At 70.2% G+C, this 56,209-nt stretch carries 53 protein-coding genes and 4 tRNA genes (2 of these 57 only partly in view); 37 read left to right on the top strand and 20 right to left on the bottom strand.

Features of this window, described 5'->3' with window-relative positions; all coding sequences use genetic code 11:
* The 9 genes from AMK31_RS13010 to AMK31_RS12970 all read left to right on the top strand — a co-directional run.
* Window positions 1-427, top strand: the final stretch of a protein-coding gene (locus AMK31_RS13010) for a complex I subunit 1/NuoH family protein (RefSeq protein WP_073940597.1). 542 nt of this gene lie to the left of the window's left edge; the window shows 427 of its 969 coding nt (coding positions 543-969); the start codon falls outside the window, past its left edge; the stop codon is at window positions 425-427.
* Window positions 428-429: 2 nt separating this feature from the next.
* Window positions 430-1,074: a NuoI/complex I 23 kDa subunit family protein gene (locus AMK31_RS13005; protein WP_073940596.1), complete on the top strand. Its 645-nt coding sequence runs from the start codon at window positions 430-432 to the stop codon at window positions 1,072-1,074.
* The gene (locus tag AMK31_RS13000) at window positions 1,071-1,760 is read left to right on the top strand and encodes an NADH-quinone oxidoreductase subunit J family protein (RefSeq protein WP_073940595.1); all 690 of its coding nucleotides are present in this window, start codon (window positions 1,071-1,073) and stop codon (window positions 1,758-1,760) included. The genes AMK31_RS13005 and AMK31_RS13000 overlap by 4 nt, the downstream gene beginning before the upstream one ends.
* The gene (nuoK, locus tag AMK31_RS12995; RefSeq protein ID WP_073940594.1) at window positions 1,760-2,146 is read left to right on the top strand and encodes an NADH-quinone oxidoreductase subunit NuoK; all 387 of its coding nucleotides are present in this window, start codon (window positions 1,760-1,762) and stop codon (window positions 2,144-2,146) included. The genes AMK31_RS13000 and nuoK overlap by 1 nt, the downstream gene beginning before the upstream one ends.
* Complete coding sequence (locus AMK31_RS12990; protein WP_073940593.1) at window positions 2,143-4,137, top strand: NADH-quinone oxidoreductase subunit 5 family protein; 1,995 nt, start codon at window positions 2,143-2,145, stop codon at window positions 4,135-4,137. Before nuoK ends, AMK31_RS12990 begins: the two co-directional genes overlap by 4 nt.
* 6 nt (window positions 4,138-4,143) lie before the next feature.
* The gene (locus AMK31_RS12985; protein WP_073940592.1) at window positions 4,144-5,718 is read left to right on the top strand and encodes a complex I subunit 4 family protein; all 1,575 of its coding nucleotides are present in this window, start codon (window positions 4,144-4,146) and stop codon (window positions 5,716-5,718) included.
* Complete coding sequence (locus AMK31_RS12980) at window positions 5,715-7,238, top strand: NADH-quinone oxidoreductase subunit N (RefSeq protein WP_073940591.1); 1,524 nt, start codon at window positions 5,715-5,717, stop codon at window positions 7,236-7,238. The genes AMK31_RS12985 and AMK31_RS12980 overlap by 4 nt, the downstream gene beginning before the upstream one ends.
* Window positions 7,239-7,439: 201 nt before the next feature.
* Complete coding sequence (gene htpX / locus AMK31_RS12975; protein ID WP_073940590.1) at window positions 7,440-8,303, top strand: zinc metalloprotease HtpX; 864 nt, start codon at window positions 7,440-7,442, stop codon at window positions 8,301-8,303.
* Between the two features lie 8 nt (window positions 8,304-8,311).
* Complete coding sequence (locus AMK31_RS12970) at window positions 8,312-8,710, top strand: YccF domain-containing protein (RefSeq protein WP_073940787.1); 399 nt, start codon at window positions 8,312-8,314, stop codon at window positions 8,708-8,710.
* Window positions 8,711-8,764: 54 nt separating this feature from the next.
* Here AMK31_RS12970 and AMK31_RS12965 read toward each other — a convergent pair whose 3' ends face one another.
* Entirely contained in the window at window positions 8,765-10,012 is a 1,248-nt protein-coding gene (locus AMK31_RS12965) for an APC family permease (protein WP_073940589.1), read from the bottom strand.
* Between the two features lie 95 nt (window positions 10,013-10,107).
* The gene (locus AMK31_RS12960) at window positions 10,108-10,596 is read right to left on the bottom strand and encodes a YajQ family cyclic di-GMP-binding protein (RefSeq protein WP_073940588.1); all 489 of its coding nucleotides are present in this window, start codon (window positions 10,594-10,596) and stop codon (window positions 10,108-10,110) included.
* A 222-nt stretch (window positions 10,597-10,818) separates the two neighbouring features.
* On the opposite strand from AMK31_RS12960, the gene AMK31_RS12955 reads away from it, so the two are divergent.
* Window positions 10,819-10,900: transfer RNA gene (locus AMK31_RS12955), tRNA-Tyr, on the top strand.
* 74 nt (window positions 10,901-10,974) lie between these two features.
* Window positions 10,975-11,187 (top strand): hypothetical protein, encoded by a 213-nt coding sequence (locus AMK31_RS41485; protein ID WP_073940587.1) that lies wholly within the window; start codon window positions 10,975-10,977, stop codon window positions 11,185-11,187.
* A 19-nt stretch (window positions 11,188-11,206) separates the two neighbouring features.
* On the opposite strand, the gene AMK31_RS12945 is transcribed toward AMK31_RS41485, so the two are convergent.
* Entirely contained in the window at window positions 11,207-11,863 is a 657-nt protein-coding gene (locus tag AMK31_RS12945; protein ID WP_073940586.1) for an SDR family oxidoreductase, read from the bottom strand.
* A gap of 76 nt (window positions 11,864-11,939) precedes the next feature.
* Window positions 11,940-13,199 (bottom strand): amidohydrolase family protein, encoded by a 1,260-nt coding sequence (locus AMK31_RS12940; protein WP_073940585.1) that lies wholly within the window; start codon window positions 13,197-13,199, stop codon window positions 11,940-11,942.
* 244 nt (window positions 13,200-13,443) lie between these two features.
* Here AMK31_RS12940 and AMK31_RS12935 point away from each other — a divergent pair.
* The 8 genes from AMK31_RS12935 (at window position 13,444) to AMK31_RS12900 (ending at window position 18,301) form a co-directional block, all read left to right on the top strand.
* Window positions 13,444-13,516: transfer RNA gene (locus AMK31_RS12935), tRNA-Thr, on the top strand.
* A gap of 46 nt (window positions 13,517-13,562) precedes the next feature.
* Window positions 13,563-13,635: transfer RNA gene (locus AMK31_RS12930), tRNA-Met, on the top strand.
* A gap of 89 nt (window positions 13,636-13,724) precedes the next feature.
* Window positions 13,725-13,889, top strand: coding sequence for a 50S ribosomal protein L33 (gene rpmG, locus AMK31_RS12925; RefSeq protein ID WP_003948671.1), 165 nt, complete (start codon window positions 13,725-13,727; stop codon window positions 13,887-13,889).
* Between the two features lie 105 nt (window positions 13,890-13,994).
* Entirely contained in the window at window positions 13,995-14,447 is a 453-nt protein-coding gene (locus AMK31_RS12920; RefSeq protein ID WP_073940584.1) for a MaoC family dehydratase N-terminal domain-containing protein, read from the top strand.
* Window positions 14,448-14,452: 5 nt separating this feature from the next.
* The gene (locus AMK31_RS12915) at window positions 14,453-14,881 is read left to right on the top strand and encodes a MaoC family dehydratase (RefSeq protein WP_073940786.1); all 429 of its coding nucleotides are present in this window, start codon (window positions 14,453-14,455) and stop codon (window positions 14,879-14,881) included.
* Between the two features lie 156 nt (window positions 14,882-15,037).
* The gene (locus tag AMK31_RS12910) at window positions 15,038-15,604 is read left to right on the top strand and encodes a TetR/AcrR family transcriptional regulator (RefSeq protein ID WP_073940583.1); all 567 of its coding nucleotides are present in this window, start codon (window positions 15,038-15,040) and stop codon (window positions 15,602-15,604) included.
* Between the two features lie 99 nt (window positions 15,605-15,703).
* Window positions 15,704-17,143, top strand: a complete 1,440-nt coding sequence (locus AMK31_RS12905; RefSeq protein ID WP_073940582.1) for a DHA2 family efflux MFS transporter permease subunit — start codon at window positions 15,704-15,706, stop codon at window positions 17,141-17,143.
* A gap of 102 nt (window positions 17,144-17,245) precedes the next feature.
* The gene (locus AMK31_RS12900) at window positions 17,246-18,301 is read left to right on the top strand and encodes a UDP-N-acetylmuramate dehydrogenase (protein ID WP_073940581.1); all 1,056 of its coding nucleotides are present in this window, start codon (window positions 17,246-17,248) and stop codon (window positions 18,299-18,301) included.
* 27 nt (window positions 18,302-18,328) lie between these two features.
* Here the strand turns inward: AMK31_RS12900 and AMK31_RS12895 are convergent, their stop codons facing one another.
* Window positions 18,329-19,366 (bottom strand): adenosine deaminase, encoded by a 1,038-nt coding sequence (locus AMK31_RS12895; RefSeq protein ID WP_073940580.1) that lies wholly within the window; start codon window positions 19,364-19,366, stop codon window positions 18,329-18,331.
* Between the two features lie 125 nt (window positions 19,367-19,491).
* A complete protein-coding gene (locus tag AMK31_RS12890; RefSeq protein ID WP_073940785.1) occupies window positions 19,492-20,718 on the bottom strand; it encodes a pyridoxal phosphate-dependent aminotransferase in 1,227 nt (408 codons plus the stop codon).
* A gap of 282 nt (window positions 20,719-21,000) precedes the next feature.
* Between AMK31_RS12890 and AMK31_RS12885 the strand changes: the two genes are divergently transcribed.
* The 12 genes from AMK31_RS12885 (at window position 21,001) to AMK31_RS12825 (ending at window position 35,887) form a co-directional block, all read left to right on the top strand.
* A tRNA-Trp gene (locus AMK31_RS12885) sits at window positions 21,001-21,073 on the top strand.
* 105 nt (window positions 21,074-21,178) lie between these two features.
* A complete protein-coding gene (gene secE, locus AMK31_RS12880; RefSeq protein ID WP_073940579.1) occupies window positions 21,179-21,466 on the top strand; it encodes a preprotein translocase subunit SecE in 288 nt (95 codons plus the stop codon).
* Between the two features lie 77 nt (window positions 21,467-21,543).
* The gene (nusG, locus tag AMK31_RS12875) at window positions 21,544-22,365 is read left to right on the top strand and encodes a transcription termination/antitermination protein NusG (RefSeq protein WP_073940578.1); all 822 of its coding nucleotides are present in this window, start codon (window positions 21,544-21,546) and stop codon (window positions 22,363-22,365) included.
* 183 nt (window positions 22,366-22,548) lie between these two features.
* Window positions 22,549-22,983, top strand: coding sequence for a 50S ribosomal protein L11 (gene rplK, locus AMK31_RS12870; protein WP_073940577.1), 435 nt, complete (start codon window positions 22,549-22,551; stop codon window positions 22,981-22,983).
* Between the two features lie 82 nt (window positions 22,984-23,065).
* Window positions 23,066-23,791 carry a 50S ribosomal protein L1 gene (rplA, locus tag AMK31_RS12865; protein ID WP_073940576.1) on the top strand — a complete coding sequence of 242 codons (726 nt, stop codon included), beginning with the start codon at window positions 23,066-23,068 and terminating at the stop codon, window positions 23,789-23,791.
* A 128-nt stretch (window positions 23,792-23,919) separates the two neighbouring features.
* On the top strand, window positions 23,920-24,771 hold the full coding sequence (locus AMK31_RS12860; RefSeq protein WP_073940575.1) for a hypothetical protein: 852 nt from the start codon (window positions 23,920-23,922) through the stop codon (window positions 24,769-24,771).
* Between the two features lie 58 nt (window positions 24,772-24,829).
* Window positions 24,830-25,825 carry a hypothetical protein gene (locus AMK31_RS12855; protein ID WP_241842629.1) on the top strand — a complete coding sequence of 332 codons (996 nt, stop codon included), beginning with the start codon at window positions 24,830-24,832 and terminating at the stop codon, window positions 25,823-25,825.
* A gap of 312 nt (window positions 25,826-26,137) precedes the next feature.
* The gene (gene rplJ, locus AMK31_RS12850) at window positions 26,138-26,668 is read left to right on the top strand and encodes a 50S ribosomal protein L10 (RefSeq protein ID WP_043503298.1); all 531 of its coding nucleotides are present in this window, start codon (window positions 26,138-26,140) and stop codon (window positions 26,666-26,668) included.
* 118 nt (window positions 26,669-26,786) lie between these two features.
* Window positions 26,787-27,176: a 50S ribosomal protein L7/L12 gene (gene rplL, locus AMK31_RS12845; RefSeq protein ID WP_043503300.1), complete on the top strand. Its 390-nt coding sequence runs from the start codon at window positions 26,787-26,789 to the stop codon at window positions 27,174-27,176.
* Between the two features lie 557 nt (window positions 27,177-27,733).
* Window positions 27,734-31,219 carry a DNA-directed RNA polymerase subunit beta gene (rpoB, locus tag AMK31_RS12835; protein ID WP_073940573.1) on the top strand — a complete coding sequence of 1,162 codons (3,486 nt, stop codon included), beginning with the start codon at window positions 27,734-27,736 and terminating at the stop codon, window positions 31,217-31,219.
* Between the two features lie 94 nt (window positions 31,220-31,313).
* Window positions 31,314-35,213 (top strand): DNA-directed RNA polymerase subunit beta', encoded by a 3,900-nt coding sequence (locus AMK31_RS12830; RefSeq protein WP_073940572.1) that lies wholly within the window; start codon window positions 31,314-31,316, stop codon window positions 35,211-35,213.
* A 203-nt stretch (window positions 35,214-35,416) separates the two neighbouring features.
* On the top strand, window positions 35,417-35,887 hold the full coding sequence (locus AMK31_RS12825) for a DUF1707 and DUF4190 domain-containing protein (protein WP_073940784.1): 471 nt from the start codon (window positions 35,417-35,419) through the stop codon (window positions 35,885-35,887).
* 19 nt (window positions 35,888-35,906) lie between these two features.
* Here AMK31_RS12825 and AMK31_RS42095 read toward each other — a convergent pair whose 3' ends face one another.
* The 6 genes from AMK31_RS42095 to AMK31_RS12795 all read right to left on the bottom strand — a co-directional run bounded on the left by AMK31_RS42095 (window position 35,907) and on the right by AMK31_RS12795 (window position 43,790).
* Window positions 35,907-37,232, bottom strand: coding sequence for a M48 family metalloprotease (locus AMK31_RS42095; RefSeq protein WP_274535963.1), 1,326 nt, complete (start codon window positions 37,230-37,232; stop codon window positions 35,907-35,909).
* 59 nt (window positions 37,233-37,291) lie between these two features.
* Window positions 37,292-37,846 carry a Pycsar system effector family protein gene (locus AMK31_RS12815; RefSeq protein WP_241842628.1) on the bottom strand — a complete coding sequence of 185 codons (555 nt, stop codon included), beginning with the start codon at window positions 37,844-37,846 and terminating at the stop codon, window positions 37,292-37,294.
* Complete coding sequence (locus AMK31_RS12810; protein ID WP_073940570.1) at window positions 37,843-39,468, bottom strand: hypothetical protein; 1,626 nt, start codon at window positions 39,466-39,468, stop codon at window positions 37,843-37,845. Before AMK31_RS12810 ends, AMK31_RS12815 begins: the two co-directional genes overlap by 4 nt.
* 34 nt (window positions 39,469-39,502) lie before the next feature.
* Window positions 39,503-41,731 (bottom strand): hypothetical protein, encoded by a 2,229-nt coding sequence (locus tag AMK31_RS12805; RefSeq protein WP_073940569.1) that lies wholly within the window; start codon window positions 41,729-41,731, stop codon window positions 39,503-39,505.
* Window positions 41,728-42,915, bottom strand: a complete 1,188-nt coding sequence (locus AMK31_RS42405; RefSeq protein ID WP_073940568.1) for a hypothetical protein — start codon at window positions 42,913-42,915, stop codon at window positions 41,728-41,730. Before AMK31_RS42405 ends, AMK31_RS12805 begins: the two co-directional genes overlap by 4 nt.
* A gap of 125 nt (window positions 42,916-43,040) precedes the next feature.
* Complete coding sequence (locus AMK31_RS12795; protein ID WP_073940567.1) at window positions 43,041-43,790, bottom strand: Crp/Fnr family transcriptional regulator; 750 nt, start codon at window positions 43,788-43,790, stop codon at window positions 43,041-43,043.
* Between the two features lie 380 nt (window positions 43,791-44,170).
* Here AMK31_RS12795 and rpsL point away from each other — a divergent pair, with 380 nt between their 5' ends.
* From rpsL to tuf, 4 genes are all read left to right on the top strand, one after another.
* Window positions 44,171-44,542, top strand: coding sequence for a 30S ribosomal protein S12 (gene rpsL, locus AMK31_RS12790; RefSeq protein ID WP_003948652.1), 372 nt, complete (start codon window positions 44,171-44,173; stop codon window positions 44,540-44,542).
* Between the two features lie 2 nt (window positions 44,543-44,544).
* Window positions 44,545-45,015, top strand: a complete 471-nt coding sequence (gene rpsG, locus AMK31_RS12785; protein ID WP_003998848.1) for a 30S ribosomal protein S7 — start codon at window positions 44,545-44,547, stop codon at window positions 45,013-45,015.
* A 39-nt stretch (window positions 45,016-45,054) separates the two neighbouring features.
* Entirely contained in the window at window positions 45,055-47,181 is a 2,127-nt protein-coding gene (gene fusA, locus AMK31_RS12780) for an elongation factor G (protein ID WP_073940566.1), read from the top strand.
* A 156-nt stretch (window positions 47,182-47,337) separates the two neighbouring features.
* Window positions 47,338-48,531, top strand: a complete 1,194-nt coding sequence (tuf, locus tag AMK31_RS12775) for an elongation factor Tu (protein WP_073940565.1) — start codon at window positions 47,338-47,340, stop codon at window positions 48,529-48,531.
* A gap of 108 nt (window positions 48,532-48,639) precedes the next feature.
* On the opposite strand, the gene AMK31_RS12770 is transcribed toward tuf, so the two are convergent.
* Entirely contained in the window at window positions 48,640-49,023 is a 384-nt protein-coding gene (locus AMK31_RS12770; RefSeq protein WP_073940564.1) for a phage holin family protein, read from the bottom strand.
* A 202-nt stretch (window positions 49,024-49,225) separates the two neighbouring features.
* Between AMK31_RS12770 and AMK31_RS12765 the strand changes: the two genes are divergently transcribed.
* Window positions 49,226-50,380 (top strand): acyltransferase family protein, encoded by a 1,155-nt coding sequence (locus AMK31_RS12765; protein ID WP_079186817.1) that lies wholly within the window; start codon window positions 49,226-49,228, stop codon window positions 50,378-50,380.
* On the opposite strand, the gene pqqE is transcribed toward AMK31_RS12765, so the two are convergent.
* From pqqE to AMK31_RS12730, 7 genes are all read right to left on the bottom strand, one after another.
* Window positions 50,365-51,516, bottom strand: coding sequence for a pyrroloquinoline quinone biosynthesis protein PqqE (gene pqqE / locus AMK31_RS12760; RefSeq protein WP_073940562.1), 1,152 nt, complete (start codon window positions 51,514-51,516; stop codon window positions 50,365-50,367). The two genes, AMK31_RS12765 and pqqE, sit on opposite strands and share 16 nt — an antisense overlap.
* Window positions 51,513-51,785 (bottom strand): pyrroloquinoline quinone biosynthesis peptide chaperone PqqD, encoded by a 273-nt coding sequence (gene pqqD / locus AMK31_RS12755; RefSeq protein WP_073940561.1) that lies wholly within the window; start codon window positions 51,783-51,785, stop codon window positions 51,513-51,515. The genes pqqE and pqqD overlap by 4 nt, the downstream gene beginning before the upstream one ends.
* Entirely contained in the window at window positions 51,782-52,525 is a 744-nt protein-coding gene (gene pqqC / locus AMK31_RS12750; protein WP_073940560.1) for a pyrroloquinoline-quinone synthase PqqC, read from the bottom strand. The genes pqqD and pqqC overlap by 4 nt, the downstream gene beginning before the upstream one ends.
* Window positions 52,522-53,424 (bottom strand): pyrroloquinoline quinone biosynthesis protein PqqB, encoded by a 903-nt coding sequence (pqqB, locus tag AMK31_RS12745; protein ID WP_073940559.1) that lies wholly within the window; start codon window positions 53,422-53,424, stop codon window positions 52,522-52,524. Before pqqB ends, pqqC begins: the two co-directional genes overlap by 4 nt.
* 16 nt (window positions 53,425-53,440) lie before the next feature.
* Window positions 53,441-53,578, bottom strand: a complete 138-nt coding sequence (pqqA, locus tag AMK31_RS12740; protein WP_073940558.1) for a pyrroloquinoline quinone precursor peptide PqqA — start codon at window positions 53,576-53,578, stop codon at window positions 53,441-53,443.
* A 28-nt stretch (window positions 53,579-53,606) separates the two neighbouring features.
* Window positions 53,607-54,725 carry a PQQ-dependent sugar dehydrogenase gene (locus AMK31_RS12735; RefSeq protein ID WP_079186816.1) on the bottom strand — a complete coding sequence of 373 codons (1,119 nt, stop codon included), beginning with the start codon at window positions 54,723-54,725 and terminating at the stop codon, window positions 53,607-53,609.
* Between the two features lie 123 nt (window positions 54,726-54,848).
* Window positions 54,849-55,352: a hypothetical protein gene (locus tag AMK31_RS12730; protein WP_073940557.1), complete on the bottom strand. Its 504-nt coding sequence runs from the start codon at window positions 55,350-55,352 to the stop codon at window positions 54,849-54,851.
* A gap of 569 nt (window positions 55,353-55,921) precedes the next feature.
* On the opposite strand from AMK31_RS12730, the gene AMK31_RS12725 reads away from it, so the two are divergent.
* Window positions 55,922-56,209 carry the 5' portion of a sugar transferase gene (locus AMK31_RS12725; protein ID WP_073940556.1) on the top strand. It continues 1,038 nt past the right edge of the window, so 288 of the gene's 1,326 nt are visible here — the first part of the coding sequence; its start codon is at window positions 55,922-55,924; the stop codon falls past the right edge of the window.

Genomic DNA, 56,209 nt, shown 5'->3' with positions numbered 1-56,209 from the left:
GTGGTGGCTGCCCTGGCAGATCGTCGGCGCGATCGTGTTCTTCGTGGCGGGTCTCGCGGAGCTCCAGCGTCCGCCGTTCGACATGCCCGTCGCCGACTCGGAGATCATCTTCGGCGCGTACACCGAGTACACCGGCCTGCGTTTCGCCCTCTTCCTGCTCGCCGAGTACGCCGGGATCGTCGTCCTGTGCGGCCTGACCACCGTCCTCTTCCTGGGCGGCTGGCACGGCCCGTGGGGCGCCGACGGCCTCGGCTGGGTCTGGACCCTCCTGAAGACGGCGGTGCTGGCCTTCATCGTGATCTGGGTCCGCGTCACCTATCCCCGTCTGCGCGAGGACCAGCTCCAGAAGCTCTCCTGGACCCTCCTCGTCCCTCTCTCCCTCGCCCAGATCGCCCTCACCGGCGTCGTGAAGGTGGTGATCCAGTAACCATGGCTCCCATCCCTGGTTCCGGCCTCGCCAAGGGCCTGGCCGTCACCCTCCGCACGATGACGAGGAAGAGCGTCACCGCGCAGTACCCGGACGTCCAGCCCGATCTCCCGCCCCGCACCCGCGGGGTGATCGGCCTGTTCGAGGAGAACTGCACGGTCTGCATGCTGTGCGCCCGCGAGTGCCCCGACTGGTGCATCTACATCGACTCCCACAAGGAGACGGTCCCGGCGGCGACCCCCGGCGGCCGTGAACGCAGCCGCAACGTGCTCGACCGCTTCGCCATCGACTTCTCCCTGTGCATGTACTGCGGTATCTGCATCGAGGTCTGTCCTTTCGACGCCCTGTTCTGGTCCCCGGAGTTCGAGTACGCCGAGACCGACATCCGCGACCTCACCCACGAGCGGGACAAGCTCCGCGAGTGGATGTGGACCGTCCCGGCCCCGCCCGCCCTCGACCCCGCCGCGGAGGAGCCGAAGGAACTGGCCGCCGCCCGCAAGACCGCCGAGAAGCTGGCGGCGCAGCAGCAGCCCCCGGCCACCGAGGCCCACGCCGACGAGCAGACCCGCGCGGCCGAGCAGCCCACCCGCCCGCAGGGCGCGTCCCGGCAGCAGACGGACCAGCCGAGGCAGGAGGGCGCCGAATGACGCTCGCAGCAGCCACCGCCCGCCTCGCCGCGGACACCTCCTCTACGGTGACCACGGCCGCCGAGAGCCACGGCTTCCTCTCCCCGAACGGCGTCGAGATCGCCTTCCTCCTCGTCGGCCTGGTCACCTTCGGCGCGGCCCTCGTCACCGTCACCACCCGGCAACTGGTGCACGCCGCCCTGTGGCTGGTGGTGACCCTCGGCGGCCTCGCCGTCGAGTACCTGCTGCTCACCGCCGAGTTCATCGCCTGGGTGCAGGTCCTCATCTACGTCGGCTCCGTCGTCGTCCTCCTCCTGTTCGGTCTGATGCTCACCAAGGCGCCCATCGGCCGCTCCCCGGACGCCGACTCCGGCAACCGCTGGGCCGCGCTCACCGTGGCCGTCGCAGCGGCCGCCGCCCTGGTCTGGGTCGTCGTCGACGCCTTCCGCACCACCTGGATCGACCTGGACGGCCCGGCCGCCGGATCCACCCGGGTCACCGGCGAGAGCCTGTTCCAGAACTGGGTGCTCCCCTTCGAGGCCCTGTCCGTCCTCCTCCTCGCCGCCCTGGTCGGCGCGATCGTCCTGTCCCGCAAGGCGAAGGCGCAGACCACCGGCCCCTCCGCGACGACCGGCGCCTCCACGACCGCGGGCCCGGCCGCCGCCGGCGCCCGTTCCGACGCGCAGGCCGAGGACGGTGTCCGCTGATGCACCTCGCCTACCCCGCCGTACTCTCCGCCCTCCTCTTCTGCACCGGCCTGTACGGCGTCCTCGCCCGCCGCAACGCGATCCTGGTCCTGATGTCGGTCGAGCTGATGCTCAACGCCGTCAACCTCAACCTGGTCGCCTTCGACGTGTGGCTCAGCAGGGCCGCCGAGGAGACCCTGCACTCCGGCCAGGCCCTGACGCTGTTCACCATCGCCATCGCCGCCGCCGAGATCGGCATCGGCCTGGCGATCGTCCTCGCCGTGTACCGCAACCGCGGCACCTCCGACATCGACAAGCTCCGCGACACCGCCGAGAGCCACGAGACCGACGGCCCCGACGACGCCCTCACGGCCGGGAAGACCGAGAAGGCTGAGGCCACCGCGTGACCACGACCACCCTCGCCGTCCTCGTCCCCCTCCTGCCGTTCCTGGGTGCCGGCGCCGGCCTGGCGCTGGGCCGCACCGCCCCCGGCTTCGTCCGCCCGCTCGCGGTGCTGCCGACGCTCGCCGCGCTCGCCCTCGCCGTGGTCGTCGCCGTCCACCAGGGCGGCGACGAGGCCGTCGACGCGGCGACCGAACTGACCCCCACCGGCTCGGTCCCGATCGAGCTGGCCCTGTACATCGACGGCTTCGCCGCGCTCGTCGCCGTCCTGGTCGCCTTCGTCGCCACCTGTGTGCAGATCTACTCGACGGGCTATCTGCGCGACGACCCGCGCTACCCGTCGTACGCGGCGCTCGTCTCCCTGTTCACCTCCGCGATGCTCCTCGTCGTCTACTCGGGCGACCTGATGGTGCTGCTCGTCGGCTGGGAAGTCATGGGCATCTGCTCCTACTTCCTGGTCGGCCACTACTGGGAGACCCCGGAGGCCCGCGCCGCCTCCCTCAAGGCCTTCCTGGTCACCAAGCTCGGCGACGTCCCGTTCCTCATCGGTCTGTTCGCGCTGGCCACCGACGCCGGGTCGTTCCGCATCACCCGGGTCCTCGGCGCCGTCGCGAACGGCGGCATCGACCACCCGACGCTGATCGCCCTGCTGGTCCTGGCCGGTGTGGCCGGCAAGTCGGCGCAGTTCCCGCTGCACACCTGGCTTCCCGACGCGATGGCCGGCCCGACGCCTGTCTCCGCGCTGATCCACGCGGCGACGATGGTCGCCGCCGGTGTCTACTTCGTCGCCCGGCTCCTCCCGGTCTTCGAGGCCTCCCAGGCCGCGATGGTCGTCCTCGCCGTCATGGCCGCCGTCACCATGGCGGGCTCCGCGCTCGCCGCGCTCGCCCAGGACGACATCAAACGCGTCCTCGCCTACTCGACGATCGGCCAGCTCGGCTACATGACCGGCGCCCTCGCCGTCGCCGACCGCGGCGCCGCCGTCTTCCACCTCCTGTCGCACGGCGCCTTCAAGGCGCTGCTGTTCCTCGCCGCCGGCGTGATCATCCACGCCACCGGCACCAACTCGCTGGCCGCCATGTCCCGCATGTCGCACCTGCGCGACCGCGTCCCCGACGCCTACTGGACGATGACCGTGGCGCTCCTCGCGCTCGCCGCGATCCCGCCGTTCAGCGGCTTCTTCTCCAAGGAGTCCGTCCTCGGCGCCGCCGAGCACGTCGCCACCGGCCACACCGAGGACGCACCCGCCGCCGCGGGCTGGATCATCCTGGTCGTCGGCCTGCTCACCGCCCTGCTGACCGCCGCGTACGCGATGCGCCTGTGGCTGCTCGCCTTCCGCGGCCACGGCGCCGAGGCCCCCGACCACGGCCGCCAGCCCCTGGCCATGACCGTGGTGCTGTGGGTGCTCGCCGCGCCGTCGCTCGCCCTCGGCGGGTTCGCGTACCAGTCCTTCCCCGGCTGGTTCGACGGCGGCGACCTCGGCCCGACCCTGACCACGTCCGTGCTCGGCACGGGCCTGGCCCTGGTCGGCGGCCTCGTCACCTACGCCGCCTGGCGGCACACCACCGCGCTCGCCGCCAAGGTGCCGATGGGCGCGGTCGCCGCCCACCCGGAGGGCGACGCCGGGCTGGTCGAGGCCGAGGCGATCGCCAGCCACGCGCCCGCCTACGGCGACGTGGCCCAGGCCCCCGACCCGGCCGACCCGGGACGGCTGCTGCTCGGCCCGCTGCACCGCCACGCGGCGGTCGGCTTCCACGTCGACGCCGTGTACTCGGCACTGTTCGTCCGCCCGGTGCGGGCCGGCGCGAGCCTCGTACGGTTCCTCGACCGTGAGGTCGTCGACACCTATGTGCGCGGCGCGGGCGCCCTTCCCCGCTGGCTCGGCGCCGCCGTACGGCGCGCCCAGACCGGCAATGTGCAGACCTATGTGAGCGCGCTGCTCGCCGGCACCGTCGTCCTGGTGGTCGCCGTCGTCCTCGTCGCCACGGGAGCGTGAGCAGGCGTGATCGATATCAGCGAGTCCGTGATGCAGTTCCTTCTGGCGTTCATCGTGGTCGGCCCGCTCCTCGGCGCCGCCGCCGCTCTCCTGCCCGCCCCGCCCGGACTGAAGGGGAAGTCACCCGAGCAGGCCGTGCTGCGGCACGGCGTGACGGTGACCGGTGCCGTCCTCATCGCGGCGATCGTCCTCGCGCTCGGCTTCGACCACGACCAGCCGTCGAGGATGCAGGCCACGACGGACATCAGCTGGATCCCCGCACTCGACGTGCGGATCCACCTCGGCATCGACGGCATCTCCCTCCCCCTCGTGGTGCTGACCGCGCTGCTGACCTTCCTCTGCGCGCTCTACTCGTACTTCAAGCCGCCCGCGGGCCCGTCCCCGAAGGCCTTCGTCGCCCTGCTGCTCGTCCTGGAGACCGGCACCCTCGCCACCTTCGCCGTCCTCGACCTGCTGCTGTTCTTCCTCGCCTTCGAGACGGTTCTGATCCCGATGTACTTCCTCATCGCCCGCTGGGGCGGCGAGGGCCGGGCCGCGGCCGCCTGGAAGTTCATCCTCTACACGCTGCTCGGCTCCGTGGTCATGCTGCTCGGCCTGCTCCTGATCGGCCTTCGGGCGGGCACATTCGACATGGTGGCACTCGCCACTGACAACGGCCGGTCGCTGAGCGCGTCCGTGCAGGTCATCGCCGTTCTCGCGATCGGGATCGGGCTGGCGGTGAAGACGCCGATGTGGCCGCTGCACAGCTGGCTGCCCGACGCCCACACCGCCGCCCCGACCGTCGGCTCGGTGCTGCTGGCCGGCGTGCTGCTGAAGATGGGCACGTACGGGTTCGTCCGGATCCTGCTGCCGGTCACCCCCGGCGGCTTCGCCGACTTCGCGCCGTACCTCGCCGCGTTCGCCGTCGTCGGGATCATCTACGGATCGCTCGCCTGCCTCGCCCTCGCCAAGCAGGGCGCGAAGGGCGACCTGAAGCGGCTGATCGCCTACTCCTCCGTCGGCCACATGGGCTTCGTGCTGCTCGGCATCGCCACCATGACCCCGACCGGCGTGAACGGCGCCCTGTTCGCCAACATCGCCCACGGCCTCATCACCGGCCTGCTGTTCTTCCTGGTCGGCGCGTTGAAGGACCGCACCGGCAGCACCGACCTCGACACCCTCGCCAAGGAGACCGGCGCCGCCCTGTACGGCAGGGCCCCGCGCCTGGGCGGCCTGCTCGCCTTCGCCGCGGTCGCCTCGCTCGGGCTGCCCGGCCTCGCCGGGTTCTGGGGCGAGATGCTGGCGCTGTTCGGCGCGTTCGAGCCCGCCGAGGGCCTCAGCCGCCCGGCCTTCCTCACCTTCATGGCGATCGGCGCGTTCGGCACCCTGCTCACCGCCGCCTACCTGCTGGTCGTGGTCCGCCGGGTCTGCATGGGCGCCCTGCCGCGGGACACCCCGAAGCTCGCCGACGTACAGACGTACGAATTCGCGGCCTGGGCGCCGCTCGTCGCCCTCACCGTCGTCGCCGGACTCTGGCCGAAGATCCTCCTCGGCCTGACCGACCCGGCCGTGCAGCAGCTCCTCGCAGGAGGCACCCGATGAGCCCCCAGGCCCAGCCGCTCGCCGAGTCGCTGATCCAGTCCGTCGACTGGCTCGCCGTCGCGCCGCCCACCATCGCGGCCGTGGTCGCACTCGCCGTCCTGGTCGCCGACCTGTTCGTGGCCGAGCACCGCAAGGCGCTCCTCGGCTGGATCTCCGTGGCCGGCCTCGCCGTCGCCACCCTCATGCTGCTGCCCCTCCTGGACGGCGACCGCTCCACCTTCTGCCTGACCGGCGACCCCGGCGTGTGCAGCTACACCGCGGACCGCTTCACCCTCGTCCTGCAGCTCCTCGTGCTCGGCGGCGCCCTGGTCGCCGCCCTGCTGTCGGTCACCGGCCTGAAGGACGCGCGCGGGGGACTCCCCGAAGGGGAGTTCTGGTTCCTGCTGCTCTCCTCCGCGGCCGGTGCGGCCCTCCTGCCGGCCTCCCGCGACCTCGCCACCCTGATCGTCGCCCTGGAGGTCGCCTCCCTGCCCGCCTTCGCCCTCGTCGGCCTGCGGTACGGCGACCGCAGGTCCTCCGAGGCGGCCCTGAAGTTCTTCCTGTCCTCGGTCACCGCCACCGCGGTCAGCCTGATGGGCATCAGCTTCGTCTACGCCGCCACCGGCAGCCTTTACCTCACCCAGATCGCCGAGCGCGTGGACGGTGTCGACGGCCAGCTGCACACCCTCACCCAGACCGGTGTCGTCCTGACCCTGATCGGCTTCGCCTTCAAGACGGCCGCCGTGCCCTTCCACTTCTGGGTGCCCGACACCTATGTGGGCGCCCCGCTGCCCGTCGCCGCCTACCTGTCGGTGGTCGGCAAGGCGGTCGGCTTCACCGGCCTGATCCTCGTCACCGTCATCGCCCTCCCGTCGTACGCCGACGTCTGGGGCCCGGCGCTCGCCGTGCTCGCCGCGCTGACCATGACCGTCGGCAACGTCGGCGCCCTCCGGCAGCAGTCCACGCGCGCGTACAGCGCGGTCCGCCTGCTCGCCTGGTCCTCCGTCGGCCAGGCCGGCTACCTCCTGGTGCCGATCGCCGCGGCCGCCTACTCCGACGACGCCGAGCGGTCGATCGGCTCCACGGTCGCCTACGCGCTCATGTACGGCGTGGTGAACCTCGGCGCCTTCGCGGTGGCCGCGCTGGTCGGCCGTACGAAGAACCTGAACCGGGTCGCCGACTACCGGGGCCTTTACGCCACGAACCCCGTGACCGCCGTCCTGATGGCCTTCTTCCTGCTGTGCCTGGCCGGGCTGCCGCCGGGCATCATCGGGCTGTTCGCCAAGGTCACCGTCTTCTCGGCGGCCGTCGAAGCGGGCCTCGGCTGGCTGGCCGCGATCATGGCCGTGAACGTCGTGATCGCGCTGTTCTACTACCTCCAGTGGACGGCCCTGCTCTTCCGCGCCCCCGAGGGCGAGCCCGCGCGGCACCGCCTCCCGGCGCCCGTCACCGCCGCGATCGCCGTCACCGCCGTCCTCGGCGTCGTGCTCTCCGGCGCTCCCCAGCTGGTGCTGCGCTTCACGGACACCGGCCTCTTCTGACGCCGCCCGCCCCAAGGGCCGTCCGGGGCACCGTCACCCGGACGGCCCAGCCGCGCCGCCGTGCGCACAAGGGAACTAGTGGTCCCCGCCTGGCGTTGACCAGTACGGGAGGGTCCACTGGACGTGACACCACGACACCAGTGAGCCGAGAGATCACAGCAAGCAAAGGGTTCCCCTGCTGCACCACTTGGAGGGCGTACCGTGCACCGCCGGCACAACGGGCTCAGGACCGCAGTACTCCTCGGGGGACTGTCCGCACTCATCATCGTCATCGGCAGCTTCTTCGGTCGTACGGGCCTCGTCGTCGCCGTGCTCATCGCCCTGGGCACCAACGCCTACGCCTACTGGAACAGCGACAAACTGGCCCTCCGCGCGATGCGCGCCCGCCCGGTGAGCGAGTTCGAGGCACCCGCCCTCTACCGCATGGTCCGCGAGCTCTCCACGCAGGCCCGCCAGCCCATGCCCCGCCTGTACATCTCCCCGACGGAGGCCCCCAACGCCTTCGCGACCGGCCGCAACCCGCGCAACGCCGCCGTGTGTTGCACCGAGGGCATCCTTCGCCTGCTCGACGAACGCGAACTGCGCGGCGTCATCGGCCACGAGTTGAGCCACGTCTACAACCGCGACATCCTGATCTCGTCGGTCGCCGGTGCCCTCGCATCGGTGATCATGTTCCTGGTCAACTTCGCCTGGCTGATCCCGATCGGCCGCTCGGACGACGACGACGGCCCCGGCATCCTCGGCATGCTGCTGATCCTGATTCTGGGACCGCTCGCGGCCTCACTCATCCAACTGGCCATCAGCCGCTCGCGCGAGTACGAGGCCGACGCCTCCGGCGCCCAGCTCACCGGCGACCCCTTGGCCCTGGCCAGCGCCCTGAGAAAGCTGGAGACGGGCACCAAGCAGCTCCCGCTGCCGCCCGAGCCGCGAATCGAGACCGCCAGCCACATGATGATCGCGAACCCGTTCCGCCCCGGCCAGGGGCTGTCCAAGATGTTCTCCACCCACCCGCCGATGGCGGAGCGCATCCGCCGGCTCGAACAGATGGCAGGTCCGCACCGGTGAAGACGATCCTGAACCTCATCCTGAACGTCATCTGGCTCGTCCTGAGCGGCTTCTGGCTGTTCCTCGGCTATCTGTTCGCGGGCGTGCTGCTCTGCATCACCGTCATCGGTATCCCGTTCGGCATCGCCGCCTTCCGCATCGGCGTCTACGCGCTGTGGCCCTTCGGGTACACCACGGTCGAGCGCCGCGACGCCGGTGCCCCGTCCTGCGTCGGCAACGTCCTCTGGCTGATCCTCGCCGGCTGGTGGCTCGCCCTCGCCCACATCGCCACCGGCATCGCCCTGTGCGTCACGATCATCGGCATCCCGTTCGGCATCGCCAACTTCAAGCTGATCCCCGTGTCCCTGCTGCCGCTGGGCCGCGAGATCGTGTCCACGGACCGCCCGTTCGCGCCGACACCCTGGTAGCGCGCAGGCCGGTGGAGCGACGCGCCGGGCCGTGTGACGCCCCGGCAGCCGCGGTCAGCCCCGCGCGGTGCCCCGGCGCCGTACCACGTACGCCACCACACCCACGGCCAGCACCCCCGAGCCCACGGCCACCGACACGCCGGGCAGGGAGAACGCCAGCAGCGCGCAGCCGAGGAGGCCCACGCCCGGCACCAGGCGGGCGCGCGCCGACGGATCGAGGGTCCAGGCCGAGGCGTTGGCCACGGCGTAGTAGGCGAGCACCCCGAAGGAGGAGAAGCCGATCGCGCCCCGGACGTCCACCGTGGCGGCCAGCACCGCGACCACCGCGCCCACGGCCAGCTCCGCGCGGTGCGGCACCCGGAAGCGCGGATGGACGGCGGCCAGCGCGCTCGGCAGATGCCCGTCCCGCGCCATCGCGAGCGTGGTCCGGGAGACACCCAGGATCAGGGCCAGCAGCGACCCCAGAGCCGCCACGGCGGCCCCCGCCCGCACCACCGGCACCAGCCCCGGCATCCCGGCCGCGCGCACCGCGTCGGCCAGCGGAGCGGTCGCCTCACCGAGCCCGCCGGACCCCAGCACGGACAGCACGGCGACCGCCACGCACGCGTACACCACGAGGGCGATCCCGAGCGCGAGGGGAATCGCGCGGGGGATGGTGCGGGCCGGATCCCGGACCTCCTCGCCGAGCGTGGCGATCCGCGCGTACCCGGCGAACGCGAAGAAGAGCAGACCGGCCGCCTGAAGCACGCCGCCGATGCCCTCGGAGGCGCCGACGTCCAGCCGCCCGGCGTCGGACTCGGCCGACCCCAGGCACACGACCACCACGGCGGCGAGCACACCCAGCACCACGGCCACGATCGCCCGCGTCAGCCAGGCGGACTTCTGGACGCCGCCGTAGTTCACGGCGGTCAGCGCCACCACGGCCGCCACCGCCACCGCGTGCGCCTGCGCGGGCCAGACGTACGCCCCCACGGTGAGCGCCATCGCCGCGCAGGAGGCCGTCTTGCCGACCACGAAGGACCAGCCCGCCAGATACCCCCAGAACGGCCCCAGCCGCTCCCTGCCGTACACGTACGTACCGCCGGAGGCCGGATAGCGGGCCGCCAGCCGCGCGGAGGACATGGCGTTGCAGTAGGCGACCACGGCCGCCACCGCCAGCCCGGGCAGCAGCCCGGAGCCGGCCGCGCGGGCCGCCGGTGCGAGCGCGGCGAAGATCCCGGCTCCCACCATCGAGCCGAGCCCGATGACGACGGCGTCACCCACGCCGAGGCTGCGCCGCAGTTCGGAGGCGGAGGAGGTCATGGCCGCACCCTACTGAGGGGGTGGGCCGGCGGCCCACACAGGAGAAGGGCGGGCACCTGATGCCCGCCCTCCCGTCACCTGCCGGTCTCCGCGAATTACCGGTAGTTCACGAACTGCAGTGCGAAGTCGAAGTCCTTGCCCTTCAGCAGGGCGATGACGGCCTGCAGGTCGTCCCGGCTCTTCGAGGTGACCCGCAGCTCGTCACCCTGGACCTGGGCCTTCACGCCCTTCGGGCCCTCATCGCGGATGATCTTCGCCACCTTCTTGGCGTTCTCCTGGGAGATGCCCTCCTCGATCGACGCGAAGATCTTGTACTCCTTGCCGGAGAGCTGCGGCTCGCCCGCGTCCAGGGCCTTCAGCGAGATGCCGCGCTTGATCAGCTTGGACTGGAAGACGTCGAGGACAGCCTTCACCCGGTCCTCGGAGTTCGCCTCCATCAGGATCTTGTCACCGGACCACGAGATCGAGGCGCCCACGCCCTTGAAGTCGTAGCGCTGGGAGATCTCCTTGGCGGCCTGGTTGAGGGCGTTGTCGACCTCCTGCCGCTCGACCTTCGAGACGATGTCGAAACTGGAGTCGGCCATGTCCTGTGGCTCCTTGTATCGGGGTGCGAAACGGGTGCGTAGCGGCGTACGCGGTCGACGGCCGGTCCCACGCGGGGCACGGACCGCATCCGGACAAGCCTAGCCACCCCCCGTCCCTCAGGTCCCGATCAATCAGGTGGCGAAGCACCCCTCCGCATCGGGTATTGTTTACGTCGTTGCCAGGGAGCACCGCCGAAAAGCGGTTCGAAGGGCAGCAACCCCGGCGGTGTGCCCGAGCGGCCAAAGGGAGCAGACTGTAAATCTGCCGGCTCAGCCTTCCCAGGTTCGAATCCTGGCGCCGCCACACTGGGGAAAACCCCCTCCGATCTGCGGAAACGCAGGCGGAGGGGGTTTTTCGTGTATGGGCACACTTAATGCATGTCGCCCCGTCGCAGAACCTGCCCAGAATGCCGTCGTGAGATCGCCGTCGTCGCCGGGCGGTTCGCCCGGCACGATCCGCCGGGCGCGCGGGGGAGCGGGCAGCTCGTCTCGTGTCCGGGGTCACGGCGGTACGCGCAACTCGGAGCGGTGCAGCCGTCGTTGGACGGCCATGTGGTGCCCGAGTTCCCGGGGCAACTGCCGCTGTTCTGAGGCGCTTTTCCGCGTCGCCTCAGTTGCCGGCGATCGACTTCACCGCCACCGAGACCGGCGTCGAGCCGCTGACCAGTTCCAGGGTCAACCCGGCCGTCGCGGGCGTTTCCAGCAACTCGGCGAGTACGGCGGCCACATCGTCGCGCGGGACGGTGCCGCGGCCCGTGTGCGCCTCCAGACGGACCAGCCCGGTGCCGGCGTCGTCCGTGAGCGAACCAGGGCGCAGGATCGTCCAGTCGAGGCGGTCCAGGCCCTGCACATACGCGTCGGCCGCGCCCTTGGCGCGCAGGTAGACGTCGAACACGTCGTCGCCCTCGTGCCCGGGGTCCGCGCCCATCGAGGAGACCACCAGGAAACGCCGTACGCCCGCGCGGACCGCCGCGTCCGCGAACAGCACCGCCGCGCCCCTGTCCACGGTGTCCTTGCGGGCCGCTCCGCTGCCGGGCCCGGCGCCCGCCGCGAACACCGCCGCGTCCGCGCCCTGCAGATGGGCCGCGACCCCCTCGACGGTGGCCGACTCCAGGTCCAGCAACACCGGTTCGGCGCCGGCCTCCCGCAGGTCGTCGCCCTGTCCCTCGCGGCGGATGATGCCCGCCGCCTCGTGGCCGCGCTGGGCGAGCAGGCGCTCCAGGCGCAGCGCGATCTGTCCATGACCACCAGCGATGACAATGCGCATGCCTTCGACCGTACGCCCGAACGGCCGCCCGTGCCGCCCGCACGGCCCGCGTGTCCCCCCGCCCTCACGCCCGGGCTCAGGAAGGCTTGCCCCGCCCCTGCCGCGGCAGCCCCAGCTCGTCCACCGCCGCCGAGTCGCAGTACTCCCGTACCGCGCTCGTCCGCGCCACCACCCGCCCCTGGTGCACCACGATCCTGCTGTACGCCAGCGAGAGCGCGCCCGCCAGCCGGTCTCCGCGCACCGCCAGCAGCTCCGCGGGGAAACCGGCCTCCACGCGGACCTCGGGCAGCCCCAGAGCCGCGCGGGCGGAGGCGCTGACGGTGTCGTAGGCGTCCTCGGGGCGCAGGCCCTGGCGGGAGGCGAGGAGGTAGGCCGCCTCCAACGGGTCCCCGCGGCCCACCGGGTTGGACACGTCCCGCAGCGCGCCGCTCCCGGCCGCGACCCGTACCCCGGCGGCGCGCAGCAGTCGTACGGGCGCCGTGCCGGGGTGGTCCACGCTCCCGCAGCCGCCCTGGGGCAGGCACACCACCGTCACGCCCGCCGCGGCGAGCTGGTCCGCCGTCCGGGACGCCAGGTCGGTGGGGAGGCGCGCGACACCGGCGCACGGTCCGATCGTCACGCCGGGGCGCAGGCCGCCCGCCATCGCGGCGAGCCGCGCCAGACGCGCCGGGTCGGCGGCGTCGGTGTGCAGGTCGACCGGGCAGCCGTGCTCGGAGGCGACCGCCAGGACGGCCTCCACATAGCCCGTGGGATCGGGGTCCGCGTCCGGGCAGCCGCCCACCACGGAGGCGCCCATCTTCACCGCGTCCCGCAGCACGGCGAGCCCGTCCGCCCCGGCCGCCCCGGTCAGCACCCGCGGCATCGCCACCGCCGTCAGCTCGACGAGCCCCCGCAGCGAACGCCGTGCCCGCAGCACCGCGCGGAGCGCCTCCAGCCCCTGGACGTCGCCCACGCGCACGTGGGCCCGCAGCGCGGTCGCCCCGTGCCCGAGCTGCAGCAGGGCGGCCTGGGTGGCCCGGCGCTGGACGTCCTGGAGGTCGTAGGAGACCGGGCCGTCGGCGTCGGCGGTCAGGGCGGTGTCCGCGTGGGCGTGCGGTTCGGCGGGAGCCGGCAGCAGCAGATAGCCGCTCAGGTCCACCCGTGCCCCGCTCGCGCGCGTGCCGCCCAGACTGCCGGCCGTGCCGACCGCCTCGATGCGACCGCCGCTGAGCAGTACGTCCACGGTGCGGCCGTCGGTGAGCCGTGCCCCGGACAGCAGCAGGGAGTCCCCGTCGGTCTGTCCGGGGGAGCCCGGCGGGGACGACGAGCGGGGCGGCTGCGGCGGGCTGTCGGGCATCGCGCTCCAGTGGCTCGAGGGCTGTGCCCGGGGCGGCACAAGATCACAGAGTGTGTCGAGCGTAGGACGGCGGCCCTGCCCGGGCGGGGAGGAGCGGAATAGTCGTACCGGTGCGGTCCCGGGGCGGGGGAGCCGCGATGAGGCTCCTGTGAGGCTCCGGGGAGGTGCGCCGGACGGGCCGGGCAAGGGGTCGGGAAACGGATTTGGGCGAACGGCGGGCGACCGTGTAATGTCTTCATCGCTCGCCCCAATAGCTCAGTCGGCAGAGCGTCTCCATGGTAAGGAGAAGGTCAACGGTTCGATTCCGTTTTGGGGCTCTGGTGTGAGAGGTTCCCGTCGCAAGGCGGGGCCCGATCGCATCGCAGCGGTGTAGCTCAGTCGGTAGAGCAAGCGGCTCATAATCGCTGTGTCACCGGTTCAAGTCCGGTCACCGCTACAGACAGTAGCCGATTGCGGGGTCGGTCCTTCGATCGGCTACTCTTCTTGCGTTAACTAATTTCCATCCGTTCGTCAAGGAGCACTCACGTGGCTGCCACCGACGTCCGCCCGAAGATCACGCTGGCCTGCGTGGAGTGCAAGGAGCGGAACTACATCACCAAGAAGAACCGGCGTAACAACCCGGACCGTCTTGAGATGAAGAAGCACTGCCCGCGTTGCAACGCGCACACCGCGCACCGCGAGACGCGATAAAAAGGCTCGTTCACGAGGCCGTCCCCGTAGTTTCAGGGGGCGGCCTCGTGGCGTTCTCGCCCAGCATCCGTCGCAGCAACAGCAGACACCAGGAGGTGCCGAGCCATGGCGCTCGACCAGTCCTTCGTGGGGCGGTCCTACCCGCCCACCGAGCCCTACGAAGTGGGCCGGGAGAAGATCCGGGAGTTCGCGGAGGCGGTGGGAGATTCCAATCCCGCCTACGTCGACCCGGACGCCGCCAAGGCCCTCGGACACTCCGACGTGATCGCACCGCCGACTTTTGTGTTCGCCATCACGTACAAGGCCGCGGGGGAGGTCATCGCCGACCCGCAGCTCGGACTGGACTACAGCCGCGTGGTGCACGGTGACCAGAAGTTCGCCTACAGCCGCCCGGTGCGCGCCGGTGACCGGCTGACGGTCACCTCGACCATCGAGTCGATCAGGTCGATGGCCGGCAACGACATCCTGGACATCCGCGGCGAGGTCCACGACGAAACCGGCGAGCACGTCGTGACCGCCTGGACCAAGCTCGTGGCCCGCGGGGCCGAGGAGGCGTGAGCAAGATGACCGCCCACATCGCGTACGCCGACGTCGAGGTCGGCACCGAGCTGCCCGCGCAGACCTTCCCCGTGACCCGCGCCACCCTCGTCCAGTACGCGGGTGCGTCCGGCGACTTCAACCCGATCCACTGGAACGAGAAGTTCGCCAAGGAGGTCGGACTGCCGGACGTCATCGCGCACGGCATGTTCACCATGGCCGAGGCGATCCGTGTCGTCACCGACTGGGCCGGCGACCCGGGCGCGGTCGTCGAGTACGGCGTCCGCTTCACCAAGCCCGTCGTAGTCCCGAACGACGACCAGGGCGCGACCGTCGAGGTCAGCGGCAAGGTGGCCGCCAAGCTCGACGACAACAAGGTGCGCGTCGACCTCACGGCGACCAGTGGCGGGCAGAAGGTGCTCGGCATGTCCCGCGCGGTGGTACGACTGGCCTGAGGGACTGAGGGACTGAGGGACTGAGGGCCTGAGGCCTGACATACCGCGTAAGGGGCGCTCGCCAATGGTGGGCGCCCCTTACTCATGCCCGCCCTTGCCCTCTCCCTCTCCCCTCCCTCCTTGACCAAGTTAGTGATTGAGTACTAACTTACTTCCATGGCCAGGATGAGTGCAGAGGAGCGGCGCGAGAGCGTCGTCCGCGCGGCGATCACGGAGTTCGCGCGGAACGGCTACCACGGCACCTCCACCGAGGCGATCGCCAAGCGGGTCGGAGTGTCGCAGCCGTACCTCTTCCGGCTCTTCCCGGGCAAGAAGGCGATCTTCCTCGCGGCGGCCGAGCGCTGTCTGGAGGACATGCGCCGGCTGTTCCAGGAGGCCGCGGGCGACCTGCGGGGCGAGGACGCCCTGCACGCCATGGCCGAGGCCTACACCCGGCTGATCGCCGTGGAGCCCGAGCGGCTGCAGATGCAGTTGCAGACGTACGTGACGGTGGCGGCCGCCGAGGCCGCCGGGGACCACGAGTTCGGCGAGATGGTCCGCCGGGGCTGGATGGAGCTCTGGGACACGGTGCATCTGCCCCTCGGGGCGGACGTCGAGGAGACCACCACCTTCCTGGCGTACGGAATGCTCGTGAACACGCTCGCGGCGATGGGCTTCCCGTCCGAACACCGGGTGTGGGACGGGCTCTACGTCTCCGCCAAGGTGAAGAGGGTCACCGAGTAGGGGTCCTCGCCTGCAGGGGGGCGAATGTGCGCGGTCTTCGCTTCTTCGCGCCCACGAAAGTTAGTCATCAATAACTAACCAACACGCTCTGGGGGAACGATGTCACAGCAGCAGACCGCACCACGCGGGGGAGTCCTCTGGGCCCTCCTGATCACGGGCGTCGCCGGATTCATGGCGTCCCTCGACAACCTCGTCGTGACCACCGCCCTGCCTTCCATCCGCGAGGACATGGGCGGCGCGCTGCACGACCTGGAGTGGACCGTGAGCGCCTACACGCTCACCTTCGCCGTGCTGCTGATGACCGGCGCGGCGCTCGGCGACCGCTTCGGCCGCCGCCGGCTCTTCGTCGCCGGGCTCGCCCTGTTCACCGCGGCCTCCGCCGCCGCGGCCCTCGCGCCCGGCCTGGACTCACTGATCGCCGCCCGCGCGGTGCAGGGCGTCGGAGCGGCCGTCATGATGCCGCTGACGCTCACCCTGCTCACGGCCGCCGTGCCGGCCGAGAAGCGCGGTATGGCGTACGGGGTCTGGGGTGCCGTCAACGGGCTCGCCGTCGCCTCCGGGCCGCTCATCGGCGGCACCCTCACCGAGCACATCTCCTGGCAGTGGATCTTCTGGCTGAACGTCCCGCTCGGCATCGCCCTGCTCCCGCTGGCCCGCCTGCGCCTGTCCGAGTCCTACGGCGCCGGCGCCCGGCTCGACCTCCCCGGCACCCTGCTGGCCAGCGGCGGCCTCTTCGGGATCGTGTACGGCCTGGTGCGCGGCCCGGTCGACGGCTGGAGCGGCGTGCCCGTGCTGGGCGGTCTGATCGCGGGCGCCGTCCTGCTCACGGTCTTCGTCGTGCACGGCACCCGCAGCCGCAACCCCATGCTGCCGATGCGGCTGTTCCGCTCCCGCGCCTTCTCCGGCATCAACGCGGCCGGCCTGCTGATGTTCCTCGGCATGTTCGGCTCGATCTTCCTGCTCAGCCAGTACATGCAGGGCGTGCTCGGCTACTCGCCCACCGAGGCCGGGCTGCGGATGCTGCCGTGGACCGCCGTGCCGATGCTGGTCGCGCCGGTCGCGGGCCTGCTCGCCGACCGGATCGGCGGCCGACCGGTCGTCGCCACCGGGCTCTTCCTCCAGGCGTCCGGCCTCGGCTACCTCGCCCTCGTGGCGACCGCCGACGCCTCCTACGTCTCCCAGTTGCCCGGACTGATCCTCAGCGGCATCGGCATGGCCCTGTACTTCGCGCCGGCCTCCACCCTGGTCATGGCCAGCGTGAGCGCCGAGGAGCAGGGCATCGCCTCCGGCGCCAACAACGCGCTGCGCGAGGTGGGCGGCGCGCTCGGCATCGCGATCATGTCCTCGGTCTTCTCGGCCCGGGGCGGCTACGAGTCCGCGCAGACCTTCGTCGACGGACTGCGCCCCGCGCTGGTGGTCGGCGCCGCACTGGTGGGCCTGGCGACCCTGGCCGCCCTCGCCATCCCGCGCGCCCGTACCGCCCCGGCGGCGCCCGAGGCACCCGAGCCGGCCCCGGTCCTGGAGACCGCCGCCCGCTGACGCCCCGGCACGCGCGCGTACGGCCCCCGTTCACGGCCCCGTCCACGGCGGGGCCGTACGCGTGTGCCGGGGCTGTCAGTGCCGTCTCGTAGTCTTGAGCGCGTGCAGGAACTCCACGACGCCCCCCTCGCCCCGCTGACCACCTTCCGGCTGGGCGGGCCCGCCACCCGCCTGGTCACCGCGGAGACCGACGCCGAGGTGATCGCCGCCGTCCGCGAGGCCGACGACACCGGCACCCCGCTGCTGCTGATCGGCGGCGGATCCAACCTGGTCATCGGCGACAAGGGCTTCGACGGCACCGCCCTGCGCATCGCCACCCGCGGGCTCACGCTGGACGGCACGAACCTGGAGCTCGCCGCGGGCGAGGTGTGGACGGACGCGGTCGCCCGCACCGTCGAGGCCGGGCTCGCCGGCATCGAATGCCTCGCCGGCATCCCCGGCTCGGCGGGCGCGACGCCGATCCAGAACGTGGGGGCGTACGGCCAGGAGGTCTCCTCCACGATCACCGAGGTGATCGCGTACGACCGCCGGGCGGGCGAGACGGTGACGCTGGCGAACGAGGAGTGCGCCTTCAGCTACCGCCACAGCCGCTTCAAGGCCGACCCCGAGCGGTACGTGGTGCTGCGCGTCCGCTTCCGGCTGGAGGACGCGGGCGGGCTCTCCGCGCCGGTCAAGTACGCCGAGACGGCCCGCGCGCTCGGCGTCGAGCCCGGTGACCGCGTGCCGCTCGCCGACGCGCGCGAGACCGTGCTCGAGCTGCGCGCCGGCAAGGGCATGGTCCTCGACCCCGAGGACCACGACACCTGGTCCGCCGGGTCCTTCTTCACCAACCCGATCCTCACCGACGAGCAGTTCGCCGCGTTCCACGCGCGCGTGCGGGAACGGCTGGGCGACGAGGCCCAGCCGCCCGCGTACCCGGCGGGGGAGGGACACACCAAGACGTCCGCCGCCTGGCTCATCGACAAGGCGGGCTTCACCAAGGGCTACGGCACCGGCCCCGCCCGCATCTCCACCAAGCACACCCTGGCCCTCACCAACCGGGGAGAGGCGACCACGGAGGACCTCCTGGCACTGGCCCGCGAGGTCGTCGCCGGAGTCCGCGAGGCCTTCGGGATCACGCTGGTCAACGAGCCGGTCACGGTGGGCGTCAGCCTCTGACGGCGGGAGCCGGCGTGGCGGACCACGTCACGCCGGCGTGTTCAGCCACCGGTCCACGCCCGCCAGCAGCTCCGCCTTCACGCCCTCCGGCGCCACCGACGCCCGCACCGACTGCCGGGCCAGTTCCGCCAGCTCCGCGTCCGTGAAGTCGTGGTGGTGCCGCGCGATGTCGTACTGGGCGGCCAGCCGGGAGCCGAAGAGCAGCGGGTCGTCCGCGCCCAGCGCCATCGGCACGCCCGCCTCGAACAGCGTCCGCAGCGGCACGTCCTCCGGCTTCTCGTAGACGCCGAGCGCCACGTTCGACGCGGGACACACCTCGCACGTCACCTGCCGGTCCGCCAGCCGCTTCAGCAGCCGCGGGTCCTCCGCCGCCCGCACCCCGTGACCGATCCGGTTCGCGTGCAGGTCGTCCAGGCAGTCCCGCACCGACGACGGGCCGGTCAGCTCACCGCCGTGCGGCGCCGACAGCAGCCCGCCGTCCCGCGCGATCGCGAACGCCCGGTCGAAGTCGCGCGCCATGCCGCGCCGCTCGTCGTTGGACAGCCCGAACCCGACCACACCCCGGTCGGCGTACCGCACCGCCAGCCGCGCCAGCGTCCGCGCGTCCAGCGGGTGCTTCATCCGGTTGGCCGCGACCAGCACCCGCATCCCCAGCCCGGTGTCCCGCACGGCCGTCTCCACCGCGTCCAGGATGATCTCCAGCGCCGGGATCAGCCCGCCCAGCCGGGGCGCGTACGACGTCGGGTCCACCTGGATCTCCAGCCACCCGGAGCCGTCCCGCAGGTCCTCCTGCGCGGCCTCCCTGACCAGCCGCTGGATGTCCTCCGGCGCCCGCAGGCAGGAACGCGCGGCGTCGTACAGCCGCTGGAAGCGGAACCAGCCCCGCTCGTCCGTCGCGCGCAGTCTCGGCGGCTCCCCGCTCACCAGCGCGTCGGTCAGCACGTCCGGGAGCCGGACGCCGTACTTGTCGGCCAGCTCCAGCAGGGTGCCCGGCCGCATCGAGCCGGTGAAGTGCAGGTGCAGATGGGCTTTCGGCAGCTCAGAGAGATCACGTACGCGCTCCATTCCCAGATCCTGCCGTACGCCCCCGCCGCCCCGGTAGCCGATTCCCCGATCGTGGTCTTGCTCGCACAAACGACGGGGACCACACCTCAACGTTCAGGTGTGGTCCCCGTGGCCGAGGAGACGGGTCAGTCCCGTGCCTCCGCCAGCAGCTTCTGGATCCGCGAGACACCCTCGACCAGGTCCTCGTCGCCCAGCGCGTACGACAGCCGCAGGTAGCCCGGCGTGCCGAACGCCTCGCCCGGCACCACCGCGACCTCGGCCTCGTCCAGGATGAGCGCGGCCAGCTCGACCGAGTCCTGCGGACGCTTGCCGCGGATCTCCTTGCCGAGCAGGCCCTTCACGGACGGGTACGCGTAGAACGCGCCCTCGGGCTCGGGGCAGAGCACGCCGTCGATCTCGTTGAGCATCCGCACGATGGTCTTGCGGCGGCGGTCGAAGGCCTCCCGCATCTTCGCGACCGCGTCCAGGTCACCCGAGACCGCCGCGAGCGCCGCCGCCTGCGCCACGTTGGACACGTTCGAGGTGGCGTGCGACTGGAGGTTGGTCGCGGCCTTGACGACGTCCTTCGGGCCGATGACCCACCCGACGCGCCAGCCGGTCATCGCGTACGTCTTGGCGACACCGTTGACGACGATGCACTTGTCGCGCAGCTCCGGCAGGATCGCGGGCAGCGAGGTGAACTTGGCGTCGCCGTAGACCAGGTGCTCGTAGATCTCGTCGGTCAGCACCCACAGGCCGTGCTCGACGGCCCAGCGGCCGATCGCCTCGGCCTCGGCCTCGCCGTAGACCGCGCCGGTCGGGTTCGACGGGGAGACGAAGAGCACGACCTTCGTCTTCTCGGTGCGCGCCGCCTCCAGCTGCTCCACGCTCACCCGGTAGCCGGTGGTCTCGTCGGCGACGACCTCCACCGGCACACCGCCGGCCAGCCGGATCGACTCCGGGTACGTCGTCCAGTACGGCGCCGGCACGATGACCTCGTCGCCCGGGTCGAGGATCGCGGCGAACGCCTCGTAGATCGCCTGCTTGCCGCCGTTGGTGACCAGGATCTGCGACGGGTCGACCTCGTAGTCCGAGTCGCGCAGGGTCTTCGCGGCGATCGCGGCCTTCAGCTCGGGCAGACCGCCGGCCGGGGTGTAGCGGTGGAACTTCGGGTTCTTGCAGGCCTCGATCGCGGCCTCGACGATGTAGTCCGGGGTGGGGAAGTCGGGCTCACCGGCGCCGAAGCCGATCACCGGACGCCCGGCGGCCTTCAGGGCCTTGGCCTTGGCGTCCACGGCGAGGGTGGCGGACTCGGAGATCGCGCCGATTCGGGCGGAGACCCGGCGCTCGGTGGGTGGGATTGCAGCGCTCATGAAGCCCATCGTTCCAGACCGGAAACCTGCCCGGCACACTGGTTTCACGGACTGAACATCACCGGGCAAACCACTGAACACCCGTCCGGATCCACGCGGTGGCCTGGGTGATCTTCCGGCGATTTCCCGACGATCCCGTTCCACCGGCCGCTTCACGGGCGCTTTCTGTTCGACGCCCGGCGCCGAACCACGTACACTCTCACCTCGTTGGCCCTCGCAGGCCGCACTCGGGCGGTGCACACCGAGCACCCGGTCGGATGCGGTACGTTGGGGGACACGCAAAGGGTCGTAGCTCAATTGGTAGAGCACCGGTCTCCAAAACCGGCGGTTGGGGGTTCAAGTCCCTCCGGCCCTGCTACACACACCGCCAGGATGTGTGCGCAGGTTACGTACAGCAATGCACCGCCGTGCGGCTCAGACCGGGCGCGGCACGGCCACGACCCGGGATCAGGTGAGGACTATGACGGACGCCGTGGGCTCCCTCGACACGCCTGATGCCCAGGACGAAGCGCCCGAGTCCAAGAAGAAGACCCGCAAAGGCGGCAAGCGCGCGAAGAAGGGCCCGCTGAAGCGGCTAGCGCTCTTCTACCGGCAGATCGTCGCGGAACTCCGCAAGGTCGTCTGGCCGACGCGCAGCCAGCTGACGACGTACACGGCCGTCGTGATCGTCTTCGTCGTCATCATGATCGGCCTGGTCACCGTGATTGACTATGGACTCGACCACGCAGCCAAGTACGTCTTCGGCTGAGCCAAGAGCGAAGGGCGCCGTCACTGGCGCCCCTTTCGCGTGTTCCACCCGTATGTATCCAGGAAGAAGCAGCCACCGTGTCTGACCCGAACCTGAACGACGCCATCGAGCCGGATGCGTCCGTGGATGACGAGCTCGACATCGTCGAGGGCGCGGACGAGGACCTGGACGAGGTCGAGGCTGCCGACGCCGAGGCGGGCGAGCCGGCCGAGGAGGCCGCCGTCGAGGTGACCGACGAGGCCGAGGCCGAAGAGGCCGAGGAAGCCGAGGCGGAGCCCGAGCTCGACCCGGTCGAGAAGCTGCGCCAGGAGCTGCGCGTGCTGCCCGGCGAGTGGTACGTGATCCACACGTACGCCGGTTACGAGAACCGCGTGAAGACCAACCTGGAGCAGCGCGCCGTCTCGCTGAACGTCGAGGACTACATCTTCCAGGCCGAGGTGCCGCAGGAAGAGGTCGTCCAGATCAAGAACGGCGACCGCAAGACCATCCGCCAGAACAAGCTCCCCGGCTACGTCCTGGTGCGCATGGACCTGACGAACGAGTCCTGGGGCGTCGTCCGCAACACGCCCGGCGTCACCGGCTTCGTGGGCAACGCCTACGACCCGTACCCGCTGACCCTGGACGAGATCGTCAAGATGCTCGCCCCGGAGGCCGAGGAGAAGGCCGCCCGCGAGGCCGCCGAGGCCGAGGGCAAGCCGGCGCCGCAGCGCAAGGTCGAGGTCCAGGTGCTGGACTTCGAGGTCGGCGACTCGGTCACCGTCACCGACGGCCCGTTCGCCACGCTCCAGGCGACCATCAACGAGATCAACCCCGACTCGAAGAAGGTCAAGGGCCTGGTGGAGATCTTCGGCCGCGAGACGCCGGTCGAGCTCTCCTTCGACCAGATCCAGAAGAACTAGCCCCCGAGGCCGGTCCTTCCAGGACACACAGCGTCCGAGCAGGTCAGGTGGTTGCCCCGGTGACCGTCTGACCTGCTCGGTTTTTGGCCGCGCATCCATACCCGTTATCGTTGTGCGGTATGCCTGCGTCCGGGTTGTCCCCGATGCGCAGGCAGGACCCGAATCGAAAGGACCCGGAGAGCCATGCCTCCCAAGAAGAAGAAGGTCACGGGGCTCATCAAGCTCCAGATCCAGGCCGGTGCCGCCAACCCGGCCCCGCCGGTCGGCCCCGCGCTGGGTCAGCACGGCGTGAACATCATGGAGTTCTGCAAGGCCTACAACGCCGCGACCGAGTCGCAGCGCGGTTGGGTCATCCCGGTGGAGATCACGGTCTACGAGGACCGTTCCTTCACCTTCGTCACCAAGACGCCGCCGGCCGCCAAGATGATCCTCAAGGCCGCGGGCGTGGAGAAGGGCTCCGGCGAGCCGCACAAGACCAAGGTCGCGAAGATCACCCGCGAGCAGGTCCGCGAGATCGCCACCACCAAGATGCCCGACCTCAACGCCAACGACCTGGACGCCGCCGAGAAGATCATCGCCGGCACCGCCCGTTCCATGGGCGTCACGGTCGAGGGCTGACCCCCACCTTCGTAGAACAGCAGAACGTGGAAGGGCCTGCTCGGCCCGGACCACGACTCCTAAGACACAACAGGAGCTTTAAGTGAGCAAGCGCAGCAAGTCTCTCCGCGCTGCGGACGCCAAGGTCGACCGGGAGAAGCTCTACGCTCCCCTCGAGGCCGTCCGTCTCGCCAAGGAGACCTCCACGACCAAGTTCGACGGCACCGTCGAGGTCGCCTTCCGCCTGGGTGTCGACCCGCGCAAGGCCGACCAGATGGTCCGTGGCACCGTGAACCTCCCGCACGGCACCGGTAAGACCGCCCGGGTCCTGGTCTTCGCGACCGGTGACCGTGCCGAGGCCGCGCGTGCCGCGGGCGCCGACATCGTCGGCGCCGACGAGCTGATCGACGAGGTCGCGAAGGGTCGTCTGGACTTCGACGCCGTCGTCGCCACCCCGGACCTCATGGGCAAGGTCGGCCGCCTCGGCCGCGTGCTCGGTCCGCGTGGTCTGATGCCGAACCCGAAGACCGGCACCGTGACCCCCGACGTCGCCAAGGCTGTCACCGACATCAAGGGCGGCAAGATCGAGTTCCGCGTCGACAAGCACTCGAACCTGCACTTCATCATCGGCAAGACGTCGTTCGACGACAGCAAGCTGGTGGAGAACTACGGCGCGGCCCTGGAGGAGATCCTCCGTCTGAAGCCGTCCGCCGCCAAGGGTCGCTACATCAAGAAGGCCGCCATCACCACCACGATGGGCCCCGGCATCCCGGTCGACCCGAACCGCACCCGCAACCTCCTCGTCGAGGAGGACCCGGCCGCGGTCTGAGCCTGAGGCTCACCCAACCGGTCCACGGGCCCCGCGTTCCTTCGGGAATGCGGGGCCCGTTCCCGTTTCCGGCCCGTTGTCGGTGCCCTGGGTTAGCGTTCTGGTACGGCACGGGCATGGGGGGACCGATGACGAGGACGGGTGGGCGGTGGCCGGCGGGGCGGGCGGTGCTCCTGTCGGCCATGCTGGTCGCACTGGCGGGGACGGCCGCCTGTACGACGTCCGACGACTCCAGGGGCCCCGCGCGGCCCTCCCGGGCGGCCGAGGTGCCGGGCGGGCTGCGGCAGGCCGAGCGGGCCACGGAGGCGGCCCGGTCCGCGCGGGTGGAGTCGACCACGCGGATCGGTTCGACGATCTCCCTGACGGCCGACGGCGTCCTCGGCTGGAAGGACGGGGTCACGGGCACCCTGACCATCACGTACACCGGTGGCGCGCTGGCCGACACCATGCGCCGGCTCGGGAGCGAGTCCATGGAGGCCCGCTATCTGCCGGACGCGTACTACGCGCGCATGGGCGACGAGTTCGCCGCGCAGGCGGACGGCCGGCACTGGCTGAGATACGGCTACGAGGACCTGAAGGACATCGCGGGCGGCTCCGGGGCCCAGCTGGGCGACCAGATGCGCGACTCCACCCCCGACCGGTCCCTGCGGCTCCTGCTGTCCTCCTCGGACGTGCGGGAGGTCGGCGAGGAGCGGGTGCGCGGACGGCGGACCACGCACTACGCGGGCACGGTCGAGGCGGCGGACGACGGCGTCTCCGAGCAGACCGTCGACGTGTGGATCGACGACCGGGACCTGCTGGTCAAGAAGGTGGAGAAGGCGCGGACCGCCGACGGCGAGCTGACCCAGACCGCCTTCTACGACGACTACGGCGCCGAGGTGAGGGCGCACAGACCCCCGGCGGACGACACCCGGGACGTGACCGAACTGCTGCAGGCGACGGCCGGGAATTCGGGGGAGCCCGGTAAACCTCTGGGCTAAGCTCACTCCCCTTGCTTGTATTCGACAATCTGTTCCTTGTGTTCCTTGGGGGGAATCGATGGGGCTTTCCGTACGTACGCGCGGCGGGGCGACTCTCGCCGGGATCGCGGCTCTGGTGCTGGCCGGCGGTGCCGTCGGCTGTGGTGCCGAGAAGAAGGACGGGGCGTCCGGCCCCGAGCGCACCGTTCAGCAGGTGCTGACGGCGGCGTACGAGAAGACCGCCGAGGCGAAGTCCGCCAAGGTGGAGATGTCCATGTCGATGCCGGCCGCGCTGGACGGCGGCGGCGACATGACCATGTCCGGCGTGATGGGCTGGGACCCGACCGTCATGGACCTGACCATGAAGGGCTCCATGCTCGCCACCGAGCCGGACGCCCCGGAGCAGGTCCGGATGATCTGGCAGGACAACGTCATGTACATGGACATGGGCGCCGAGTCCGCCAAGGACATGGACGGCAAGCGCTGGATGAAGCTCGACCTGGGCGCCGCGGCGGAGGCCTCCGGTGACGAGGAGCTCACCAAGCAGATGACCTCGGGCCTGGAGAACATGAACCAGAACCCGGCCGAGCAGCTCGCCATGCTCATGGAGTCGCCCAACCTCAAGCACGTCGGCGGCGAGAAGATCGACGGCGTCGAGACCGAGCACTACAAGGGCACGCTCACCGTCAAGGAGATGATGGAGAGCAACGAGAGCCTGGACGTCCTGAAGCCCAAGGAGCGCGAGCAGCTCCTGAAGAACATTGAGAAGTCGGGCATCAAGGGCTACGACACCGAGGTCTGGGTCAACGAGGACGACCTGCCGGTCCGTATGGACGTCACCATGGAGTCCCCGCAGGGCGACGTCGACATGAGCATGAAGTTCTCCGACTACGGCGCCAAGGCCGAGGTCGAGCTGCCGCCGGCCGACGAGACCTTCGACCTGTTCGAGATGTTCAAGGAGCTGGGCGAGATGTCCGGCGACGAGAGCGCCTTCGAAGAGGAGAGCACCTTCGGCGAGGAGTTCGACGAGGAGATGCTCGACCTGGAGGGGCTGGAGTCGCCCTCCGGCGTGTGAGTCCCGCGGCCACTCGCCCGGGTGTCCGGTGACCGGATTTGCTTGACGGCGATCCGGTCAGGTACCTTCCTTCAGAAGCCAAAGACCGCTGGTCGTTGCCGTGTGCTCGTTCGAGGGCACGGTGGCCGAAGGATCCGCTGAACTGCGGACGACCCGCGCAGGTGACAGTGGAAGTGCTCCCGGACCGGTTCTGTTCGATGGAACCCGACTGGTCGAGCTACGCCCCGTGCGCCTGCGCCGGGGCGTTTCGTTTTCCCCAGTCCTCCTTCGGGTCCGCGCGGTCCGAATCACCCGGAAGGAGGCCGAGGCTCTATGGCGAGGCCCGACAAGGCTGCCGCGGTTGCCGAGCTGACGGACAAGTTCCGCAGCTCCAACGCCGCCGTGCTGACCGAGTACCGCGGTCTCACCGTGGCGCAGCTCAAGACGCTGCGTCGTTCGCTCGGTGAGAACGCCCAGTACGCCGTGGTGAAGAACACGCTGACCAAGATTGCGGCCAACGAGGCCGGGATCACGCTGGACGACCAGCTCTTCGCTGGTCCGACGGCCGTCGCCTTCGTCACCGGTGACCCGGTGGAGTCGGCGAAGGGTCTCCGTGACTTCGCCAAGGAGAACCCGAATCTCATCATCAAGGGCGGTGTCCTTGACGGCAAGGCGCTGTCCGCCGATGAGATCAAGAAGCTTGCGGACCTCGAGTCCCGCGAGGTTCTGCTCAGCAAGCTGGCCGGCGCGCTCAAGGGCAAGCAGTCCCAGGCTGCCTCTGTCTTCCAGGCGCTGCCGTCGAAGCTCGTCCGCACCGTGGACGCGCTCCGTGCCAAGCAGGACGAGCAGGGCGGTGCCGAGTAATTCGGCTCGCTTTCTGATCCTCGCCGCCTGAGCGCGGCAAGGGTCGCAGCGGGCCCGACGTACGCCCGCCTTACCCAGTACATCCGGCACCTGCCGATTTAGTGGAAGGACCGCCATCATGGCGAAGCTCACCCAGGACGAGCTGCTTGCCCAGTTCGAGGAGATGACCCTCATCGAGCTCTCCGAGTTCGTGAAGGCCTTCGAGGAGAAGTTCGACGTCACCGCCGCCGCTGCCGCGCCGGTCGTCGTCGCCGGTGGTGCCGCTGGTGGCGCCGCCGCCGAGGCCGCCGAGGAGAAGGACGAGTTCGACGTCATCCTCACCGGCGCCGGTGACAAGAAGATCCAGGTCATCAAGGTCGTGCGTGAGCTGACCTCCCTGGGCCTGAAGGAGGCCAAGGACCTGGTCGACGGCACCCCGAAGCCGGTTCTCGAGAAGGTCAACAAGGAGGCCGCGGACAAGGCTGCCGAGGCCCTCAAGGGCGCCGGCGCCTCCGTCGAGGTCAAGTAAGACCTCGGGGGCTGCCCCGCATCTCCTGCGCGCTGAGTACGGCCTCCTAGGGCTGTAACGCGAACGCACCGAAGAGCGATCATCCATCCGGGTGGTCGCTCTTCGGCGTTCTCAGGGGAGGGGCCGCGGTTGCCTTGCGGCCTTCGTGACGGGGGGTAAGGTGATCTTCGTCGTGTCTCCGGAGCTCCTGGTTCCGGCCAAGGGGGCCTTGACGAACCGCACGCAGCGCGCAATTCTCAGGACGCGTCGTCACAACGGTCCGAATCCGAGGCATGGATCGACGACGAAGAGGGCAGTATCAACGTGCGTTGAGGGCAGGCATGGCGCAGGCGTTGAGAACAGATGGGTCTCCGAAATGTGGGACTGGACATCAGTGTGCCGAGTGGCTACACTGACCCTTTGCGCTGCCTGTTAGCTGTCCCCTGCCCGTCACCAGGGGTCTGCCCTCACCCGAGCACCGGCGACCGAATCTCCCCTGACCTGGGGATTTGAGTCCCACGCCTGGGGGAGGGGCCGGTACGCGCGTAGTGAGTCCGAGCCCTCGGAAGGACCCCCTCTTGGCCGCCTCGCGCAACGCCTCGACCGCGAATACGAACAACGCTGCCAGCACCGCCCCGCTGCGCATCTCCTTTGCAAAGATCAAGGAGCCCCTCGAGGTTCCGAACCTTCTCGCGCTCCAGACCGAGAGCTTCGACTGGCTGCTCGGCAATGACGCGTGGAAGGCTCGCGTCGAGGAGGCCCTCGAGAACGGTCAGGACGTCCCCACCAAGTCCGGTCTGGAGGAGATCTTCGAGGAGATCTCCCCGATCGAGGACTTCAGCGGGTCGATGTCCCTGACCTTCCGCGACCACCGCTTCGAGCCGCCGAAGAACTCGATCGACGAGTGCAAGGAGCGCGACTTCACGTACGCCGCGCCGCTCTTCGTCACGGCCGAGTTCACCAACAACGAGACCGGCGAGATCAAGTCCCAGACGGTCTTCATGGGCGACTTCCCGCTCATGACCAACAAGGGCACCTTCGTCATCAACGGCACCGAGCGTGTCGTGGTGTCGCAGCTGGTCCGTTCGCCGGGTGTGTACTTCGACTCCAGCATCGACAAGACGTCCGACAAGGACATCTTCTCCGCCAAGATCATCCCGTCCCGGGGTGCCTGGCTGGAGATGGAGATCGACAAGCGCGACATGGTCGGTGTCCGCATCGACCGCAAGCGCAAGCAGTCCGTGACCGTCCTCCTGAAGGCGCTCGGCTGGACGACCGAGCAGATCCTCGAGGAGTTCGGCGAGTACGAGTCCATGCGCGCCACCCTGGAGAAGGACCACACCCAGGGCCAGGACGACGCGCTGCTCGACATCTACCGCAAGCTGCGCCCGGGCGAGCCCCCCACGCGTGAGGCCGCGCAGACGCTGCTCGAGAACCTCTACTTCAACCCGAAGCGCTACGACCTCGCCAAGGTCGGCCGCTACAAGGTCAACAAGAAGCTGGGTGCGGACGCTCCGCTCGACGCGGGCATCCTGACCGTCGAGGACGTCATCGCGACGATCAAGTACCTGGTGAAGCTGCACGCCGGCGAGACCGAGACGGTCGGCGACAGCGGCGAGACGGTCGTCGTCGAGACGGACGACATCGACCACTTCGGCAACCGTCGTCTGCGCAGCGTCGGCGAGCTCATCCAGAACCAGGTCCGTACGGGTCTGGCGCGTATGGAGCGTGTCGTCCGCGAGCGCATGACGACCCAGGACGTCGAGGCGATCACGCCGCAGACCCTGATCAACATCCGGCCGGTCGTCGCCTCCATCAAGGAGTTCTTCGGCACCAGCCAGCTGTCCCAGTTCATGGACCAGAACAACCCGCTGTCCGGGCTGACGCACAAGCGTCGTCTGTCCGCGCTCGGCCCGGGTGGTCTGTCCCGTGAGCGGGCCGGCTTCGAGGTCCGTGACGTGCACCCGTCGCACTACGGCCGTATGTGCCCGATCGAGACGCCCGAAGGCCCGAACATCGGTCTGATCGGCTCGCTCGCCTCCTACGGCCGGGTCAACGCGTTCGGTTTCGTCGAGACCCCGTACCGCAAGGTCGTCGACGGCCAGGTCACCGACGAGGTGGACTACCTGACCGCCGACGAGGAGGACCGCTTCGTCATCGCGCAGGCCAACGCCACGCTCAACGACGAGCTGCGGTTCTCCGAGGCTCGCGTCCTGGTGCGCCGCCGTGGCGGTGAGGTCGACTACGTCAGCCCCGAGGACGTCGACTACATGGACGTCTCGCCGCGCCAGATGGTGTCGGTCGCGACCGCCATGATCCCGTTCCTCGAGCACGACGACGCCAACCGTGCCCTCATGGGCGCGAACATGATGCGCCAGGCCGTTCCGCTCATCAAGGCGGAGGCCCCGCTCGTCGGCACCGGCATGGAGTACCGCTCCGCCGTCGACGCCGGCGACGTCGTCAAGGCCGAGAAGGCCGGTGTGGTCCAGGAGGTCTCCGCGGACTACATCACCACCGCCAACGACGACGGCACGTACATCACGTACCGCCTGGCCAAGTTCGCCCGCTCCAACCAGGGCACCTCGGTCAACCAGAAGGTCATCGTCCACGAGGGCGACCGGATCATCGAGGGCCAGGTCCTCGCCGACGGTCCGGCCACCGAGAACGGTGAGATGGCCCTCGGCAAGAACCTGCTCGTGGCGTTCATGCCGTGGGAGGGTCACAACTACGAGGACGCGATCATCCTGTCGCAGCGCCTCGTGCAGGACGACGTCCTCTCCTCGATCCACATCGAGGAGCACGAGGTCGACGCCCGTGACACCAAGCTCGGCCCCGAGGAGATCACCCGGGACATCCCGAACGTCTCCGAGGAGGTCCTCGCCGACCTCGACGAGCGCGGCATCATCCGCATCGGTGCCGAGGTCATCGCCGGTGACATCCTCGTCGGCAAGGTCACGCCCAAGGGTGAGACCGAGCTGACGCCCGAGGAGCGCCTGCTGCGCGCGATCTTCGGTGAGAAGGCCCGTGAGGTCCGTGACACCTCGCTGAAGGTGCCGCACGGCGAGACCGGCAAGGTCATCGGCGTGCGCGTCTTCGACCGCGAGGAGGGCGACGAGCTGCCGCCGGGCGTGAACCAGCTGGTCCGCGTCTACGTCGCGCAGAAGCGCAAGATCACCGACGGTGACAAGCTCGCCGGCCGCCACGGCAACAAGGGTGTCATCTCCAAGATCCTGCCCATCGAGGACATGCCGTTCCTCGAGGACGGGACCCCGGTCGACATCATCCTCAACCCGCTCGGTGTGCCGTCCCGAATGAACCCGGGACAGGTCCTGGAGATCCACCTCGGCTGGCTCGCCAGCCGCGGCTGGGACGTCTCCGGCCTCGCCGACGAGTGGGCGCAGCGCCTCCAGGCGATCGGCGCCGACTCCGTCGCCCCCGGCACCAACGTCGCGACCCCGGTCTTCGACGGTGCCCGCGAGGACGAGCTGGCGGGTCTGCTGCAGCACACCATCCCGAACCGCGACGGCGAGCGCATGGTGCTCCCGTCCGGCAAGGCACGGCTGTTCGACGGCCGTAGCGGTGAGCCGTTCCCGGACCCGATCTCGGTCGGCTACATGTACATCCTGAAGCTGCACCACCTGGTCGACGACAAGCTGCACGCCCGTTCGACCGGTCCGTACTCGATGATCACCCAGCAGCCGCTGGGTGGTAAGGCCCAGTTCGGTGGCCAGCGGTTCGGCGAGATGGAGGTGTGGGCACTCGAGGCGTACGGCGCCGCCTACGCGCTCCAGGAGCTGCTGACCATCAAGTCCGACGACGTCACCGGCCGCGTGAAGGTCTACGAGGCCATCGTCAAGGGCGAGAACATCCCCGAACCCGGCATCCCCGAGTCCTTCAAGGTGCTCATCAAGGAGATGCAGTCTCTCTGCCTGAACGTGGAGGTGCTGTCCAGCGACGGTATGTCCATCGAGATGCGCGACACCGACGAGGACGTCTTCCGCGCTGCGGAGGAGCTCGGCATCGACCTGTCCCGGCGCGAGCCGAGCAGCGTCGAAGAGGTCTGACGGGAGTTCGGCCGGGGCTCACAAAGCCCCGGCCGGCCCCAGGACCCCCGTATCAGACCCAAAGACTCACAACCCTGAGAGGGATTGACGCATAGTGCTCGACGTCAACTTCTTCGACGAGCTCCGGATCGGCCTGGCCACCGCTGACGACATCCGCCAGTGGAGCCACGGCGAGGTCAAGAAGCCCGAGACCATCAACTACCGCACCCTCAAGCCGGAAAAGGACGGACTCTTCTGCGAGAAGATCTTCGGTCCGACCCGGGACTGGGAGTGCTACTGCGGCAAGTACAAGCGCGTCCGCTTCAAGGGCATCATCTGTGAGCGCTGTGGCGTCGAGGTCACGCGCGCCAAGGTGCGCCGCGAGCGGATGGGCCACATCGAGCTGGCCGCCCCCGTCACGCACATCTGGTACTTCAAGGGCGTTCCGTCGCGGCTGGGCTACCTGCTCGACCTCGCCCCGAAGGACCTGGAGAAGGTCATCTACTTCGCGGCGTACATGATCACGTACGTCGACGAGGAGCGCCGTACCCGCGACCTGCCCTCGCTGGAGGCCCACGTCTCCGTCGAGCGCCAGCAGATCGAGCAGCGCCGCGACGCCGACCTGGAGGCCCGCGCCAAGAAGCTCGAGTCCGACCTGGCCGAGCTGGAGGCCGAGGGCGCCAAGGCCGATGTGCGCCGCAAGGTGCGCGAGGGTGCCGAGCGCGAGATGAAGCAGCTGCGCGACCGTGCGCAGCGCGAGATCGACCGCCTCGACGAGGTGTGGAACCGGTTCAAGAACCTCAAGGTCCAGGACCTCGAGGGCGACGAGCTGCTCTACCGCGAGCTGCGTGACCGCTTCGGCACGTACTTCGACGGCTCGATGGGTGCCGCGGCGCTGCAGAAGCGCCTGGAGTCCTTCGACCTCGACGAGGAGGCCGAGAAGCTCCGCGAGATCATCCGTACCGGCAAGGGCCAGAAGAAGACCCGTGCGCTCAAGCGCCTGAAGGTCGTCTCCGCGTTCCTGCAGACCAGCAACAGCCCCAAGGGCATGGTGCTCGACTGCGTGCCGGTCATCCCGCCGGACCTGCGTCCGATGGTGCAGCTGGACGGTGGCCGCTTCGCGACCTCCGACCTGAACGACCTGTACCGCCGTGTCATCAACCGGAACAACCGACTGAAGCGCCTTCTCGACCTCGGTGCGCCCGAGATCATCGTGAACAACGAGAAGCGCATGCTCCAGGAGGCCGTCGACGCGCTGTTCGACAACGGCCGTCGTGGCCGCCCGGTCACCGGACCCGGCAACCGCCCGCTGAAGTCCCTCAGCGACATGCTGAAGGGCAAGCAGGGCCGTTTCCGTCAGAACCTGCTCGGCAAGCGTGTGGACTACTCCGCGCGTTCCGTGATCGTCGTCGGTCCGCAGCTGAAGCTGCACCAGTGCGGTCTGCCGAAGGCGATGGCGCTGGAGCTGTTCAAGCCGTTCGTGATGAAGCGCCTGGTCGACCTGAACCACGCGCAGAACATCAAGAGCGCCAAGCGCATGGTCGAGCGCGGCCGCACCGTGGTGTACGACGTCCTCGAAGAGGTCATCGCCGAGCACCCGGTGCTGCTGAACCGTGCGCCCACCCTGCACCGCCTCGGCATCCAGGCCTTCGAGCCGCAGCTGGTCGAGGGCAAGGCCATCCAGATCCACCCGCTCGTCTGCACCGCGTTCAACGCGGACTTCGACGGTGACCAGATGGCCGTGCACCTGCCGCTGTCCGCGGAGGCGCAGGCCGAGGCCCGCATCCTGATGCTGTCCTCGAACAACATCCTCAAGCCCGCCGACGGCCGTCCGGTGACGATGCCGACCCAGGACATGGTGCTGGGTCTGTACTTCCTCACCACGGACGCCGAGGGCCGCGACATCAAGGGCGAGGGCCGTGCCTTCGCGTCCGTCGCCGAGGCGATCATGGCCTTCGACGCCGGCGAGCTGTCGCTGCAGGCGCCGGTCGACATCCGCTTCCCGGTGGGCACCATCCCGCCGCGGGGCTGGGAGCCGCCGGTCCGCGAGGAGGGCGAGCCGGAGTGGCAGCAGGGTGACAGCTTCACGCTGCGCACCACGCTGGGCCGCGCGCTCTTCAACGAGCTGCTGCCCGAGGACTACCCGTTCGTCGACTACGAGGTCGGCAAGAAGCAGCTCTCCCAGATCGTCAACGACCTGGCCGAGCGCTACCCGAAGGTCATCGTGGCGGCGACGCTCGACAACCTGAAGGCGTCCGGCTTCTACTGGGCCACCCGTTCCGGTGTCACCGTGGCCATCTCCGACGTCGTCGTTCCCGAGGCGAAGAAGGAGATCGTCCGCGGCTACGAGGCGCAGGACGAGAAGGTCCAGAAGCAGTACGAGCGCGGTCTGATCACCAAGGACGAGCGCACCCAGGAGCTCATCGCGATCTGGACCAAGGCGACCAACGAGGTCGCCGAGGCGATGAACGACAACTTCCCGAAGATCAACCCGATCTTCATGATGGTGAACTCGGGCGCCCGAGGAAACATGATGCAGATGCGCCAGATCGCCGGTATGCGCGGTCTGGTGTCGAACGCCAAGAACGAGACCATCCCGCGGCCCATCAAGGCCAGCTTCCGTGAGGGTCTCTCCGTGCTGGAGTACTTCATCTCCACGCACGGTGCCCGTAAGGGTCTGGCGGACACCGCTCTGCGTACCGCCGACTCGGGTTACCTCACCCGTCGTCTGGTGGACGTCTCCCAGGACGTCATCATCCGCGAGGAGGACTGCGGCACCGAGCGCGGTCTGCGGCTGCACATCGCCACCCGTGGCGAGGACGGTTCGCTCCTCAAGGAGGAGAACGTCGAGACGTCCGTGTACGCGCGCTGCCTCGCCGAGGACATCGTCGTGGACGGCAAGGTGCTGGCCCCGGCCGGCACCGACCTGGGCGACGTGCTCATCGACGAGCTCATCCGCAACGGCGTCTCCGAGGTCAAGACCCGCTCGGTCCTGACCTGTGAGTCCGCGGTCGGCACGTGCGCCATGTGCTACGGCCGTTCGCTGGCCACCGGCAAGCTGGTCGACATCGGTGAGGCGGTCGGCATCATCGCCGCCCAGTCCATCGGTGAGCCCGGTACCCAGCTGACGATGCGTACCTTCCACACCGGTGGTGTGGCCGGTGACGACATCACCCAGGGTCTGCCGCGTGTCGTCGAGCTCTTCGAGGCCCGTACCCCGAAGGGTGTCGCCCCGATCTCCGAGGCCTCCGGCCGCGTGCGGATCGAGGAGACCGAGAAGACCAAGAAGATCGTCGTCACCCCGGACGACGGCAGCGACGAGATGGCCTACCCCATCTCCAAGCGTGCCCGTCTGATGGTCAGCGAGGGCGAGCACGTCGAGGTGGGCCAGAAGCTCACCGTGGGTGCCACCAACCCGCACGACGTGCTGCGCATCCTGGGTCAGCGTGCCGTCCAGGTCCACCTGGTCGGCGAGGTCCAGAAGGTGTACAACTCGCAGGGTGTGTCGATCCACGACAAGCACATCGAGATCATCATCCGGCAGATGCTGCGCCGCGTGACGATCATCGAGTCCGGCGACGCCGAGCTGCTGCCCGGTGAGCTGGTCGAGCGCTCGAAGTTCGAGACCGAGAACCGTCGTGTGGTCCAGGAGGGCGGTCACCCGGCCTCCGGTCGTCCGCAGCTCATGGGTATCACCAAGGCCTCGCTGGCGACCGAGTCGTGGCTGTCGGCGGCGTCCTTCCAGGAGACGACCAGGGTCCTCACGGACGCGGCGATCAACGCCAAGTCCGACTCCCTGATCGGCCTCAAGGAGAACGTCATCATCGGTAAGCTCATCCCGGCCGGTACGGGTCTGTCCCGCTACCGCAACATCCGGGTCGAGCCGACCGAGGAGGCCAAGGCCGCGATGTACTCGGCCGTCGGCTACGACGACATCGACTACTCGCCGTTCGGCACGGGCTCCGGCCAGGCCGTTCCGCTGGAGGACTACGACTACGGTCCGTACAACCAGTAAGCGAGTCGCTCGAGTCGCTTGAGTGGCTTGAGACGAAGGGCGGTCACCCTCAGGGTGGCCGCCCTTCGGCGTGTCCGGGTTTTCTCCGGGTAGGACCCCGATGCCGGAAATGCCGCCTCGGCGGATGATGGAGGGACTTCGCGTTCCGGGAGGTGCCCGTGTCGCAGTCGTCGTATCCCTCGTGGCAGCACAGTGCCCCGTCGATGCTCGCCTCGCACGCCGACCGGGAGCGTGCCGTGGACGTGCTCAGAGCTGGTTACGGGGAGGGGCGGATGGAGCAGAGGGAGTTCGAGCAGCGGGTCGCGCGGGCCTATTCGGCTCGTACGGTGGGGGAGCTGGCGCTGCTGGTCGCCGACCTGCCGCAGGGCCCCGCACCGCATCCCTCGGCCCTCATGGCGGTGCCCCGGACCTTCATGCCGGTGCACCGGCCGAAGACGAACGGGAAGGCGCTCGGCGCCGCCGTCTGCGGGCTGCTCTGCCTGCCCACCATGGGCCTGACCGGCATACCGGCGGTCGTGCTGGGGCACGCGGCGCGATCCGAGATACGGCGCTCCGACGAGGACGGCGACGGGCTCGCGCTGATCGGGCTGGTGCTCGGCTGGGTGTCCGTCGCCGGCTGGGCGCTGCTGGTGGGCCTGGTCGCACTGGTGACGGCCCTGTCGGGCCCGGGCTGAGCCCGGGCGGGCGGACCGGTCAGCGGTGCGGCTGCAGGTAGGCCTGCAGGTGGTGCAGCCGGGTGTGGTAGTCGGGGTGTGAGGCCAGCAGCTTGCTGACCGGGCTCTCGGCCAGCGGGACACCGCCGTTGGCGGCGGCGAGAGCGGCGGCCTGCTGCTGCTCCTGCTGGTGCAGCTTGTCCAGTACGGCGACCAGCATCGGGGCGAAGCCGAGCGCGGCGGCGTGCTGGTCGGCCCGCAGCTCGGCCCGCCGGCCGACCGCCGCGAGCGCGTACGGCATGCCGAGGATCAGCAGCGGCAGCCCGTACAGGGTGCTGATGGTGGCCAGGGCGATACCGCCGACGAACAGGCCGAAGAACAGCACGCCGAAGCAGGAGAACACGCGGGAGACCCGGAACAGCAGGGCGGTGACCACGCGGAGCACCCGCCAGGCGATCCGGCCGGGCAGCGCGTACCAGTAGCCGAGCAGTCCCGACCAGGCGTGCCCGCCGACGTGGTGGCCCAGCTCGTGCGCCATGACGGCGGCCAGCTCGCCGTTGGGCAGCTCGTTCATGGCGAAGCGGGTGACGCCGACGATGTGGCCGGCGGCGGCGACCGCGTTGAGGCTGTCGCTGTCCTCCACCCACAGCTCGTAGTTCCGGCCCTCGACGCCGGCACGGGCGGTGACCTCGCGCCAGACGGGTTCAAGTCTGGCTCGTTCTTGTGGAGTGGGGTAGCGCAAGCGGAGCAAATGGCGCGCGAGGGCGCTTTCGGTCGGCCGGTGGAAGACGAGTGCGCCGCTCGCGAGCCAGGCGAGCACGAGCAGGAAGCCGAGGTCGCCGAAGACGAGGGAGAGGAGGCCGACGACGAGGAGGCTGCACAGGAAGTTCGGCAGGTAGAGGAGCAGGTTGCCGACGGCGGTGGCGTCGGTGCGGCGCTGCTGGGCGGAGATGTGGATCCGGCTGCGGTCGGTGCTGATGTGGTGGGGGTGCGCGGGGTCGTCGGCGGAGAGGGTGGCCGCGGGGGCGGTTCCGGAGGGCGCGGGGGGTGCCGGGGGCGGGGTGATGCCGGGTGCGGGGTAGGCGGGGGCGGGCCCCGGTGGGGTCGCGGTCGGGTACTGGGGAGGAGGGGGGCCGTATGCGGGGTGGGGCTGGGACTGGGTGGGGTACTGCGGCTGGGGCTGCGCGTACGGCGGCTGGGGCTGCGGCTGCGGGTACGGCGGCTGGGGGTGGGGGTACTGCGGTGGGACCTGGGCTTGGGGCTGTGGAGGCTGTGGCTGGGGGTACTGCGGGGGCATGTGGGGCGGCTGCGCCTGGGTTGGCTGCTGCGGGTACTCCGGTGGGGACGGTGGAGGCTGCTGGGTCATCGTGGTTCCTTCACTTGGCCTTCGTTCGACTGGGGGCTGGGGTGGCGGCGGACCCGGGGTCAGCCGATCAGCAGGGATGCGGGCAGCAGGAGCGTGCCGGTGCAGAAGGCGATCAGCCCGGCGCGGATCCACTGGTGCTTGCGCCAGGCGATCCGGCTGGTCTCGGTGAGCGCCGCGACCAGGCCGGCCGTGGGGTCGGCCGCGGTGTCGGCGAGCGCGTCGTCCAGCCGGCCCGTCCGGACGGCCCGCCGGATGTCACCGAAGTACGACAGGGGCTGTCCCGGCGCCCAGGACCCGGCCCGGTACCGGGGCAGCACGGCCAGGAGCAGCGCGACCAGCGAGAACGTGAGGGACGCGGTCCCGGCCCACCACAGCGCGGTGCCGGACGCCGCGAGCGCGTCCGGGGTCCAGTCCCGCCCCGCGAGCAGGCCGCTGAACACGCCCGCGGTCATACCGAGCGCGGCGACCAGGACCGCCGCCTTGCTGTCGGCCCTGGCGATCTCGGTACGGAGGTCGGCCAGCAGCCGCTCGCACACCTGGGTGCGGGCCGGACCGGTGGCGGGTGGGGTGGGCGTGCCGGTGGTCGGTGGGGGCACCGGGTCGACCGTGGTCATGAACCGGGGGTCTCCTTCGGGGTGGCGTCCTGTGAGGCGCGGTCCTGTGAGGTGCCGTCCTGCGGGGCGTCCGGTGCGGAGGCGGCGGGAGGCGTCGTCGGGTCCGGCTGCGGAGGCGCGGTCGGGGTGGTGCCGTAGCCGGGCGGGGGCTGCCAGGCGGCAGTCGGCACGGGAGGTGCGGGAGGGGTGCTCGGCGTGGCCGGGACACCCGGCATCGGCCCGCCCGCGTAGGGCGGGTACGGGGCGGCGGGAGGGGCGTACGGGGCGGTCGGCTGTGCGTGCGGCATCACCGGCGGCTGTGCGTACGGCATGGGCGATGGTGCGTAGGGCGTCGGCGTCGGTGTGGGGGGTGCCGGCTGCTGGGCGTACGGCGTGGGCGGACCGAATACCGTGCCGGCCGGCGGGGTCACGGTTTCCGGAGCACTCGGAACACCCGGAACCGACGTCTCGGGCGTGACCTGTCCCGGCGCGGTGTCGTTCGTCCCGCCGGCCTGACCCGCGTCCGGATGGGTGGGCGCCGTCGGAGGCAGCAGAGGAGGGTTCTGCGGTACGCCGGGGAGGCGTTGGTTGAGGATGTCGCTGACCGTGCGCAGGGCGAGCTGCTTGGGGCCCTCCAGTTCGAACTTCTCGGCGCCCTCGCCGCTCAGGAGTTCCTTCACCAGGTCCATCTGGGCCTGGATCATGCGGAGCTGGTCCTCGCGCATGCTGCTCATGACCAGCCCGGAGTCCTCGGGGTGCTGGGCGAGGTGCAGCGCCCAGGCCTGGACGCCGCCCTGCTGGAGGTGCCACTGGTAGAACGCGATCTTCTGCGCCTCGATCTGCTGGAGCTCCACCATGTGCTGCCCCTGGAGCAGCGCCTGCTCGTGCTGCCAGCGCTGCTGCTGGAGGATGAGTTCCTGCTGCTGACGGCCGTAGTCCATGGCCCGGCCGAGCTGGAGGGCGTCCTGCTGCCGGTGGCGGTGGTCCATCTCGACGTCGACCCGCATGCCCTGCTGCGCCGTGTGGATCTGCTCGGTCGCGGAGTGGTCGATGGCCTGGAGCCGTTGCTGGTGCTCGATGTTCGCCTGGTCGCGCCGCAGCCGCAGGGTCCAGGTGACCTGGAGTCCGGCGGGGGCGCCGAGCGGGCCGACGAGGTGGACCGCCTTCAGCAGCTCCGCCTCGGCCGCCGCGCTGTCGGCGATGCTGAAGCGGCGGGTCACGGGCCGGGCCGTCTGCTGGAGTTCGCCGAGCAGCAGCGCCGGTACGTCCCGGATCCCGCCGGCCACGAACCGGGCCGGGTCGAGCACCTGCCAGGAGACGTCCACCTCGGCGGTGAACTCGAACGCGTCGTTGTCGCTGGGCAGCGTGAGGGTGTCGGTGAAGGGATGGACGCCCATGTCCACCTCGTACACGGCGGTGTACCGGTGGGCCATGATCTCGCTGCGGGACGGCCGCTGGGGCGGCGGGTAGGCCTCGTATCCGCCCTTCGGGGTCGAGAAGACCAGCGCGTGGTCGATGCGGACCACATGCTTCAGCGACAGCTCGAAGCGCGACAGCTGCCGCACGGTGAGCACCGGGTCGATCAGCCGGGTGTGCCGGTCCGCCGGCTGCTGCCACTCCGGCTGGCGGTGGAAGGTGGGCATGGTGCGTGTCTCCTCGGGGACGTGCCGGGGTCCGTCAGCGGACCGGGAGGGTGGTCTGCAGGCGGGCGGCGACCGGCGGCGGGGGATTGCCGTCCTCGCCGGGCATGGTGCGCAGCAGGTGGCTCAGCCGCTGGTACTCGGGCGTGGTCGTGACGAGCCGTGGCAGGAGCGCGGCGAGCGCCCACTCGGTGGCCGTCGAACGGGCGGCGATCAGCACCCACTCGCGCAGCAGGTCCAGGGCGGGCCGGGTGGCGTTCGGGTCGCCCAGCGCCCGGCGCCACAGGAGCGCGATGCCGTCGGCGGCGGCCTGGTCGTCGGTCGTGGCGCGGGCGTACCAGCCGAGGACGAGCGGCAGGCCGTACCGCTCGTCGCCCTCGGTGCGGCGGCAGGCGTTGATGAAGCCGCCCAGGGTCAGATCGTGCACGGCCCGGTCGTCGTCGAGGTGTTCCCGCAGTTCGGCGAGGACCTGGGCGGCGGCGGGCGACAGCAGCAGCAGTTCCACGGCCTCGGCCAGCTCCGCCGCCATCTCCCGGTCGAAGTCGTCGGGGTCGCCGAGGTCGGCGTACAGGCGGCGGGCGGCCTGCCGCAGCGCGGCGAGGGCCTGCTCCGGCCGTTCCGGTCCGATGAGCGCGTAGGCGCGGACGGCGACCCAGCGCAGCCGGCGGTCCCCGTCCTCGGACCAGCCGTCGAGGATGCGCGGGATGTTGGGCGTGTCGATGAGATGGGCGAGGGTGAGGGAGTTGACCGCGACGAGCCGGTGCCGGAACCGGTTGGAGAGCGCCCACGGTTCGATGACCAGCGCCATCGCGGACGGCAGGTCGGTGCGGGCGAGGACGGCGACGGTGGACGCGGCCCGGGTGCGGACCAGGGGGCGGCCGTCGTCGGCGAGCCGGCGCAGCCACTCGGTCAGCGCGGGCCGGGCGGACGGGTGGCCCGTCCACACCTCGCGCAGCAGCACCAGCGAGACCCGGTCGTCGGCGAACGCCGCCTTCGTCTGGGTGACCGGGCCCCACTCGGTGTGCTCGTCGCCCTCGTACCGCTCGGCGCGGGCCAGTTGCAGGCGCTTGCCCATGTGGGTGCCGAAGACGGGGACCTCGGGGACGCGGGCCGGGTTCTCGGTCTTCTGGAGGAAGCGGTAGAGCAGGTCGCTGAGTTCGGCGGTGAGCGCGTACGGGCCGCCGTCGAACGCGGCGAGCGCGACGAGGAACGCCTTGTCCCGCAGGTGTACGGCGCTCTCGTCCTCCTCGAACCACTCCTGGACCTGGTTCTCCAGGGAGATGAGGGAGAAGTCGGCGACGGCCTGCTCGGTGACCTCCCCGGCGGCGTACCGGCCGAGCAGCCGGGCGAACGCGGCGATCTCGCGCAACTGGTGGCCCCGGCCCAGGAAATCCTTGACGTCCGGCAGGCCGAGCAGGCGCCCGGCCGTCTCCTCGTCCGTCACGGCACGCAGGTGCGCGCTCAGCACGTCCTCGGCGGCGGGCGGCCGCCACTCGACGGCGGGCACGTCCTCCAGTACGGCGGTGGGGCCGACGGTGATCACCAGGTAGGCGTCCTGCTCGGCGAGCCGGTCCCGGGCGGCGAGCACGTGCGGCTCGCGCAGCGGGCTGCCGCGCCGGGTCGCCAGGTCGCACAGGACGTAGCCGCGGGTGCCGCCGGCACCGTCGGCGGGTGCGGTCAGGCGCTCGGAGAGCGCGCCGGGGGACGTGTCGCGGTCCAGGACGTGCACGGGGGACGCGCCGAGCCGGTGCAGCAGCATCAGCGCGGCCGTGCGGCGGCCGGTGAAGCGGGCGCCGGACAGCACCAGGACGCGTTCGCGGCGCAGCCGGTCCAGCAGGCCCTCGACGGTCTCCTCGGCGGCTACGAAGGACTCGGCGAGCCGGTCCAGCCTGGCGCGGGGGATCTCGCCGGAGGCGGTGACGGAGGCGGCGGCGGACAGCCCGGAGAACGACCAGTGGTGGATCTCCGTCTTGCTGCCCATGATGACGTCGCCGGTGACCCGGCCGCCGCTGACGCCGTGCTGGTCGCCGGCCGCGTAGCCGCCGCCGAAGCTGGTGCGGGCGCCGACGTTCATGGTGCGGGGGCTGTGGTCGACCAGGTCGCGCCGCGCCGACCAGGCGTTCTGCGGCTGGTCCCGCTCCTCGGACTCCTCGGCGCCGCCCTCCTTGCGGGCCTCGTCCGGGGCCGGGTCGCCGCCCTGGTCCGGCGCGGGCCCGCCGCCCGGCGCCGCCGGTGCCGGGCCCTGCGGCTCCTGCCCGGCGGTCACGGCCGCTCACCCCGCTGCGCCTTGTCGCCCATGACGACCTGCTTGCCGCCCATCACGACGTCGCCGGTGACCTGCCCGCCGGACACCGCGTGCTGGTCGCCCGCGGCGTAGCCCCCGCCGAAACTGACCGAGCCGCCACTGACGTGCAGCCCGGAGCCCGGCGCCGGGGCCCCCGATCCGTCCGACGCCGGGCCGCTCTGGTGCCGCCCGTCGGCCGCGGGGGCCGTGGGGGCTGCGGGGGTGTGGTTGCCGTTGGCTGCGGGGGCCGCGGGCGCGTGCTCGCCGTCGCCGGCGGAGGCTCCAGGGGCGTGCCGCCCGTCGCCGGCGGAGGCCGCAGGTGCACGCCGTCCGTCGCCGCCGGCGGCCCCCGGTGCGTGCTCGCCGTCACCAGTGACGGCCGCAGGCGCGTGCTCGCCCTCGTCGGCCGCGGCCCCATGCGCCTGCCCCCCGTCGCCGGCTGAACCCGAGCGGACCAGCTCACCACCAGCTGCCGAAGCCGCAGACGCCCGCGTGCCCTCCGGCGTGGGAGGCGCCGGGCGGTCCCCCGATCCGCCCGGCGCGTCCCCCTTCCCCCTCTCACCGTGGTCCGTGTGGGCCGCCCCGAAGCCGCCGGCGGGGAGCGGCCCGTGCAGCCAGGCCGTCAGCGGGCCGTTCTTGCTGGCCACCGTCACCGCGTGGAAGCCGTCGGCCGGGATGCCCGGGTGGTCGTGCCGTACGACACCGGCGTACAGGCCGTCCGAGACGCACAGCGCGAAGTCGTCGGCGCGCTCGCGCAGCGCGGCGCGCAGCACGTCGGCGTCCAGCAGACGGCAGGCGTGGTTCAGGTCGGAGCCGACCCAGCCGTCCCGGTCGTCGACGGCGACCCAGCCGGAGGCGACCACGCCGCGCAGCCGGATCTGCGCGGAGCGGGACGCCATGCGGTTGACCGCCCGCAACTGGGCCGGCACTTCGGTGAGCAGGGCCCGCAGCAGTGCCGTGACGGGGGCGTTCGCGTCGATGAGCTCCATCACCGAGTCCCCGCGGTCGGCCCGCAGCCGCCGGGTCTCGTCGATGCCGGCGCGTTCCAGGGTGCGGTCGGTGATGTCGTAGAGCATGCGCCGCAGGTACGCCTGTTCCACGTCGTCCCGGTCGCTGAACCTCTCGATGTCCAGCAGCAGGATCGTGCGGCTCACGGGGTCGCTCATGGTCGCCTCTCGAACGGGGGTGGCGGGCATGCAGCAGAGTGGTCGTCCGGGGCGTGTGGTGGTGAGGGCGGATGACCCATTCGGAGTGTGACCGTGTGCACAGATGGGCGATTGGGACCCGCGGGTCACTCCTCGCGGGGCCCCGGCGGCGCGGGGATTCCGGGCGCCGGGGCGGTGGCGCCGATGCGGCGCAGGACGTCCGGGCGGCGGATCAGCAGGGTGCGGCGGCCGGTGATCACGGCCTCCTTGTCCCGGAGTTCCTTCAGCAGCCGCTGCACCATCTCGCGGGAGGCGCCCACCGAGCCGGCCAGCTCCTGCTTGCTGAGCGGTACGGCGAGTTCGACGCCGTCGGGGGTGCGCCGGCCGTGGGTGCGGGCGAGTTCGAGGAGCAGGACGGCGAGCCGTTCGCGGACGCTCATCGACGCGAACTCCAGCCGGCGCCGGTCGGCTGCCCGGGTGCGGTCCGCGGTGAGGCCGAGCAGGGCGAACGACACGGCGGGGGAGCGCCCCAGGAAGTCGCGGAAGCGTTCCCGCTCCAGGGCCACCGCCCGCACCGGCTCAAGCGCGGTGACCGTGGCGGAGCGCGGCCGCCCGGTCAGCGCCGCCGACTCGCCGATGATGTCGCCGGGGCCGCGCAGCGCCAGCAGGGCCTCGTAGCCGTTGGCGGCCGACGCGGTGACCTTCGTCCAGCCGTCCACCAGGAAGAGCACGTGGGAGGACGGCTCGTGCTGGTGCAGCAGGATCGTGCGCCGGGTGAAGGACAGGGTGCGGCCGAGGGCCAGCAGCGCGGAGCGGTCCTCGCTCTCCAGCCGTGCCAGGAACGGCACCCGGTCGTCCAGGCCGCCGTCGTCCGGAGCGTACGTCCCTATTGTCATGCGCATTCCCCCGTTTGTCGCCGCGGGCGGATCAACGTACTGAACGTGCAAGACCGCCGACGCGGAAAGAGCGTGTTTCGGCCATCGGCGCGACGGGAGGACGAAAGGCAGGTATGGAGGTGAGAAGTCCGGCGTGTCGGGGTGGGCTCCATTTGTTTTGACCGAAGTCCGTGAGGTAGGTACGCTCAGACCTTGTGCCTGGGGTGTGCCTTGGCTCTCCTGCGTGCCTTCAACCGCATAGGGAGCTGTGACCGGCCACCGTGATCCGCGCCTCTTTCTGCCTTGCGGCGGGAGTCCGCAGGATTCGACACACCCGACCGCGTGGGTCGGCGACGTTCCAGGTTAGCTGTACCCATCGGCACACAGAAACCGGAGAAGTAGTGCCTACGATCCAGCAGCTGGTCCGCAAGGGCCGGCAGGACAAGGTCGAGAAGAACAAGACGCCCGCACTCGAGGGTTCCCCTCAGCGTCGTGGCGTCTGCACGCGTGTGTTCACGACCACCCCGAAGAAGCCGAACTCGGCCCTGCGTAAGGTCGCGCGTGTGCGTCTGACCAGCGGCATCGAGGTCACGGCCTACATTCCGGGTGAGGGACACAACCTGCAGGAGCACTCCATCGTGCTCGTGCGCGGCGGCCGTGTGAAGGACCTGCCGGGTGTTCGCTACAAGATCATCCGCGGCTCGCTCGACACCCAGGGTGTCAAGAACCGCAAGCAGGCCCGCAGCCGCTACGGCGCCAAGAAGGAGAAGTAAGAATGCCTCGTAAGGGCCCCGCCCCGAAGCGCCCGGTCATCATCGACCCGGTCTACGGCTCTCCTCTGGTGACCTCCCTGATCAACAAGGTGCTGCTGAACGGCAAGCGCTCCACCGCCGAGCGCATCGTCTACGGCGCCATGGAGGGCCTGCGCGAGAAGACCGGCAACGACCCGGTCATCACGCTGAAGCGCGCTCTCGAGAACATCAAGCCGACCCTCGAGGTCAAGTCCCGCCGTGTCGGTGGCGCCACCTACCAGGTTCCGGTCGAGGTCAAGCCCGGCCGTGCCAACACCCTGGCGCTGCGCTGGCTGGTCGGTTACTCCCGCGCCCGTCGCGAGAAGACCATGACCGAGCGTCTGCTCAACGAGCTCCTCGACGCGTCCAACGGCCTCGGTGCCGCTGTGAAGAAGCGCGAGGACACGCACAAGATGGCCGAGTCCAACAAGGCCTTCGCGCACTACCGCTGGTAGTCGCAGACCCCATCGAGACCGAGAGAAGACTGAAGCCTTATGGCTACCACTTCGCTTGACCTGGCCAGGGTCCGCAACATCGGGATCATGGCCCACATCGACGCGGGCAAGACGACCACCACCGAGCGGATCCTGTTCTACACCGGCGTTTCGTACAAGATCGGTGAGGTCCACGACGGCGCTGCCACCATGGACTGGATGGAGCAGGAGCAGGAGCGTGGCATCACGATCACCTCTGCTGCCACCACCTGTCACTGGCCGCTGGAAGACGTCGACCACACCATCAACATCATCGACACGCCGGGCCACGTCGACTTCACCGTCGAGGTGGAGCGTTCGCTCCGCGTGCTCGACGGTGCCGTGACGGTGTTCGACGGCGTCGCCGGCGTTGAGCCGCAGTCCGAGACCGTGTGGCGTCAGGCGGACCGCTACGGCGTTCCGCGTATCTGCTTCGTCAACAAGCTCGACCGCACCGGTGCCGAGTTCCACCGCTGTGTCGACATGATCTCCGACCGCCTGGGCGCGCAGCCGCTGGTCATGCAGCTGCCGATCGGTGCGGAGGCGGACTTCAAGGGCGTCATCGACCTCGTGACGATGAAGGCCCTGGTCTGGTCGGCCGAGGCGACCAAGGGCGAGATGTACGACACCGTCGACATCCCGGACACCCACATCGAGGCTGCCGAGGAGTACCGCGGCAAGCTGCTCGAGGCCGTCGCCGAGAACGACGAGGAGCTCATGGAGCTGTACCTGGAGGGCACCGAGCCCTCCGTGGAGCAGCTCTACGCCGCGATCCGTCGTATCACCATCGCGTCCGGCAAGGGCGGCGGCACCACCGTCACCCCCGTGTTCTGCGGCACCGCGTTCAAGAACAAGGGCGTCCAGCCCCTGCTCGACGCGGTCGTGCGCTACCTGCCGTCGCCGGTCGACATCGAGGCCATCGAGGGCCACGACGTCAAGGACCCGGAGCAGGTCATCGCGCGCAAGCCGTCGGACGACGAGCCGCTCGCCGCGCTGGCGTTCAAGATCATGAGCGACCCGCACCTCGGCAAGCTCACCTTCGTCCGCGTGTACTCCGGTCGCCTGGAGTCCGGCACCCAGGTGCTGAACTCCGTCAAGGGCAAGAAGGAGCGCATCGGCAAGATCTACCGCATGCACGCCAACAAGCGTGAGGAGATCGAGTCGGTGGGCGCCGGCGACATCGTCGCCGTCATGGGCCTGAAGCAGACCACCACCGGTGAGACGCTGTCGGACGACAAGGCCCCGGTGATCCTGGAGTCCATGGACTTCCCGGCGCCGGTCATCCAGGTCGCCATCGAGCCCAAGTCGAAGGGCGACCAGGAGAAGCTGGGCGTCGCGATCCAGCGCCTGGCCGAGGAGGACCCGTCCTTCCAGGTCCACTCGGACGAGGAGACCGGCCAGACCATCATCGGTGGTATGGGCGAGCTGCACCTCGAGGTGCTGGTCGACCGTATGCGCCGTGAGTTCAAGGTCGAGGCCAACGTCGGCAAGCCGCAGGTCGCGTACCGCGAGACCATCCGCAAGTCGGTCGAGAAGGTCGAGTTCACCCACAAGAAGCAGACGGGTGGTACCGGCCAGTTCGCCCGCGTCATCATCGCGATCGAGCCGATCGAGGGCGGCGACGCCTCGTACGAGTTCGTGAACAAGGTGACTGGTGGCCGCATCCCGAAGGAGTACATCCCTTCGGTCGACGCCGGTGCGCAGGAGGCCATGCAGTTCGGCATCCTCGCCGGTTACGAGATGACCGGTGTGCGCGTCACGCTGCTCGACGGTGCCTACCACGAGGTGGACTCCTCCGAGCTCGCGTTCAAGATCGCCGGTTCGCAGGCCTTCAAGGAGGCCGCGCGCAAGGCCAGCCCCGTGCTGCTCGAGCCGATGATGGCCGTCGAGGTCACCACGCCCGAGGACTACATGGGTGAGGTCATCGGCGACATCAACTCCCGCCGTGGTCAGATCCAGGCCATGGAGGAGCGGGCCGGTGCCCGCGTCGTGAAGGGCCTCGTGCCCCTTTCGGAGATGTTCGGTTACGTCGGCGACCTGCGCAGCAAGACGTCCGGCCGCGCCAGCTACTCCATGCAGTTCGACTCCTACGCCGAGGTTCCGCGGAACGTCGCCGAGGAGATCATCGCGAAGGCCAAGGGCGAGTAACGGACCTCGCGTCCACGCCGTAGGCTTGACTCCGGAGCCTCGTGGGGCAAACAACCGCAATCACGGATGTTTGCCCCCGGGATCCGGGCCATCCAGCAAAGATCACCTGGCGCCGATGAAGTAAGGCGTACAGAACCACTCCACAGGAGGACCCCAGTGGCGAAGGCGAAGTTCGAGCGGACTAAGCCGCACGTCAACATCGGCACCATCGGTCACATCGACCACGGTAAGACGACCCTCACGGCCGCCATTACCAAGGTGCTGCACGACGCGTACCCGGACCTGAACGAGGCCACCCCGTTCGACAACATCGACAAGGCGCCGGAAGAGCGTCAGCGCGGTATCACCATCTCCATCGCGCACGTCGAGTACCAGACCGAGGCGCGTCACTACGCCCACGTCGACTGCCCGGGTCACGCGGACTACATCAAGAACATGATCACGGGTGCGGCGCAGATGGACGGCGCCATCCTCGTGGTCGCCGCCACCGACGGCCCGATGCCGCAGACCAAGGAGCACGTGCTCCTGGCCCGCCAGGTCGGCGTTCCGTACATCGTCGTCGCCCTGAACAAGGCCGACATGGTGGACGACGAGGAGATCCTGGAGCTCGTCGAGCTCGAGGTCCGTGAGCTCCTCTCCGAGTACGAGTTCCCGGGCGACGACGTTCCGGTCGTCAAGGTCTCCGCTCTGAAGGCCCTCGAGGGCGAGAAGGAGTGGGTGGACTCCGTCCTCAGCCTGATGAGCGCTGTCGACGAGTCGATCCCGCAGCCGGAGCGCGACGTCGACAAGCCGTTCCTCATGCCGATCGAGGACGTCTTCACGATCACCGGTCGCGGTACGGTCGTCACCGGCCGTATCGAGCGTGGTGTCCTGAAGGTCAACGAGACCGTCGACATCATCGGCATCAAGACCGAGAAGACCACCACCACGGTCACCGGTATCGAGATGTTCCGCAAGCTGCTCGACGAGGGCCAGGCCGGTGAGAACGTCGGTCTGCTCCTCCGCGGCATCAAGCGCGAGGACGTCGAGCGCGGCCAGGTCATCATCAAGCCGGGTTCGGTCACCCCGCACACCGAGTTCGAGGCCCAGGCCTACATCCTGTCGAAGGACGAGGGTGGCCGCCACACCCCGTTCTTCAACAACTACCGCCCGCAGTTCTACTTCCGTACCACGGACGTGACCGGCGTCGTGCACCTCCCCGAGGGCACCGAGATGGTCATGCCGGGCGACAACACCGAGATGCGCGTCGAGCTGATCCAGCCCGTCGCCATGGAGGAGGGCCTGAAGTTCGCCATCCGTGAGGGTGGCCGGACCGTCGGCGCCGGCCAGGTCACCAAGATCGTCAAGTAAGTCCCGCTTGCTTGAGGGTCCTGTGACCCGGTAGCTCCAGCCGCGAGCTCCTGAAGGGGCCCGTACGACTTCGGTCGTACGGGCCCCTTTGTCATGGGCTGCGAGGTGTTACGAGGTTTCCGGCGCGGGCTGGGGTCCCAGGGCCATCAGGGCCAGGACGGTCCCGCGGACGATGACGCCGCCGAGCAGGGCGGTGAGGAAGCCGTCCACATGGAGGCCGTAGTCCATTTGGGAGCCGATCCAGGAGACCAGCAGCCACAGCAGCGTGTCCTGGACGACGCCGAACGCGGCGAGGAGCAGCAGCGCGACCGGCGGGGCGCTGCGGGTGGCGCTGGGATAGCTGTAGATCAGCTGGTTGACGATGAGGAAGACGGCGCCGGCCAGGATCGCTTCCCATGGCGGGCTGTCGAGTATCGAGGTGATGCCGGGGAGCAGCGCGGCGGCTGCGGCAACTCCCAGATAGGTGCCCAGAAGGCGTCTTCGCTTGTACATGGCCGGATCATGAGGGGGCGCCGCCGCCGCTGACAAGGCCCCGGGATGAAACCTGAGCGAACCTTCCGCGGCGGGTTGGGAAGAGTTCCGTCAACTTCCGTGACCGTGTGGGGGGATTGTTCTTTCTGTCCTCGTGGGGGCGGATCGTGCGGTCGTAGCGTGAGCCGTCGGCATACGACACGAGGGTTGCTGGGGTTTTCTGATGCACGGGGTTGCAGTCGTCGACGATCGGCCGGCACGGACGGTGCCCACGACCGCGCGGAATCGGGTCACAGCACCCGGCGGCCGGACCCGTCCCCGCCTGTACGTCCTCGACGGCATCCGCCTGATCGCCGCCCTGCTGGTGGTACTGCACCACTACGCGGGCACGAACCGGGTGAACCAGCCGGGCAACGCGATCTGGGACCGGCCGGTGTCCGACATCATGCCGAGCTGGTTCCGGGTGGCGTCGTTCGGCTGGATCGGCGTTGAGATCTTCTTCGTCATCAGCGGCTTCGTCATCTGCATGTCCTGCTGGGGCCGCACCCCGAAGGACTTCTTCGTCTCGCGGGTGATCCGCCTGTACCCGGCGTACTGGTTCGGGGTCGTCTTCACCACCGCTGTCCTGGTGGCCCTCCCGGGCGTGTGGGAGCGGCTCCCGCTGCGCGAGGTGCTGTTCAACCTGACGATGCTCCAGCAGGGCTCCGAGGTTGCCAATGTCGACCTCGTCTACTGGACCCTCTGGTCCGAGCTGCGCTTCTACCTGCTGTTCCTGGTCGTCGTCGCCATGGGCCTGACCTACCGGCGGGTCGTGGTGTTCTGCTGCGTCTGGGGCGCGGCCGCCATGCTCGCGCCGGTGTCCGAGTTCCCGCTCCTCGTGCTGGCCGCCGACCCGAGCGGCGCCTGGTACTTCATCGCCGGCCTCGCCCTCTACCTGATGCACCGCTTCGGCCAGGACCTGCTGCTCTGGGGCATACTCGCCATGTCCTGGCTGATGGGCCAGCTGGAGCTGGGCGAGCGGGTGGCGTACGAGCAGGTCAGCAGCTGGCGCGGCGCGGTGGTGATCTACACCGTGTTCCTGCTGTTCATGGTCGCCGTGGCGCTGGGCTTCACGGACCGGATCCGGTGGCGGTGGCTGGTGACGGCGGGCGCGCTGACGTATCCGCTGTATCTGACGCACTACCTCGCCGGTACGGCGGTCATCAACCGTCTGCGGGACACGATGGACGCGCGGCTGCTGGTGGTCTGCGTGATCGCCGGGTTCCTGCTGCTGAGCTGGCTGGTGCACCGGCTGGTGGAACGGCCGGTGGCGCGTGTGCTGAAGCGGGGGCTGGAGGCGTCGTTCACGCGGTTGCGGGGGTTTCAGCGGGCGGCCTGAGCGGGTCTGCGCGGTCTGATCGGCACGGGGGAGGGGACGGCCGTACCGCCGGTGGTGTCCTCGGTCAGTGCCCGCACCAGGCCGTGGTCGGGGGAGAGCTGGCAGGCGGGGTCCGTACGGGAGGCGTCTCCGGTCAGGGCGTAGGCCTGGCAGCGGCAGCCGCCGAAGTCCTCGTCGCGGCGGGAACAGCCGCGGCACGGGTCGGCCATCCAGTCGGTGCCGCGATAGCGGGTGAACGCCTCGGAGTGGTCCCAGATCCAGGCCAGCGGGTGGTCACGGACGTTCGGCGGGTCGAGGTCCGGCAGCGCGGCGGCGGCCGGGCAGGGCAGGACGGTGCCGTCGGGGGAGACGGTGAGCGAGACCGCGCCCCAACCCCCCATGCACGGCTTGGCGACGCCGTCGAAGTAGTCGGGGACGACCCAGACCAGGTCGGGTCCGGAGGCGGCGGACAGCCGTTCCCGCCACCGCTCCACGGCGGCCCGCGCGCGGGCGAGCTGGTCGCGCGTGGGCAGCAGCGCGTCCCGGTTGAGCAGGCCCCAGCCGTAGAACTGGGTGTTGGCCAGTTCGATCCGGTCCACACCCCAGGCCAGCCCCAGCTCGACGACGGCGTCGACGGCGTCCAGGTTCTCGCGGTGCAGGACGACGTTGAGGCCGAGCGGGAGACCGGCAGACCGTACCAGCCGGGCGGCCCGTTCCTTCTGCGCGAAGGAGCCCCGGCGTACGGCGATGCGGTCCGAGGCGTCCGGGTCCGCGTGCTGGACGGACAGCTGGACACTGCGCAGACCGGCCTCGGTGAGCGCGGCCAGCCGGGCTTCGTCGAGGCCGACACCGCTGGTGACCAGCTGGGTGTAGATCCCGGCGCTCTCGGCGGCGGCGACGATGTGCTCCAGGTCCGGGCGGAGCAGCGGCTCGCCGCCGGAGAGATGCGTGTGGACGACTCCGAGCTCGCCGGCCTGGCGCAGCACGTCCGTCCACTGCCCGGCGCTCAGCTCGCTCGAACGCCGGGTCAGCTCCAGCGGGTTGGAGCAGTAGCCGCAGTGCAGGGGGCAGGCGTGGGTGAGTTCGGCGAGCAGGGCCCAGGGGCGGGCGGGCACGGCCGTCGGCGCGGCGGGGCTCGTCCGGTCGATGCTGGTCATCTGAGCCAGCCCTCCTCGCGCAGCCGCTCCAGGAACGGGGGTACGTCGGTGCCGACCGGGGCGCCGGGAAACCGGTCGGCCAGCGTGTCGACGATCCCGCGCACACTCCGGGTGCCGTCGCACAGCTCGACGATCTCCCCGCCGTGACCGGTCAGGACGCCGACGCGCTCGGGGAGGAGGAGCAGGACGGCGTCGCGGACGGGGTCGTGGCGGCGCAGCGCGCCCGGGGTGAGGACGGGGCGCCAGCCGCTCCCGGTCGCCTCGGTCACGGGTTCTCCTCGCGGCTGCCCGCCGCCTCCACCGCGTCCAGCAGCGACCACAGGACCTCGCACTTGAAGCGCAGGGCGGCTACGGCGCGTTCCTGGCCGTCCCGGGTGCGGGCCCAGGCGAGTACGAGGCCGAGCGCCTCGCCGCTGTCGCGCCGGCCCTGGTCGACCCGGGTGCGGAAGTAGGCGAGGCCGTCGGCCTCGATCCACCGGTAGTGGCGCTCGAAGGCGTCGATGCGGGTGCGCATCAGATCGGGGGCGGCGAGTTCGGTGAGCGAGGCGGCGACGGCTTCGAGGGGCGGGCGGTGCCGGCAGAAGTTGACGTATCCGTCGACCGCGAGTCGTACGCCGGGGAGTACGTCGTCCGTGCGGAGCAGCGTCTCGCGGTCCAGGCCGGCCGCCTCGGCGAGCCGCAGCCACCGTTCGATGCCGCCCTCGCCCTCTTCCCGGCCGTCGTGGTCCTCGATGCGGCGCAGCCACATCCGGCGCAGCGCGGAAGTGTCCAGCTTGGCGGTGATCAGCGCGTCCTTGACGGGGATGTGGCGCTGGTAGTGGAAGCGGTTGGCGATCCAGCGGCGCAGCTCGGCCGGGGTGAGATCGCCGCTGTGCATACGGAGGTTGAAGGGGTGGCGGTCGTGGTACCGCTCCTGGGTGACCGCGCGCAGCCGTGCCTCGAACTCTGCGGGAGTCCAGGGCTCGGCGGGGGCGGAGGGCTCGGGGCGTGGGGCGAGTGCCGTGGTCACAGCTCGATCACCATTCCGTCGTGTGCCACCTCGAGACCCAGCCGGGCGAGCCGCTTGTGCTGGGGTGCCGCCGGGTCGACGAGGGGGTTGGTGTTGTTGAGGTGCGTGTAGAGGCAGCGGGCGGAGAGGTGCGCGAGGCGCTCGGCGGTGCCGCCCGGCCCCTCGATGGGCGGATGGCCCATGCCGGTGGCGGTGCGCGAGGAGATGCCGGTGCGGCGGGGCTCCTCGTCGTCCCAGAAGGTGCCGTCGACGATGACGCAGTCGGCCTCCTCGGCGGCCCGCTGGAAGTGGTCCGGCCAGGCGGCGAGCGCCGGCGCGTAGAGCGCGGTGCCGCCGGTGGCGGGGTCGTACAGGCGCAGGGCGATCACCCAGGCGTCGTCGCCGGGCGCGTCGGCGGCGTACCGGGGGCGCTTGCCCGACACCGGGATGCCGGTGATCCGCAGGCCCCCGGCCGTCTCCGTATCCAGCGGCTCGGCACCGCGCCGGGGCAGCTCCCGCCAGGTCACGGAGGTGTACGGCGTGAGTACGTCGCCGAGGTGCAGGCGGTCCAGGAGGGCCTGGCGGACGGGGGCCGTCGCGAGCACCTGGAGGCCGTCCGCCTCGCGCAGACGGGGGATGCCGAGGGTGTGGTCGAGTTCGGCGTCGGTGAGGACGATTCCGGCGAGCGGCGTCTGCCGGGGGCCGGGGCCCGGGTGCAGTCCGGGGTGGGCCTCGATCTGGTCGCCGAGGTCGGGGGTGGCGTTGACGACGTACCAGCGGCCTTCCCCCGCGCGGACGGCGAGCGAGGCGTGACGGCGGCGGCGGTGTGGATGCGCGCGTGCCCCGGAGCATCCGGGACACGCACAGTTCCACTGGGGGATCCCGCCGCCGGCGGCGGTGCCGAGTACCAGCAGCAGCATGGCTTCGGCTCTTCGGTCAGCGGGAGTTGAGGGAGTAGGCGGTCACTTCGAGGGCGGTGTCGACTTCGGTGAACTCAGGGGTCTGCCAGGCGGTCCTCGTCTCCTGCGCGGGGTGCTGCTCGGCCGGATGCGTCTGCTGCGTGCTCTCGTTCATGTCTCGTGTGCCCTTCTCGGTATGGGGGTCACTTGATGGTGACTTGGTGGATGTTGTCCTTGTCGGTTCCTCGGTCGCTGGTGCCGACCCACAGTTGGTCGGCGCCCGGGACCTTGGCGATGGCGCGCAGCCGGCCGTACGCGCCGGCGTAGTAGGCGGCCTTCGTGCCGACCTGCTCGGTGTCCCCGGTGATCGAGACCCGCCACAGCCGCTGGCCGCGCAGCGACGAGATGTACAGAACGTTGCGTACGACGGCGAGTTGGGCGGGTGTGCCCTCCGCCGGTGTCCAGGTGCGCTTGGGGTTGGTCATACCCGCCGCGGTGCAGGTGCCCTCGCAGGTGGGCCAGCCGTAGTTGGCGCCGGGCTTGATCAGGTTCAGTTCGTCGTACTTGTCCTGGCCGATCTCCACCGACCACAGCCTGCCCTGGCGGTCCCAGGCCAGGCCCTGCGCGTTGCGGTGCCCGTAGCTGTAGACCCGGTTGCCGAACGGGTTGCCGGGGGCGGCGGCGCCGGACTTGGTGATGCGAAGGATCTTCCCGTTCAGGGAGTTCTTGTCCTGCGCCAGCTGCGGCTGCCAGGCGTCGGCGGTCGTCACGTAGAGGTACCCGTCGGGGCCGAAGGCGATCTTGCCTCCGGTGTGGTTGCCCTTCCACTGGATGCCGCCGAGGACCGTGGTGTAGCCGGTCAGCGACGTGCCGTCGTAGTCCATGCGGACGACGCGGGCGTCCGTGGCCGTGGTGTGCATGAAGAACACGCGCTTGTCCGTCGTGCCGTTCCAGGTCGGCGACGGGGCCACGCCGAGCAGCCCGCCGGTGGCGCTCGGATTGGAACCGATGACCGAGTGGGGCACGGTGCCGATCAGTTTCCTGGTGCCGTCCCGGCCGAGCCGGTACACCTGGGATCTGTGTTTCTCGGTCACCAGCGCGGACTGCCCGTCCGGCAGGAACGAGATCGCCCAGGGCAAGTGCCACGCGCCGGAGAACTTGGTGACGGAGGCCGGTACGCCGCCGTCGGCGGCGGCCTGTGCGCCCGGGATGGCCGCCGAAGCGGGTTGTGTGAGGCTGACGGCAAGGAGGGCGGCAGCAGTGGTGAGTGAGGCCAGGCCCACGCGGACCGGTTGCCGCGCGAGGCGGCCTGGATGTGACATGTCGACACCCTTCTACGCTGATTCTGGCTGGGTGAATACGCGCGAAATTCGGTTTCGCGCTCGGGGAAATGGCGAGGGGGCCCGGTTTTCCGGGCCCCCTCACTCATTCACCGCAGCGGCGCGTCAGGCGGTGCCGCCGCCGTTACCGTTGCCGTTGTCGTAGTCGCTCGGGATGAAGCAGAAGTCGATGTGGCTGATCTCGGGGATGTTGCCGCCCGGGTTCAGCGGGGACACGAGGTCGTCGTCGCCCGTGGTGCCGTTCGGGAAGCCGTTCGCCGCGTCGTAGACGTAGCGGTTGGCGTTGGGGCCGCCCTTGACGGTGACGCTGCGGACGGCGATCTCGCCACCGAGGTCGATGCTGAAGGTGAGCAGGGTGCCGTCGTCGCTGATGTCGACGTTGAGCACGCCGGTCTCGCCGTTCTCGAGCTCGACCTCGTACTCCGCGTCGGTGGGGGGGACCCTCAGGCCTTCGCCGCCGGCGGGGCACGTCAGCGCCGGGTTGCCCTCGATGAAGATGGGGGGGACGTCCGGCGCGGCCGAGGCGGGGGCGGCGGCGAGACCGACGGCCACGGCCGTGGTGAGGCCGACGCCGAGAAGACGCGTCGCGGCCACTGCCGAGCGCGACATACGGGTAGCTACTCGCATGACGAGTATTCCTCCTAGTTTTTTGGTTTGCCCCCGCGGACACTCGCGCCGTTTCCATTGGCAATTCGAGAATGGAACCTCTGTCCGCCACCGGGCGATGCAACATTTGCATAATCCGATCGCTGACACACCTCGCGACATCTCGCCCTTACGCCATACGAGCCGCAATTCGGCTGACAAGGTGAACTGCCCTCATGTCGCGGCGCTTTGGCGACGGGCCGGTCGCGGGGTCGCGGCCCCTGATGAGGTGCCCTGCGTGCCGGTGGCCGCGCTCATCTATACAGCATGTAAATAGGGCGTAAGGGGTGGAACGTTGATATAACGATCACATCAGGCGTGCGCGCTGCTCTGCCCGTGCCGTTGCAGCCGCGCCCTACGTCTTCCACGGGGTCCCAGGGAGAGCCATGCGGCAGTCCATCAGCGCGGCATCACGGCAGGCGGCGACTCTGGCGCCGCCCAGGGCAACTTCGTTCAACAGCAGTGGGGTTGGACGGTGTCTGCCCGCCACCGTCGCTGTCGACGCCGCCGGGGCGGCTGTCCCCGCGGCGGCCATGCTGTTCGCCTTCGGGGACCCCCGCCCCGTGCACCAGGCGGTGGTGATCGGCGTCCTCTGGGTGCTCGTGGGCATCGCCGCGCGCCGGTACGCGCCGTGGACCTGGGACGAGGGCGCCCCGGTCGGGCCGGTCGTGCGGGACTGGCTGGTGCTCGTCGGGGCCTGGGTCGTGCTGCGCGCCGCCTGGGGGGCCGGTGGCGCGCCCGCCGCCGTCCTCGCGGCACTGTGTCCCTCGGTGCTCGTCACCGTCGTCCTCCGCAAGGGGATCCACCGCCATCTGCGCGCC

The organism is Streptomyces sp. TSRI0107, assembly GCF_001905845.1.
In the GTDB taxonomy this organism is placed as follows: domain Bacteria; phylum Actinomycetota; class Actinomycetes; order Streptomycetales; family Streptomycetaceae; genus Streptomyces.
The sequence above is the reverse complement of the archived record's forward strand: the minus strand, read 5'-3'. Positions and strand labels throughout refer to the sequence as shown.

Coding starts and splice junctions, on each gene's coding strand:
- AMK31_RS13005 (WP_073940596.1), top strand. CDS start 430: ATGGCTCCCATCCCTGGTTCCGGCCTCGCCAAGGGCCTGGCCGTCACC.
- AMK31_RS13000 (WP_073940595.1), top strand. CDS start 1,071: ATGACGCTCGCAGCAGCCACCGCCCGCCTCGCCGCGGACACCTCCTCT.
- nuoK (WP_073940594.1), top strand. CDS start 1,760: ATGCACCTCGCCTACCCCGCCGTACTCTCCGCCCTCCTCTTCTGCACC.
- AMK31_RS12980 (WP_073940591.1), top strand. CDS start 5,715: ATGAGCCCCCAGGCCCAGCCGCTCGCCGAGTCGCTGATCCAGTCCGTC.
- AMK31_RS12965 (WP_073940589.1), bottom strand. CDS start 10,012: ATGACCTCCTCCGCCTCCGAACTGCGGCGCAGCCTCGGCGTGGGTGAC.
- AMK31_RS12960 (WP_073940588.1), bottom strand. CDS start 10,596: ATGGCCGACTCCAGTTTCGACATCGTCTCGAAGGTCGAGCGGCAGGAG.
- AMK31_RS41485 (WP_073940587.1), top strand. CDS start 10,975: ATGTCGCCCCGTCGCAGAACCTGCCCAGAATGCCGTCGTGAGATCGCC.
- AMK31_RS12945 (WP_073940586.1), bottom strand. CDS start 11,863: ATGCGCATTGTCATCGCTGGTGGTCATGGACAGATCGCGCTGCGCCTG.
- AMK31_RS12940 (WP_073940585.1), bottom strand. CDS start 13,199: ATGCCCGACAGCCCGCCGCAGCCGCCCCGCTCGTCGTCCCCGCCGGGC.
- AMK31_RS12920 (WP_073940584.1), top strand. CDS start 13,995: ATGGCGCTCGACCAGTCCTTCGTGGGGCGGTCCTACCCGCCCACCGAG.
- AMK31_RS12915 (WP_073940786.1), top strand. CDS start 14,453: ATGACCGCCCACATCGCGTACGCCGACGTCGAGGTCGGCACCGAGCTG.
- AMK31_RS12910 (WP_073940583.1), top strand. CDS start 15,038: ATGGCCAGGATGAGTGCAGAGGAGCGGCGCGAGAGCGTCGTCCGCGCG.
- AMK31_RS12905 (WP_073940582.1), top strand. CDS start 15,704: ATGTCACAGCAGCAGACCGCACCACGCGGGGGAGTCCTCTGGGCCCTC.
- AMK31_RS12895 (WP_073940580.1), bottom strand. CDS start 19,366: ATGGAGCGCGTACGTGATCTCTCTGAGCTGCCGAAAGCCCATCTGCAC.
- AMK31_RS12890 (WP_073940785.1), bottom strand. CDS start 20,718: ATGAGCGCTGCAATCCCACCCACCGAGCGCCGGGTCTCCGCCCGAATC.
- secE (WP_073940579.1), top strand. CDS start 21,179: ATGACGGACGCCGTGGGCTCCCTCGACACGCCTGATGCCCAGGACGAA.
- rplK (WP_073940577.1), top strand. CDS start 22,549: ATGCCTCCCAAGAAGAAGAAGGTCACGGGGCTCATCAAGCTCCAGATC.
- AMK31_RS12860 (WP_073940575.1), top strand. CDS start 23,920: ATGACGAGGACGGGTGGGCGGTGGCCGGCGGGGCGGGCGGTGCTCCTG.
- AMK31_RS12855 (WP_241842629.1), top strand. CDS start 24,830: ATGGGGCTTTCCGTACGTACGCGCGGCGGGGCGACTCTCGCCGGGATC.
- rplJ (WP_043503298.1), top strand. CDS start 26,138: ATGGCGAGGCCCGACAAGGCTGCCGCGGTTGCCGAGCTGACGGACAAG.
- rplL (WP_043503300.1), top strand. CDS start 26,787: ATGGCGAAGCTCACCCAGGACGAGCTGCTTGCCCAGTTCGAGGAGATG.
- AMK31_RS12825 (WP_073940784.1), top strand. CDS start 35,417: ATGCTCGCCTCGCACGCCGACCGGGAGCGTGCCGTGGACGTGCTCAGA.
- AMK31_RS42095 (WP_274535963.1), bottom strand. CDS start 37,232: ATGACCCAGCAGCCTCCACCGTCCCCACCGGAGTACCCGCAGCAGCCA.
- AMK31_RS12815 (WP_241842628.1), bottom strand. CDS start 37,846: ATGACCACGGTCGACCCGGTGCCCCCACCGACCACCGGCACGCCCACC.
- AMK31_RS12810 (WP_073940570.1), bottom strand. CDS start 39,468: ATGCCCACCTTCCACCGCCAGCCGGAGTGGCAGCAGCCGGCGGACCGG.
- AMK31_RS42405 (WP_073940568.1), bottom strand. CDS start 42,915: ATGAGCGACCCCGTGAGCCGCACGATCCTGCTGCTGGACATCGAGAGG.
- AMK31_RS12795 (WP_073940567.1), bottom strand. CDS start 43,790: ATGACAATAGGGACGTACGCTCCGGACGACGGCGGCCTGGACGACCGG.
- rpsG (WP_003998848.1), top strand. CDS start 44,545: ATGCCTCGTAAGGGCCCCGCCCCGAAGCGCCCGGTCATCATCGACCCG.
- fusA (WP_073940566.1), top strand. CDS start 45,055: ATGGCTACCACTTCGCTTGACCTGGCCAGGGTCCGCAACATCGGGATC.
- AMK31_RS12770 (WP_073940564.1), bottom strand. CDS start 49,023: ATGTACAAGCGAAGACGCCTTCTGGGCACCTATCTGGGAGTTGCCGCA.
- AMK31_RS12765 (WP_079186817.1), top strand. CDS start 49,226: ATGCACGGGGTTGCAGTCGTCGACGATCGGCCGGCACGGACGGTGCCC.
- pqqE (WP_073940562.1), bottom strand. CDS start 51,516: ATGACCAGCATCGACCGGACGAGCCCCGCCGCGCCGACGGCCGTGCCC.
- pqqB (WP_073940559.1), bottom strand. CDS start 53,424: ATGCTGCTGCTGGTACTCGGCACCGCCGCCGGCGGCGGGATCCCCCAG.
- pqqA (WP_073940558.1), bottom strand. CDS start 53,578: ATGAACGAGAGCACGCAGCAGACGCATCCGGCCGAGCAGCACCCCGCG.
- AMK31_RS12735 (WP_079186816.1), bottom strand. CDS start 54,725: ATGTCACATCCAGGCCGCCTCGCGCGGCAACCGGTCCGCGTGGGCCTG.
- AMK31_RS12730 (WP_073940557.1), bottom strand. CDS start 55,352: ATGTCGCGCTCGGCAGTGGCCGCGACGCGTCTTCTCGGCGTCGGCCTC.